Source organism: Rhodococcus sp. IEGM 1370, assembly GCF_033142325.1.
Taxonomy (GTDB): domain Bacteria; phylum Actinomycetota; class Actinomycetes; order Mycobacteriales; family Mycobacteriaceae; genus Rhodococcoides.
In genome coordinates, this window is the sequence record NZ_JAWLRY010000018.1 from 1 (window position 1) to 56,301 (window position 56,301).

56 protein-coding genes and 1 pseudogene (1 of these 57 only partly in view) are annotated in these 56,301 nt (G+C 65.0%); 35 read left to right on the plus strand and 22 right to left on the minus strand.

What is annotated here, in order from left to right:
• Positions 1 to 201: 201 nt before the first annotated feature.
• Entirely contained in the window at positions 202 to 1,917 is a 1,716-nt protein-coding gene (gene ilvD, locus R4P47_RS19350; protein WP_269595221.1) for a dihydroxy-acid dehydratase, read from the minus strand.
• A gap of 223 nt (positions 1,918 to 2,140) precedes the next feature.
• Here ilvD and R4P47_RS19355 point away from each other — a divergent pair, with 223 nt between their 5' ends.
• Genes R4P47_RS19355 through R4P47_RS19370 form a run of 4 tightly spaced genes read left to right on the plus strand, consistent with a single transcriptional unit; the run spans position 2,141 to position 5,316 of the window.
• Positions 2,141 to 3,142 (plus strand): Acg family FMN-binding oxidoreductase, encoded by a 1,002-nt coding sequence (locus R4P47_RS19355; protein ID WP_269595220.1) that lies wholly within the window; start codon positions 2,141 to 2,143, stop codon positions 3,140 to 3,142.
• Positions 3,139 to 4,041 carry a universal stress protein gene (locus R4P47_RS19360; RefSeq protein WP_317785494.1) on the plus strand — a complete coding sequence of 301 codons (903 nt, stop codon included), beginning with the start codon at positions 3,139 to 3,141 and terminating at the stop codon, positions 4,039 to 4,041. Before R4P47_RS19355 ends, R4P47_RS19360 begins: the two co-directional genes overlap by 4 nt.
• Positions 4,038 to 4,400, plus strand: a complete 363-nt coding sequence (locus R4P47_RS19365; protein ID WP_269595218.1) for a hypothetical protein — start codon at positions 4,038 to 4,040, stop codon at positions 4,398 to 4,400. The genes R4P47_RS19360 and R4P47_RS19365 overlap by 4 nt, the downstream gene beginning before the upstream one ends.
• Positions 4,401 to 4,437: 37 nt before the next feature.
• A complete protein-coding gene (locus R4P47_RS19370; RefSeq protein WP_317785495.1) occupies positions 4,438 to 5,316 on the plus strand; it encodes a universal stress protein in 879 nt (292 codons plus the stop codon).
• Positions 5,317 to 5,330: 14 nt separating this feature from the next.
• Here the strand turns inward: R4P47_RS19370 and R4P47_RS19375 are convergent, their stop codons facing one another.
• Both R4P47_RS19375 and R4P47_RS19380 read right to left on the minus strand, forming a co-directional pair.
• Positions 5,331 to 6,767 carry an MFS transporter gene (locus R4P47_RS19375; RefSeq protein WP_269595216.1) on the minus strand — a complete coding sequence of 479 codons (1,437 nt, stop codon included), beginning with the start codon at positions 6,765 to 6,767 and terminating at the stop codon, positions 5,331 to 5,333.
• Positions 6,764 to 7,363, minus strand: a complete 600-nt coding sequence (locus R4P47_RS19380; RefSeq protein ID WP_269595215.1) for a hypothetical protein — start codon at positions 7,361 to 7,363, stop codon at positions 6,764 to 6,766. Before R4P47_RS19380 ends, R4P47_RS19375 begins: the two co-directional genes overlap by 4 nt.
• An 86-nt stretch (positions 7,364 to 7,449) precedes the next feature.
• Here R4P47_RS19380 and R4P47_RS19385 point away from each other — a divergent pair, with 86 nt between their 5' ends.
• Both R4P47_RS19385 and R4P47_RS19390 read left to right on the plus strand, forming a co-directional pair.
• Positions 7,450 to 8,499: an ATP-dependent DNA ligase gene (locus tag R4P47_RS19385; RefSeq protein ID WP_094669158.1), complete on the plus strand. Its 1,050-nt coding sequence runs from the start codon at positions 7,450 to 7,452 to the stop codon at positions 8,497 to 8,499.
• A 2-nt stretch (positions 8,500 to 8,501) separates the two neighbouring features.
• Entirely contained in the window at positions 8,502 to 9,587 is a 1,086-nt protein-coding gene (locus R4P47_RS19390) for a DNA polymerase domain-containing protein (RefSeq protein ID WP_317785496.1), read from the plus strand.
• 134 nt (positions 9,588 to 9,721) lie between these two features.
• On the opposite strand, the gene R4P47_RS19395 is transcribed toward R4P47_RS19390, so the two are convergent.
• Positions 9,722 to 10,108: an SdpI family protein gene (locus R4P47_RS19395; RefSeq protein WP_269595213.1), complete on the minus strand. Its 387-nt coding sequence runs from the start codon at positions 10,106 to 10,108 to the stop codon at positions 9,722 to 9,724.
• 142 nt (positions 10,109 to 10,250) lie between these two features.
• A complete protein-coding gene (nhaA, locus tag R4P47_RS19400; RefSeq protein ID WP_317785497.1) occupies positions 10,251 to 12,107 on the minus strand; it encodes a Na+/H+ antiporter NhaA in 1,857 nt (618 codons plus the stop codon).
• Between the two features lie 222 nt (positions 12,108 to 12,329).
• Between nhaA and R4P47_RS19405 the strand changes: the two genes are divergently transcribed.
• Positions 12,330 to 13,355: a putative zinc-binding metallopeptidase gene (locus R4P47_RS19405; RefSeq protein ID WP_317785498.1), complete on the plus strand. Its 1,026-nt coding sequence runs from the start codon at positions 12,330 to 12,332 to the stop codon at positions 13,353 to 13,355.
• A 118-nt stretch (positions 13,356 to 13,473) separates the two neighbouring features.
• Positions 13,474 to 14,214 (plus strand): GAF and ANTAR domain-containing protein, encoded by a 741-nt coding sequence (locus tag R4P47_RS19410; protein ID WP_269595231.1) that lies wholly within the window; start codon positions 13,474 to 13,476, stop codon positions 14,212 to 14,214.
• A 26-nt stretch (positions 14,215 to 14,240) separates the two neighbouring features.
• Here R4P47_RS19410 and R4P47_RS19415 read toward each other — a convergent pair whose 3' ends face one another.
• The 4 genes from R4P47_RS19415 to R4P47_RS19430 are packed head-to-tail and all read right to left on the minus strand — an operon-like array spanning position 14,241 to position 17,363.
• Entirely contained in the window at positions 14,241 to 14,906 is a 666-nt protein-coding gene (locus tag R4P47_RS19415) for a class I SAM-dependent DNA methyltransferase (RefSeq protein ID WP_269595210.1), read from the minus strand.
• A complete protein-coding gene (locus tag R4P47_RS19420) occupies positions 14,903 to 15,652 on the minus strand; it encodes a PIG-L deacetylase family protein (RefSeq protein ID WP_269595209.1) in 750 nt (249 codons plus the stop codon). Before R4P47_RS19420 ends, R4P47_RS19415 begins: the two co-directional genes overlap by 4 nt.
• Positions 15,646 to 16,641: an acyl-CoA dehydrogenase family protein gene (locus R4P47_RS19425; protein ID WP_269595208.1), complete on the minus strand. Its 996-nt coding sequence runs from the start codon at positions 16,639 to 16,641 to the stop codon at positions 15,646 to 15,648. The genes R4P47_RS19420 and R4P47_RS19425 overlap by 7 nt, the downstream gene beginning before the upstream one ends.
• Entirely contained in the window at positions 16,638 to 17,363 is a 726-nt protein-coding gene (locus tag R4P47_RS19430) for a glycosyltransferase (protein ID WP_149406890.1), read from the minus strand. Before R4P47_RS19430 ends, R4P47_RS19425 begins: the two co-directional genes overlap by 4 nt.
• 296 nt (positions 17,364 to 17,659) lie before the next feature.
• Here R4P47_RS19430 and R4P47_RS19435 point away from each other — a divergent pair, with 296 nt between their 5' ends.
• The 5 genes from R4P47_RS19435 to R4P47_RS19455 all read left to right on the plus strand — a co-directional run bounded on the left by R4P47_RS19435 (position 17,660) and on the right by R4P47_RS19455 (position 22,990).
• Entirely contained in the window at positions 17,660 to 18,571 is a 912-nt protein-coding gene (locus R4P47_RS19435; RefSeq protein ID WP_149406891.1) for a L,D-transpeptidase, read from the plus strand.
• 166 nt (positions 18,572 to 18,737) lie between these two features.
• Positions 18,738 to 19,670, plus strand: a complete 933-nt coding sequence (locus R4P47_RS19440; protein WP_176460333.1) for a carbohydrate ABC transporter permease — start codon at positions 18,738 to 18,740, stop codon at positions 19,668 to 19,670.
• The gene (locus R4P47_RS19445) at positions 19,667 to 20,557 is read left to right on the plus strand and encodes a carbohydrate ABC transporter permease (protein ID WP_269595206.1); all 891 of its coding nucleotides are present in this window, start codon (positions 19,667 to 19,669) and stop codon (positions 20,555 to 20,557) included. Before R4P47_RS19440 ends, R4P47_RS19445 begins: the two co-directional genes overlap by 4 nt.
• Before the next feature lie 28 nt (positions 20,558 to 20,585).
• Positions 20,586 to 21,911, plus strand: a complete 1,326-nt coding sequence (locus tag R4P47_RS19450) for an ABC transporter substrate-binding protein (RefSeq protein ID WP_068048804.1) — start codon at positions 20,586 to 20,588, stop codon at positions 21,909 to 21,911.
• On the plus strand, positions 21,911 to 22,990 hold the full coding sequence (locus R4P47_RS19455) for an ABC transporter ATP-binding protein (protein ID WP_269595204.1): 1,080 nt from the start codon (positions 21,911 to 21,913) through the stop codon (positions 22,988 to 22,990). Before R4P47_RS19450 ends, R4P47_RS19455 begins: the two co-directional genes overlap by 1 nt.
• Here R4P47_RS19455 and R4P47_RS19460 read toward each other — a convergent pair.
• Together R4P47_RS19460 and R4P47_RS19465 are read right to left on the minus strand one after the other, a co-directional pair.
• Positions 22,968 to 24,278: a cytochrome P450 gene (locus R4P47_RS19460; protein WP_269595203.1), complete on the minus strand. Its 1,311-nt coding sequence runs from the start codon at positions 24,276 to 24,278 to the stop codon at positions 22,968 to 22,970. The genes R4P47_RS19455 and R4P47_RS19460 overlap by 23 nt on opposite strands.
• A 33-nt stretch (positions 24,279 to 24,311) precedes the next feature.
• Entirely contained in the window at positions 24,312 to 26,270 is a 1,959-nt protein-coding gene (locus R4P47_RS19465; protein WP_269595202.1) for a M13 family metallopeptidase, read from the minus strand.
• Between the two features lie 54 nt (positions 26,271 to 26,324).
• On the opposite strand from R4P47_RS19465, the gene R4P47_RS19470 reads away from it, so the two are divergent.
• The 4 genes from R4P47_RS19470 (at position 26,325) to R4P47_RS19485 (ending at position 30,614) form a co-directional block, all read left to right on the plus strand.
• Complete coding sequence (locus tag R4P47_RS19470; protein WP_317785499.1) at positions 26,325 to 26,939, plus strand: TetR/AcrR family transcriptional regulator; 615 nt, start codon at positions 26,325 to 26,327, stop codon at positions 26,937 to 26,939.
• Positions 26,936 to 27,814, plus strand: a complete 879-nt coding sequence (locus R4P47_RS19475; RefSeq protein WP_269595201.1) for an ATP-binding cassette domain-containing protein — start codon at positions 26,936 to 26,938, stop codon at positions 27,812 to 27,814. Before R4P47_RS19470 ends, R4P47_RS19475 begins: the two co-directional genes overlap by 4 nt.
• Positions 27,811 to 29,394 (plus strand): ABC transporter permease, encoded by a 1,584-nt coding sequence (locus R4P47_RS19480; protein WP_269595200.1) that lies wholly within the window; start codon positions 27,811 to 27,813, stop codon positions 29,392 to 29,394. The genes R4P47_RS19475 and R4P47_RS19480 overlap by 4 nt, the downstream gene beginning before the upstream one ends.
• Positions 29,395 to 29,495: 101 nt before the next feature.
• Complete coding sequence (locus tag R4P47_RS19485) at positions 29,496 to 30,614, plus strand: GGDEF domain-containing protein (RefSeq protein ID WP_269595199.1); 1,119 nt, start codon at positions 29,496 to 29,498, stop codon at positions 30,612 to 30,614.
• 18 nt (positions 30,615 to 30,632) lie between these two features.
• Here the strand turns inward: R4P47_RS19485 and R4P47_RS19490 are convergent, their stop codons facing one another.
• Both R4P47_RS19490 and R4P47_RS19495 read right to left on the minus strand, forming a co-directional pair.
• The gene (locus R4P47_RS19490; protein ID WP_269595198.1) at positions 30,633 to 31,127 is read right to left on the minus strand and encodes a DUF4190 domain-containing protein; all 495 of its coding nucleotides are present in this window, start codon (positions 31,125 to 31,127) and stop codon (positions 30,633 to 30,635) included.
• 112 nt (positions 31,128 to 31,239) lie between these two features.
• Positions 31,240 to 32,004 carry a pirin family protein gene (locus R4P47_RS19495; protein WP_317785500.1) on the minus strand — a complete coding sequence of 255 codons (765 nt, stop codon included), beginning with the start codon at positions 32,002 to 32,004 and terminating at the stop codon, positions 31,240 to 31,242.
• 157 nt (positions 32,005 to 32,161) lie between these two features.
• Between R4P47_RS19495 and R4P47_RS19500 the strand changes: the two genes are divergently transcribed.
• The 5 genes from R4P47_RS19500 to R4P47_RS19520 all read left to right on the plus strand — a co-directional run bounded on the left by R4P47_RS19500 (position 32,162) and on the right by R4P47_RS19520 (position 36,321).
• Positions 32,162 to 33,547, plus strand: coding sequence for a maltokinase N-terminal cap-like domain-containing protein (locus R4P47_RS19500; RefSeq protein WP_317785501.1), 1,386 nt, complete (start codon positions 32,162 to 32,164; stop codon positions 33,545 to 33,547).
• 107 nt (positions 33,548 to 33,654) lie between these two features.
• Positions 33,655 to 33,822 carry a hypothetical protein gene (locus tag R4P47_RS19505; RefSeq protein WP_156516139.1) on the plus strand — a complete coding sequence of 56 codons (168 nt, stop codon included), beginning with the start codon at positions 33,655 to 33,657 and terminating at the stop codon, positions 33,820 to 33,822.
• Positions 33,823 to 33,986: 164 nt separating this feature from the next.
• Positions 33,987 to 34,421, plus strand: coding sequence for a GtrA family protein (locus R4P47_RS19510; RefSeq protein ID WP_394855318.1), 435 nt, complete (start codon positions 33,987 to 33,989; stop codon positions 34,419 to 34,421).
• A 128-nt stretch (positions 34,422 to 34,549) separates the two neighbouring features.
• Positions 34,550 to 35,506, plus strand: coding sequence for an acyl-ACP desaturase (locus tag R4P47_RS19515; protein WP_317785502.1), 957 nt, complete (start codon positions 34,550 to 34,552; stop codon positions 35,504 to 35,506).
• A gap of 110 nt (positions 35,507 to 35,616) precedes the next feature.
• Complete coding sequence (locus tag R4P47_RS19520; protein ID WP_094640494.1) at positions 35,617 to 36,321, plus strand: M50 family metallopeptidase; 705 nt, start codon at positions 35,617 to 35,619, stop codon at positions 36,319 to 36,321.
• 25 nt (positions 36,322 to 36,346) lie between these two features.
• On the opposite strand, the gene R4P47_RS19525 is transcribed toward R4P47_RS19520, so the two are convergent.
• Positions 36,347 to 36,817 carry a YdeI/OmpD-associated family protein gene (locus R4P47_RS19525; protein WP_317785503.1) on the minus strand — a complete coding sequence of 157 codons (471 nt, stop codon included), beginning with the start codon at positions 36,815 to 36,817 and terminating at the stop codon, positions 36,347 to 36,349.
• A 130-nt stretch (positions 36,818 to 36,947) separates the two neighbouring features.
• On the opposite strand from R4P47_RS19525, the gene R4P47_RS19530 reads away from it, so the two are divergent.
• From R4P47_RS19530 to R4P47_RS19540, 3 genes are all read left to right on the plus strand, one after another.
• A complete protein-coding gene (locus R4P47_RS19530) occupies positions 36,948 to 37,910 on the plus strand; it encodes an SMI1/KNR4 family protein (RefSeq protein WP_317785504.1) in 963 nt (320 codons plus the stop codon).
• 142 nt (positions 37,911 to 38,052) lie between these two features.
• On the plus strand, positions 38,053 to 38,256 hold the full coding sequence (locus R4P47_RS19535; RefSeq protein WP_317785505.1) for a hypothetical protein: 204 nt from the start codon (positions 38,053 to 38,055) through the stop codon (positions 38,254 to 38,256).
• Complete coding sequence (locus R4P47_RS19540) at positions 38,256 to 38,558, plus strand: YdeI/OmpD-associated family protein (protein WP_317785506.1); 303 nt, start codon at positions 38,256 to 38,258, stop codon at positions 38,556 to 38,558. The genes R4P47_RS19535 and R4P47_RS19540 overlap by 1 nt, the downstream gene beginning before the upstream one ends.
• Positions 38,559 to 38,565: 7 nt before the next feature.
• On the opposite strand, the gene R4P47_RS19545 is transcribed toward R4P47_RS19540, so the two are convergent.
• The gene (locus tag R4P47_RS19545; RefSeq protein ID WP_317785507.1) at positions 38,566 to 39,144 is read right to left on the minus strand and encodes a TetR/AcrR family transcriptional regulator; all 579 of its coding nucleotides are present in this window, start codon (positions 39,142 to 39,144) and stop codon (positions 38,566 to 38,568) included.
• Between the two features lie 56 nt (positions 39,145 to 39,200).
• Here R4P47_RS19545 and heR point away from each other — a divergent pair, with 56 nt between their 5' ends.
• Complete coding sequence (heR, locus tag R4P47_RS19550; RefSeq protein WP_317785508.1) at positions 39,201 to 39,983, plus strand: heliorhodopsin HeR; 783 nt, start codon at positions 39,201 to 39,203, stop codon at positions 39,981 to 39,983.
• Complete coding sequence (locus tag R4P47_RS19555; protein WP_317785509.1) at positions 39,980 to 40,765, plus strand: SDR family oxidoreductase; 786 nt, start codon at positions 39,980 to 39,982, stop codon at positions 40,763 to 40,765. The genes heR and R4P47_RS19555 overlap by 4 nt, the downstream gene beginning before the upstream one ends.
• Here the strand turns inward: R4P47_RS19555 and R4P47_RS19560 are convergent.
• Positions 40,762 to 42,165, minus strand: coding sequence for a GntP family permease (locus R4P47_RS19560; protein WP_317785510.1), 1,404 nt, complete (start codon positions 42,163 to 42,165; stop codon positions 40,762 to 40,764). The two genes, R4P47_RS19555 and R4P47_RS19560, sit on opposite strands and share 4 nt — an antisense overlap.
• 116 nt (positions 42,166 to 42,281) lie before the next feature.
• Here R4P47_RS19560 and R4P47_RS19565 point away from each other — a divergent pair, with 116 nt between their 5' ends.
• The 5 genes from R4P47_RS19565 (at position 42,282) to fabG (ending at position 46,669) form a co-directional block, all read left to right on the plus strand.
• Complete coding sequence (locus R4P47_RS19565) at positions 42,282 to 43,247, plus strand: lysophospholipid acyltransferase family protein (protein WP_317785511.1); 966 nt, start codon at positions 42,282 to 42,284, stop codon at positions 43,245 to 43,247.
• A gap of 96 nt (positions 43,248 to 43,343) precedes the next feature.
• Positions 43,344 to 44,339 (plus strand): ABC transporter ATP-binding protein, encoded by a 996-nt coding sequence (locus R4P47_RS19570; protein WP_317785512.1) that lies wholly within the window; start codon positions 43,344 to 43,346, stop codon positions 44,337 to 44,339.
• The gene (locus tag R4P47_RS19575; RefSeq protein ID WP_317785513.1) at positions 44,336 to 45,091 is read left to right on the plus strand and encodes an ABC transporter permease; all 756 of its coding nucleotides are present in this window, start codon (positions 44,336 to 44,338) and stop codon (positions 45,089 to 45,091) included. Before R4P47_RS19570 ends, R4P47_RS19575 begins: the two co-directional genes overlap by 4 nt.
• A gap of 15 nt (positions 45,092 to 45,106) precedes the next feature.
• Complete coding sequence (locus R4P47_RS19580) at positions 45,107 to 45,844, plus strand: 1-acyl-sn-glycerol-3-phosphate acyltransferase (protein ID WP_317785514.1); 738 nt, start codon at positions 45,107 to 45,109, stop codon at positions 45,842 to 45,844.
• Between the two features lie 66 nt (positions 45,845 to 45,910).
• A complete protein-coding gene (gene fabG, locus R4P47_RS19585; protein ID WP_068048880.1) occupies positions 45,911 to 46,669 on the plus strand; it encodes a 3-oxoacyl-ACP reductase FabG in 759 nt (252 codons plus the stop codon).
• 79 nt (positions 46,670 to 46,748) lie between these two features.
• Here fabG and R4P47_RS19590 read toward each other — a convergent pair.
• The 5 genes and pseudogenes from R4P47_RS19590 to R4P47_RS19610 form a co-directional block, all read right to left on the minus strand.
• Positions 46,749 to 47,710 (minus strand): annotated as a pseudogene (locus R4P47_RS19590) (SDR family oxidoreductase).
• Between the two features lie 55 nt (positions 47,711 to 47,765).
• On the minus strand, positions 47,766 to 48,560 hold the full coding sequence (locus R4P47_RS19595) for an SDR family NAD(P)-dependent oxidoreductase (protein WP_149406916.1): 795 nt from the start codon (positions 48,558 to 48,560) through the stop codon (positions 47,766 to 47,768).
• 118 nt (positions 48,561 to 48,678) lie between these two features.
• Entirely contained in the window at positions 48,679 to 49,527 is an 849-nt protein-coding gene (locus tag R4P47_RS19600) for a 3-hydroxybutyryl-CoA dehydrogenase (RefSeq protein ID WP_269454870.1), read from the minus strand.
• Between the two features lie 5 nt (positions 49,528 to 49,532).
• A complete protein-coding gene (locus R4P47_RS19605) occupies positions 49,533 to 50,690 on the minus strand; it encodes an acyl-CoA dehydrogenase (RefSeq protein ID WP_068048956.1) in 1,158 nt (385 codons plus the stop codon).
• Between the two features lie 147 nt (positions 50,691 to 50,837).
• Positions 50,838 to 51,485 (minus strand): TetR family transcriptional regulator, encoded by a 648-nt coding sequence (locus R4P47_RS19610; RefSeq protein ID WP_094640460.1) that lies wholly within the window; start codon positions 51,483 to 51,485, stop codon positions 50,838 to 50,840.
• Between the two features lie 116 nt (positions 51,486 to 51,601).
• On the opposite strand from R4P47_RS19610, the gene R4P47_RS19615 reads away from it, so the two are divergent.
• The 3 genes from R4P47_RS19615 to xylB all read left to right on the plus strand — a co-directional run bounded on the left by R4P47_RS19615 (position 51,602) and on the right by xylB (position 55,193).
• Positions 51,602 to 51,946, plus strand: coding sequence for an ArsR/SmtB family transcription factor (locus R4P47_RS19615; protein WP_149406920.1), 345 nt, complete (start codon positions 51,602 to 51,604; stop codon positions 51,944 to 51,946).
• Positions 51,947 to 52,054: 108 nt separating this feature from the next.
• Complete coding sequence (locus R4P47_RS19620; RefSeq protein ID WP_317785515.1) at positions 52,055 to 53,752, plus strand: SulP family inorganic anion transporter; 1,698 nt, start codon at positions 52,055 to 52,057, stop codon at positions 53,750 to 53,752.
• A gap of 40 nt (positions 53,753 to 53,792) precedes the next feature.
• Positions 53,793 to 55,193 (plus strand): xylulokinase, encoded by a 1,401-nt coding sequence (xylB, locus tag R4P47_RS19625; RefSeq protein WP_317785516.1) that lies wholly within the window; start codon positions 53,793 to 53,795, stop codon positions 55,191 to 55,193.
• A gap of 37 nt (positions 55,194 to 55,230) precedes the next feature.
• On the opposite strand, the gene R4P47_RS19630 is transcribed toward xylB, so the two are convergent.
• Positions 55,231 to 56,301: the 3' portion of an SDR family oxidoreductase gene (locus tag R4P47_RS19630; protein ID WP_317785517.1), read on the minus strand. The gene runs 3 nt beyond the window's last position; the window shows 1,071 of its 1,074 coding nt (coding positions 4-1,074); its start codon lies off the right edge, out of view; its stop codon occupies positions 55,231 to 55,233.

A 56,301-nucleotide genomic window follows, 5' to 3' on the forward strand; every position in this document is an offset into this window, starting at 1 on the left:
TGCGATACCGAGCCCAGGCCCTCGCGGCCTAGGATTTCCATTAACCGGTCCAACCCACGGGGACCAGTGCAATGCAAAGTGCCATCGACGCGCACGGTGTCCTTGCGTGAATAGACCATTGCAGCGCCGAGACGTATGCAACGGTCCATTGACGCGGCATGGGGGGCGGGCGGCATGGGGGGGCGGGCGGGAAGGGGCCGGCTAGATCAGCACCGCACCGTTCGAGGCCGATCCGACCAGCTTGGAGTATTTGGCCAACACTCCTCGGGTGTAGCGCGGCGGCAGTGGTGCCCAGCCCTGTGCGCGGGAGTCCATTTCGGCTGCGTCGACGAGCAGGTCGAGGGTGCCCTTGCCGACGTCGAGTCGGATCTGGTCACCGTCGCGGACGAAGGCGATGGGTCCGCCGTCGACTGCCTCGGGTGCCACGTGTCCGACGCACAGGCCGGTGGTGCCGCCGGAGAATCGGCCGTCGGTGAGCAGCAGGACGTCCTTGCCGAGTCCCGCACCCTTGATGGCTCCGGTGATTGCGAGCATCTCGCGCATTCCCGGCCCACCCTTGGGTCCTTCGTAGCGGATGACCACGACGTCGCCTGCTGCGATGGTGCCGTCTTCGAGGGCGTCCATGGCCGCGCGTTCACGCTCGAAAACTCGTGCGGTGCCGACGAAGACGTCGGAGTCGAAGCCTGCGGACTTGACGACGGCTCCGCCGGGGGCGAGCGATCCTTCGAGGATGGTGATGCCGCCCGTCGGGTGGATCGGCTTGTCGAGTGCGCGCAGTACCTTGCCGTCGGGGTCCGGGGGTGCGATGTGAGCGAGGTTCTCCGCCACGGTCTTTCCGGTGACCGTCATGCAGTCGCCGTGCATGAGGCCTGCGTCGAGCAGAGCCTTCATCACGACGGGAACTCCGCCGATGGCGTCGACGTCGGTCATGACGTGCTTGCCGAACGGCTTGACGTCGGCCAGGTGGGGAACCTTCGCGCCGACGCGGGTGAAGTCGGCGAGGGTCAGGTCCACCTGCGCCTCGTGGGCGATGGCCAGGAGGTGCAGTACCGCGTTGGTCGAGCCGCCGAAGGCCATGACGACGGCGATGGCGTTCTCGAAGGCTTCCTTGGTGAGGATGTCGCTGGTGCGGATGCCGCGTCGCAGAAGATCGACGACGGCCTCGCCGCTGGCGTGGGCGAATCCGTCGCGTCGGCGATCGGGAGCGGGAGGAGATGCGCTGCCGGGCAACGACATTCCCATCGCTTCGGCTGCGCTGGCCATCGTGTTGGCGGTGTACATTCCGCCGCATGCACCTTCGCCGGGGCAGATGGCGCGTTCGATGGTGTCGACGTCGGCGCGTGACATCAGTCCGCGCGAACAGGCACCGACGGCCTCGAAGGCGTCGATGATCGTCACCTGGTGTTCGCTGCCGTCGGACAGTCTCGCGAACCCGGGCAACGTGGAGCCGGCGTAGAGGAAAACACTCGCCAGGTCCAGACGCGCTGCGGCCATGAGCATTCCGGGCAGCGACTTGTCGCATCCTGCGAGCAGGACGGAACCGTCGAGACGCTCTGCGCTGATGACGGTTTCGACGCTGTCGGCGATCACCTCACGGGAGACCAACGAGAAGTGCATGCCCTCGTGGCCCATCGAGATACCGTCGGACACCGAAATGGTGCCGAATTCCAGCGGGTAGCCGCCGGCGGCGTGGACGCCCTTCTTGACGGCCTTCGCCAGACGTTCGAGCGAGAGGTTGCACGGGGTGATCTCGTTCCACGACGACGCAACGCCGATCTGGGATTTGCCCCAGTCGTCGTCGCCCATCCCGACGGCGCGGAGCATGCCGCGCGCTGCCGTTTTCTCCAGTCCGTCGGTGACGTCGCGGCTGCGGGGCTTGACGTCGATGTCTTCGGGGGGATTCTGCGGGGTCGTCATGACTCTCCTGAGCGGTCGGCGGACGGTCGCGTCCTCAGGTTCCGCTCCTGAGTCGCATTCACCGTCAACACTAAACCTGTGGTTGCGGCTCTCGATCGGCATGCACCCAACTCGTACGTCTCGAGTGCCCTTCATCGAGTGACGAATGGCCCTGTCGAGCACCACCAGCTCGGGGAGAGAGTGGGTGTGTCACCGCATCGCGGTGGGAGTCCGAGGAGAGACGATGAACGATCAGCCGGATACGGCCGTGGTGGAGATGCTGGTGGAGCTCGCGTGTCGCGCTCCGTCGGTGCACAACAGTCAGCCGTGGAGGTGGATCTACTCCGAGCACGTACTCGATCTGTACACCGACAGCTCGCGCGTGCTCGGGGCGATAGACCCGACCGAGCGGCAGATGGTGATGAGCTGCGGGGCTGCCTTGGACCACCTGCAGAAGGCCGCGGCAGCCAACAGGTGGACGGCAGAGATCGACCTGTTGCCGACCCCGGGTGCACCGGATCATCTGGCGCGTGTTCGTTTCGTACACGACGCGCATCCCCGGTCGCACGAGTTCGACCTGCTCACTGCGATCAATCGGCGGTACTCGGATCGGCGAGCGTTCGGGCCGGTGCCGAGCAATCGCGATCTGACGCGATACCTGGGTCAGGAGCACTACGGCACCGAGATGACCGTCCTGTCGGCCGAGTCCAAAGAGACGTTGGCGAAGGCATCGACTCTGAGCGCGAGCGTACGTAAGTACGACGCGACGTATCAGGCGGAGATCAGATGGTGGGCCGGGCACGCGTTCCGATCGGGAGGAATCCCGCCCGAGGCTCTGACGAACCGCGCGGATGCATCGAGGGTGCAGGTCGGACGAGTGTTTCCCGAACCGCACCGGGTCGCCGCGACCGTGACACACGAGCCGGTCGAGGACGAATCCACCGTGGTGCTGCTCGAGACGTCATCGGACGAACGCCTGGATTGGCTGCAGAGCGGTCGAGCCATGTCTGCCTTCCTCCTGGCAGCGACAGCGGACGGACTGGCGACGTGCCCGTTGACGCACATGACGGAACAGTCGGGGAGCAGGCGCTTGGTCGAGTCTCTCGCTGCACGCACAGGGGTGGCGCAGGTGCTGATTCGAGTCGGTAAACCGATGATCGGCTCACCGCCACCCCGAACCCCACGACACGCGGTCGCATCGGTGCTCTCGGCACCCGCCCGCGCAACGAACAGGAGACGATCGTGATTCTCGCAGGACACCAGAAAATCGTTGTCGGCGTGGACGGCTCGCCCGCCAGTATCGACGCGGCCCGCTGGGCGGCCACCCTGGCCGAGAAAGTGGATTCTCCGCTGCTGATCGCCGGGGCAGTACAGCAGCCCGTGTTCTACATGGGCGAGCCCGCATCGGTGGTGCCGAGGGAGGTGTGGGACGAGCAGCGGCGCACGGCCGAACGCGTCGTCATTGACGTTGCCACCGCGGTGCTGGCCCGTCATCCGAACCTGGCCGTGACCACCTCGGTGGAGGAAGCGACCGCATGCACGATGATGGTCGGACACTCCCGCACCGCGCGCATGCTCGTCGTCGGTAACTCCGGTTCCGGCCCGATCGTGTCGGCGTTGTTCGGGAGTACGGCGCAGGAGACCTCGAACGCGGCCCTGTGCCCGGTGATCGTCTGGCGGGAGGGAATCGGCACCGTCGACGCACCGATCCTCGTCGGTATCGACGGCAGTGCGACGAGTGAGGTGGCCGTCGAGCAGGCCTTCGATCTGGCGTCTCTGTTGGGTGTGCCGATGATCGCCGCGCTTGCCTGGAGTTCGTTGTCCCAGGGGGCGGCGCTCTCCCTGCCGGGATCGCCCGACAGTGCCGAGATCGAGCGCGAGCAGCGAATGCTGCTGTCGGAATGTCTTGCCGGATGGAGCGAGAAGTATCCGGACGTATCCGTCGAACATATTGTGCAACAGGGCAATCCAGCGCATCTGTTGATAGATCTGTCCAAGCGTGCCGGCCTCGTGGTGGTCGGTAGCCACGGACGGGGAGTGGTGGCGAGAGCACTGTTCGGATCGACCAGTAGCAACCTCACGCGGCACGCGCGCTGCCCGGTGATGATCTGCAGAGACACGACGACAGCGGGGACTCGACGATGACGAACGACGCACGAGCAGCGGCAGGCACCCGGCGGATGGAGACCGATTCCATCACCGTCGACAGTCCGGCATCGACAGGGTCGACGGTGTTTCCGGTGACCACTGCGTCGACCGGCGGCACCGTGTACGCGGTGATGATCGCCGAATACGGACCGCTCGCCGGAACCTCCCCGGACGGACACGATCTGAGAACAGCGGTGCTCGGCCGGTGGCCGGGGGTGCGCGTGTTCGAGCGGCGCAGCACCGGTGTCAGCGGGGCCGACCCGCGCGGCTACGAGACCTTCTACGTCGAGCTCGAATCGAGCGGATGCCGCACCGATATCGATACCGACGAAGTATCTGCCCTGTTCCACCCCTGACCGACCCGACGGCTTCCCATCGAGACAGGAGCACATCATGAGCAATTCCACCGACCGCGTGCTTCCCATCCTGGCGGGCATCGACGGCTCCACCGAGGCCGATGCCGCAGCGCTGTGGGCGGCCACCTACGCCGCGAAGACACATGCGTCCGTTCGGTTGATCCACGCTGTCCCCGACGGGGATTGGTACGGATCGGCAGCGTTCGTCGACGGCGGTGCGCTCGAGCGGGATCTCCGCATGATCGGGCGAAAGCATCTCACCCGCGCGGCCGGAGCGATGCACGACGTTGCACCCGAGGTGTCCGTCGACATCGTCAGCGTCGACGGCACCATCGCGTCGTACCTGTCGAATGCCGACGCCGAATTGATCGTGCTGGGATCGAGGAAGTCGAGTGCACTACGAGACCTGACCCTGGGCAGCAACACCCTTCGGGTCGTCACGCACGCCCGTTGCCCCGTACTGCTGGTGCGTGGTGGCGGGGAGAGCAGCGATCCCGCCAGGCCCATCGTGGTGGGCGTCGACGGAAGTGAGCAGTCGGATCGAGCGTTGAGTGCAGCGCTCGAGTTCGCCCACACCGTCGGTGCACCGGTGGTCGCGGCGAACTACTGGGGATTCGCGGCCCAACCCGGTCTGGGAACGGGATTCGAGGGCGTCGACTGGGTGAGCATTCGCGCTCACGAAAAGCATTGGCTGGAAACGCATGTGGAGAAGATGCACGAGAAGTATCCGGAGGTTGCGCTGAGCACTGTGAGCGCGCAGTCGAGCCCGACGCGAGGCCTGCGCGCGATGTCGGCGTCGGCGTCGATGCTCGTGGTGGGTTCTCGGGGTCGAGGTGCTCTGCGTGGGACGATTCTGGGGTCGGTCAGTCAGAATCTCGTTCACCACGCCGACTGCTCGGTGCTGATCGTGCGATGACCCAGTGCGGTGAGTCACGCGCTCCGACGCGAGGCGGGTGGTGGTGAGCCGATGTCGCAGTGCGGTGGGCAGTTCGACGCGTCCTCGCCGGTGCCGCGAATCAGTACCGCCGCGATGACCGCACCGATCACCAGCAACCCGGCGCACATCAGCATCGCGGTGTGGAAGCCGTCCGAGAACACCTCCGGCGCAGCGTAATCGGATCCAGCGATACCGGCGAGCGCAGGGAGCGCGGCCACGGCGAGCAGTTGGCTGGTGCGGGCCACGGCATTGTTGACACCCGACGCGATTCCGGCACGATCGGTCGACACCGCGCCCAGAACCGCTCCGGTCAGCGGGGCCACCAGAGCGGACAATCCGAGCCCGAAGACGAGAACCGCGGGCAGAACGTCTGTGGCATAAGTGGATCCGGGTCCGATGCGCAACATCAGCAACAGCCCCAGTGCCGAGAGCAGCGGCCCGATGGTCATCGGAACACGAGGTCCGATGCGTCCGGCGATTCTGCCCGCGCGGGCGGACAGGACGAGCATCAGAGCGGTGATCGGCAGCGTGGCCACTCCGGCCGCGATGGGTGAGTAGCCCACGGCGAACTGCAACTGCAACACCAGAAGAAAGAACACGCCGCCCAGAGCCGCGTACACGGCGAAGGTGACGAGGTTGGCCGCCAGAAACACTCGGGATGCGAACAGCGACGGCGGAACCAGTGGATCGTGCGAGCGACGCTCGATCACCACGAACACTCCGGCCGCGACGACACCCAGAGCGAGCGCCAGGGCATGTGACTCGATCAGACCGTACGTGAGCAGACCCAGCGCTGCCGCGACGGTCACCGCTCCCGGTACGTCGAGTCGGCCGGATGCGTGCGGATCTCGGCTCTCGGGAACGTGTTTCGCTGCCACCCACACGACCACGACGGCGAGCGGGATGTTGATCAGGAACACCGAACGCCACCCGACGGCGTCGACCAACCAGCCGCCGAGCAACGGACCGACCGCGGACGCGACGCCGCCGAGACCCGACCACAGACCGATCGCAGCTCCTCGATCCTCGGCCCTGATGGAGGCCGAGATCAGCGCGAGAGAACCCGGCGTCAACAAGGCCGCGCCGACGCCCTGCAGTAGTCGCGCCGCGACCAGCACCTCGATGCTGGGAGCGAGCCCGCAGAGCACCGACGCGGCCGCGAACCAGACGGTGCCCCAGACGAACACCCGCCTGCGCCCCAGCCGGTCGCCTAGCGACCCGCCCAGCAGAATCAGCGAGGCCAGCGTCAAGGTGTAACCGCTCAGCGTCCACTGCAGACCGGTGACGCCCGAACCGAGATCGCGACCGATCGCGGGTAACGCGATATTGACCACGGTGGCGTCGAGCATCGCCAGAGCCGAACCGAGCACCGTGGCTGCGACGATCCAGCGCCCCCGAGCGCTCGAGACCGAGATGTCGGTGGCGGTCACAACCGTTCGACGCAGACGACGAAGTTGCGTGAGTCCTTCTCGAATCCGTACAGCGCGGGGTCGGGGCAGTCGTCGACGGACGAGGTGCCCTGCAGGATGGTCACGACGCGGCGGGTGTCGGCACCGGGGGTCGCGCAGTCGATCCGCTGAGCGAATTCACCGACGAGGTCCATGCATCCACCGACCTGCCAGTCGATGTCGAGGCACAGGGCTCCCTGTTCGATGTCGAAGTAGGTCTCGTAGTAGTACTGATCGGCATCCGCGGGGCACTCGGCCGAGGTGGGCGTCTTGGCGAAGACGACGTAGTTGGACTGCGGAGATCCGCAGGTCGCGTTGTCGATGGCCGCCTCGTCGACGGTTCCGCCCAGGGCCACGCACTCGCCGATCTCCACGTCGATGTCGACACTGCCGCCGTCGTCGATGTCGGTTTGCGGTGTGGTGGTGGGCGGGTCGGTGGTCGTGGTGGCGGGAATGGTGGCACCGGAGATGGCGACGGCGGTACCGGACACTTCCGAGGCGCATCCGCCGAGTATCAGCGCCGCGCACGACGACAACGCGAGCACGAGAGCGCGGACCGAACGACTGGATGACGCCATGGTGAGTCCTGCCCTCGTAGGTTCGACCGTGCTCGTGTAGAAAATATCGGACTCGCTCGTCGGCTGCATGAGGCAGGATGAACTGCGTGGATCTTCCTCTTGCCGTGCCGGTCGCACCGATGCTCGCCAAAGCCGCGAAAGTGGTGCCCGCACAGCCCGAGGACGGGCCCGCGGTGTGGTCGTACGAGCCGAAATGGGACGGGTTTCGCGCGATCGTCTTCCGTGACGGAGACGAGGTGGTGCTGGGGTCGCGTGGCGGTAAGGACCTGGCACGCTATTTCCCGGAGTTGGTGGAGGCGATCAAGGCCGAGCTACCCGAGAAGATCGTCGTCGACGGCGAGATCGTCGTACCTCGCGAGAAGGACGGATCCACTCGTCTGGACTGGGAGTCGCTGTCCGAACGGATTCATCCCGCGGCGAGCCGGGTGACCATGCTCGCGGAGAAGACGCCCGCGCAGTTCATCGGCTTCGACCTGTTGGCCGTCGGCGACGAGGACCTGACGGGTGAGCCGTTCTCGACGCGGCGAGCGAGGCTGCTCGACGCGGTGGGTACCGGCGGGACGAGCTGTCACGTCACCTCCGCCACCGACGACGCGGCGGTGGCCGAGGATTGGTTCGAGCGTTTCGAGGGTGCCGGGCTCGACGGTGTGGTGGCCAAGAAGCTCGACGGTCTCTATCTGCCGAACAAGCGCGAGATGGTCAAGATCAAGCATGCGCGTACCGCCGACTGTGTATTGATCGGTTATCGAATCCATAAGTCCGGCAACGGTATCGGATCTCTGCTGCTCGGTCTGTACGACGGTGACGACCTACGCATGATCGGCGGCGCGTCGGCCTTCACCGACAAGCGCCGGCTGGAACTGCTCGAAGAACTCGAACCGCTCCGGCTCGGCGACGACGTCACGTACGACGGCGAAGCGACCCGCTGGAATTCGTCCAACGACCGCAACTGGATCCCGGTGCGTATCGAGCGGGTCATCGAGGTGGCCTACGACCAGATGGAAGGGGCTCGGCTGCGGCACGTGGCGCGGTTCCTGCGGTGGCGACCCGATCGTGAGCCGCGCTCGTGCGCGTACGACCAGCTCGAGGTTCCGGTGCGCTACGACGTCGCCGACGTCATTGCCGGGGGACGGTAGCCATGGCCGCGAAAACACCACCGGCGTTCGTGCAGGCCGGCGAGCGCGAAGTGCGGGTGTCGAGCCCCGATCGCGTGATCTTCGAGGCCACCGAACGCACCCCGGAGATCACCAAACTGCAGGTGTGCGAGTATTTCGCGGCCGTCGGGGAGCCGCTGATGCGGGCGATCGGTGACCGCCCCACCGCGATGGAGCGTTGGCCCGACGGCTATCGCGAGGGCATGCGATTGGCACTCGGCCCCCAGGACAAGGAGGGCGACGGTTTCTATCAGAAGCGGTTGCCGAAGGGCGCGCCCGAGTGGATCGAGACGGTGAAGATCGCGTTCCCCAGCAAGCGCACCGCGGAAGAGCTGTGCCCGTCCGAATCCGCGTCGCTGGTGTGGGCGGCGCAGATGGGCACGCTGACATTTCATCCGTGGCCGGTGCGGCGACCGGACGTCGACCATCCCGACGAGCTCCGGCTGGACCTCGATCCGCAGCCGGGAACCACGTTCGAGGACGCCCTGCGAGTGGCCGATGTGACCCGAGAGCTGTTGGAGGAACTGGGTTTACGCGGCTACCCGAAGACGAGTGGGAATCGGGGCATTCACATCTACGTCCGCATCGAGCCGCAGTACACCTTCGAGCAGGTGCGCCACGCGGCCATCGGTCTGGGCCGTGAACTCGAACGGCGCGACGACGGGGTGACCACCAACTGGTGGAAAGAGGAACGCGGAGAACGCATCTTCATCGACTACAACCAGAACAATCGAGACCGAACCATCGCCAGTGCGTGGAGTCTGCGGGCCCGGCCGGGTGCGACGGTGAGCACTCCGATGACGTGGTCGCAGTTGGCAGAGGTCACCGATCCACGTGAGTACAACCTCGTCACGGTGCCGGAGCTGGTCCAGGACGGAGACCCGTGGGCCGATATGGACGAGCAGGCCTACTCCCTCGAACCCCTTCTGCACCTGTGGGAAACACTGCCGGGCGGGGAGCTGAACTTCCCGCCGGATTACCCCAAGATGCCCGGCGAACCGCCCCGAGTGCAGCCGTCGAAAAAGGTTGCCGAGCACTGGGATGCCGAGGGTAATCGCACGGAGAGCTGACGCAGCCGGGCAAGGTTGCACACTACGACGCCGTATCGACGGGATTCCGTCGATGCAGGCATGTTCTGTGCAATCGTGCCCGGGCGAGGTCCCGATGGCGATGTCTCTGCCGAGACTGCCTGCACGGAAATCCATCACTCGACGCGTGCATGTCTTTTCGCTTCGCGATCGGCCTTGATTCCGCTCAGGGTCAGGACGACGGCTCCGCCGAGTGCCAAGGCCGCCGAGAGCGTCAGCATGGCCGTGGCGGGGACGGAGCCCAGGACCAGTAGCCCCGCGATCAACACCGCTGATGCGAGGCAATGGGTGGCGCCCGCCATCATGTAGGGATACGCGGCTCTGTGGCCGGCGCCCCAGGCTTCCTTGCTGGACTTGGTGGCCCGCGTTTTGATGCCGATCAACGAATTGGGTTCTTGGTCCGGGTCTTTGGTCACCAGTGCGGTCGCGTACACCGTCAGCGACAACACGAACAGTGTCAGCGCGATCGCTCCCGTTATCGCGCGCGCGGATTCTGCGTCCACGGTGGTCCCTTCTGCTGCCCCTGCGCGTCACTGCAGCATACCGGACGGTCTGCTTCGAGTCGCCGGGCAACGTTGCACACTACGACGCCGTATCGACGGGATTCCGTCGATGCAGGCATGTTCTGTGCAACCTTGCCCGCGCTCACATGGATTCGAGTTCCCGGATCAGCGTCGCCGCATCGTATGGTCCGATGTGCCGGGTCAGGTTCTTGTCGCCGCGTCCCAGGTAGAACGTCGGGGTGCCGTCCACGTCCGAGGACGATGCGTCGAGTTCGTCGTCCTCGACGCGAACGACGTGGTCGCCGGTGCGGATGTCGTCCTCGAATTTGTCCATGTCGAGGCCGAGTTCGCGTGCGTAGCCGTCGATGTCGTCGGGTTCGAGAGCATCACTGTTGCGGAACAACATATCGGCCATCTCCCAGAACTTCCCCTGCGCTGCGGCGGCCTCGCTGGCGTACGCGGCGTAGCGGGCGTGCGGGTGATAGTCGTCGAGCGGCAGGTGTCGGTAGACGTAGCGCAGGTCGTCGCCGAAGTGTTTGCGTACCTCGGCGACGCTGCCGGTTGCCTTGCTGCAGAACGGGCACTCGAAGTCCGCGTACTCCACGATGGTCAGTGGTGCGTCGGCCGGACCGCGGATGTGATCGCGCTTGGCGTTCACCGGGCGCAGAATGCGCAGGGATGCCTCGGCTTTCGGTGGATGGATCTTCTCGTCGATGCGGAACAGGAGCCAGCCCAACACCGCCGCGATGACCGAGGCGGCCAACACTCCCACGCGTGCCTCGTCGGCCAGTAGTTCGTCGTCGAGGGCGAGGTCGATGATGAACAGGGAGATCGTGAACCCGATGCCGGACATCGCCGCACCGCCGGCGATGTGCGACAGCGTCAATCCCGGAGCCAGGGACGACGGCCGCAGTTTCGCGAAAACGGCGGAGGCAGCGGTGATTCCGACGAGCTTGCCGAGGACGAGGCCGGCGATGATGCCCCAGGTGAGCGTCGAGGTCGATGCAGCTTTCAATGTCTCGGAGCTCAGCACCACGCCGGCATTGGCGAGCGCGAAGATCGGCACGATGATGAACGCGGTGTACGGCTGATAGAGCCGCATGAGACGTTCGTTGACCGACACCGCGCGATCGAGTCCGAGACGGGCCGCGCGGGCGTATTCGGGATTGGGCGACTGTCGGAACGCGCGCGTCAGATCCGATGCGCGTTCGACCTCGGTGCGTCGCGGCGGGTAGACCGGAAGGATCAGCGCGATCATCACTCCGGCAAGCGTGGGGTGCACTCCGGACTCGTACATTGCGACCCACGTGAACAGTGCGACGACGAAGTAGCCGACTCCGCGCCACACCTCGAGCCGGCGCAGCAGGAAGATCAGTCCGAGCCCGACGAACGCCAGGATCAGCGGCACCACGTCGAGGTTGTCGGTGTAGAAGAACGCGATGATCGCCAGCGCGCCCACGTCGTCCGCGACGGCGAGCGTGAGCAGGAAGATGCGCAGCCGCGCAGCCTTCTTCGGTCCGAGGACGGCGAGCGCCCCGAGCAGGAACGCAGTGTCGGTGGAGATGACGACGCCCCAGGCCTGGGCGGCGGGCCCGGACGGATTGAAGGCGAGGAACAGCAACGCAGGGGCGGCGAGGCCGGCAACGGCAGCGACTATCGGAATAGCGGCACGGGATCGGTCGGTGCGCTCACCCATCGCGAACTCGCGCTTGACTTCGAGGCCGACGACGAAGAAGAACAGCGCCATGAGCCCGTCGTTGACCCAGTGGGCCAGGTCGAGAGAGATGCCGTGCTCGCCGATGGTGATCGACAGCTCCGTGTGCCAGAACGACTGATAGGTCTCGCCGAAGGGTGAATTGGCCCAGATCAGCGCGATGAGTGTCGCCGCGAGCAGAAAGCCCGCCGCCAGGGTCTCGCTGTTCCTCTCGCCGCGAGCTCGCGAGATCCGTTCGACGAAACGCGCCATCGGCCGATTCGTCGGCGTGATCTGATCTGCCATCTTCCGGCCCGCGTCCTCTCGGAGAGTGTTGTGAAGCAGTCTGTACCAACGCGGCGGTCGGCGCTTTGCTTCCACGCAGGTGGGAGACCGCAGAGTAACGTTATTGCGCCGCCGAATCCGCCGCACGGCGAGAGATGTGCACGACATATTCGACAAACGGCATTAGTCCGCACATAAACGGGAATACGAGTCCGACTCAACCCCTGCCACGAAGGAACATCCATGCGTGATTTCATCTGCCGCAAATGCGGACAGAAGCTGTCGTTCGAGAACTCACTGTGTCTGAGCTGCTCGAGCGCACTCGGCTTCCATCTGCCGAGCAGAGCCCTGCTGGTGCTCCCGGACAAGGCCGACGACGGCGTCGCCGAGGCAGAGGTGGACGGGGCCACGTGGAAGATGTGCGCCAACCTCAACACTGCTCGCTGCAACTGGCTCGTCGACACCGCCGACACCGACGATCTCTGCGTGTCCTGCCGGCTCACCCGCACTCGCCCCGCCGACGACGACGTCGACGCGATGGCCGCCTATGCCGACGCCGAGACCAACAAGCGTCGCGTCGTACTCGAACTGACCGAACTGGGACTGCCCATCGTGGGCCGGGACGAGGACCCCGCGACCGGCCTGGTGTTCGATCTGCTCTCGAGCGCCGAACAACAGGTGATGACCGGCCACGACAACGGTTTGATCACCCTCGACCTCGCCGAGGGAGACGACGTGCACCGCGAACAGTTGCGCGTCGCGATGTCCGAGCCGTATCGCACGCTCGTCGGGCACTTCCGGCACGAGATCGGCCACTACTACCAGATGGTGCTGGTCGGAGACGGTGAGCATCGCGCGGCCTTCGAGGAGCTGTTCGGGGATCCGGATTCGAGCTACCAGGACGCCCTCGACCGCCACTACAGCGAAGGTGCGCCCGAGGGCTGGGAAGACAACTACGTCTCGTCCTACGCCACCATGCACCCCGCCGAGGACTGGGCCGAGACGTTCGCGCACTACCTGCACATCCGCGACACCCTGGACACGGCCGCAGCGTTCGGCATGGCACCGGCCGGTTCGACGCTGGAGAGCCCGTTGCCCGGTGACGTCGGCTTCGATCAGATCGTCGACTGGTGGTTGCCGCTGTCGTGGGCGCTGAACCAGATCAACCGATCGATGGGACACCAGGACCTCTACCCGTTCGTGCTGCCGCCGACCGTCGTGAAGAAAATCGGGTTCGTGCACTCGATGATCGCACCCAGCACACTCTGACGCCCCGCTAACGGTCGTTGAGCTTTGCCATCAGGGGCGTATCCTGTGTTGTCGGCACACCGCCGATGCCGGGATGCGCCCCTGCGCAGTAGCAGGGCTCGTGCAACAGCAGGACGAGGTGACGACCATCAGCGAGCAGACAATGGATTCGACGGGCACGCGCTCGCGGGTCACCGATTTCGAGCTGAGTCGACGACTGGCCGAGGTGGCCGAGAAGCTGCGGCGTCAGCATTCGGATCCGGATCGAGTTCTGGCCGTCATCACCGAGTCCGCGGTGGCCAATGTGCCGTCCGCCGAGTTCGCGTCCATCACCACCGTGCTGCAGGGCAAGTTCGTACACAGCGCCGCGCTGTGTGGGGAGCCCGCCGGCCACTGCGACAAGATTCAGGAGCAGCTGGGCGAGGGACCGTGCCTCGAATCGGCAATCGAACAGACGACCATCAGGATCGACGACATGGACAGCGACACCCGCTGGCCGCAGTTCGCCGACGCGGCGTCTGCGCTCGGGGTCAAGAGCATGATCTGCTTCCAGCTCTACGTCGAGGGAGTCAACTTCGGCGCACTGAACCTGCACTCCACTCGTACCGACGCGTTCAGTGCCGAGGCCGAGTCGATCGGTTCGCTGTTCGCAGCGCACGCGGCCATCGCGTTCTCCACCGCCCGCGAGGAGCAGCAGATCCGAGCCGCGTTGACCAGTCGAGACTTGATCGGTCAGGCCAAGGGCATGTTGATGGAGCGCTACAACCTGAACTCGCAGGCGGCATTCGCCTTGCTGGCCAAGCTGTCTCAGGACACCAACGTCAAACTCGCCGATCTCGCCGAACAGCTGGTCATCGACGCCGCGAAATCGACCGACTGAGCCCTGTTTCGGGAGGTCGAGCGCAGTCAGCGCACATCGAGGCCGTCGGTGCTCGCGACCGACACCGCCGGACCGTCCGAGGCGACGAAGACCTCGATCCGAACGTCCTCGTCCAAGTACCGACTCAGTAGCGCCAATCCCGGTGTAGCGGCGATGATCTCGTGCACACGATCACCCGAGATCGGATAGTCGTCCACGTCGTGACGCCAATGCGCGGCCACCAGAGTGCCCCCTGCTTCCAGGTGATCGACGGCGCGAGTCATCGCCGATGCGAGATCCGCGGCGTCGAGGTAGTAGCCGACCTCGCTGACGACGATCAGATCGAACGTCTCCTCGGGTGTCGGCAATGCCGACCAGTGGTCGGACAACGACCACAACGCGAATTCGACTGCGGCAGTCCTACCTACACGCACGCGGGCCGAATCGAGAGCACTGTCCACCACATCGGTCGACACCACGTGATCGCACCGGGTCACCAACTGTTCGGTGAGCACGCCGATGGAGCAGCCGGGTTCGAGTGCTCGCCGATAGTGCGGCTTCGGCAGCGAGGCCATGGTCAATGCGTACTTGCGCCGCTCGTACCACTTGCTGTCGAGCATGAACGGATCGTCCTTGGCCGCATAGACATTGCGGAAGTAGTCGGCACCCAAGCTGGTCGGAGAACCGTGGCTCGTCCGAGAATCCATGCTCATGCGAACACCACCTCGAACGGTCGCCGGTAGCGGGCCAATATGTGCGGCGGCAACACCGCTCGATCCGCGGGGTGATCGGACAGGGGCCGGATCTGAGAATCGAACTGCTCGATCGACGCGCGCTTGGCGTCGAGGGCGTGCGCCGGGAGATCGACACGGCGGCATCGTGTCCACGGAACTGCAGGATGGTTCGGAGTTGCCCAGTGCCACATCCAGATCGGGTACTCGACCACCGGTATCCCGACGGCGTTCGCCGCAGTGAGACAGGCCCGCGCGGTCGCTTCGTGGTCGGGATGACCGTCTCCGCGCCAGGGCGTCAGGCACCAGGTGCCCGGGGTGGCGTCGAGCAACGGCATCAACGCATCGGCCACCGCACCCTCGTGCTGCTCGACGGAACCGTCGGCGATCTGCAACCGCGTCGGAGAGTGGTCGATTCCCAACTCCGCCAACGCGCGTTCGGACTCGACGGGGCGTCGTGCCCGCAGATCCTCCGCCGTCACCGTCGGGGAACCGGGGTGCGAGCCGTCACCGTCGGTCACCGCGACCACCCTCACGTCGACCCCTGCCGCGGCCGCCAACGACAGTAGGCCACCGACGCCGAGCACCTCGTCGTCCGGGTGCGGGCCGACGACGACCATCGTGACGACGTCCTTCCACTGCAGACCGGGGATGGACCAGTCGGCCGACATCCAATCCGACTCGGCGGTACCGACATCGACTTCGGCGTCGAATGCGTTCTCTACCATGGGTTGTCCTCCTCGGCGATGTCCTGCCCGAGGGCTTCGAGATCGCGTTCGGCGTGGCTCTGCCTCAGATAGACGGTGAGATCTGCGACGCGCCGCGCGTGCTCGGCATCGCTGCACAGCGGGCCGGCACCGAGAGCGCGACCGACGCGGTCGATGCACTGGGTGGCCGCGTCCTCGACCACTGCCCGCACGATGCGGGCTCGGGTCCGGGCTCGACCGGAACGGTCGAACGGATCGGCGTCCACTTCGGCGGCCGCGGTGGTCAGTGCGCTCGACGCCGCACCGAGTGCCGCTGCGATGGCACCGAGATGTGCGGCACGGTGCGGGTCCGGCCTGGTGCGGACGGCGGCGTGCAGAGTGTCCGCCACCGCGCACGCGCTACCGAACCAGGCGGCCGACACCCCGATGGCACCGTGCCAGAAGCCAGGACGGGTGAGGTAATCGGTCGGTCCGCCGACCGCAACGGCCGGGACGCTGTCGAATGCAACCGAGCCGGAATCGCTTTCGCTCATCCCCACGGCATGCCACGTGTCGGGTACCGGAGTCGCGCCCGGATGCGTCAGATCGACGGCGAACAGCCGCGGACTTCCCTCGACGCGCGCAGTGACCAGAGCGTTCGTGCACAGTGACGCACCCGAGCACCACGGCTTCGTTCCGGTGAGAACCCAGCCCGAGTCCTGCAGCACCCCCTCGAGAATCGGAGCAGGCGGTTCCGCAGCCCACACTCCCCAGATCTGACCGCGCTGTGGCGTCGGGCCGTCGAGTTCGTGCAGGATCGCGATCGCGTCGGTATGCGCTTCGGACCACCGGCCCAGCACCGTGTTGTGACGGCTCAGGGCGGCGAGCGACTGCCAGCGCAGATCGGTGTATCCCGAGCCGGGCAGCGCGAGGTCGAGACGACCGTCCGCCTCGAACGCCAAGAACGCCTTACGCAGACCGGTGTCGATGTCTGCACGGTCGGTGGATTCGAGAAAATCGGTCTCGCTCATGCGGTGGCCTCCAGGGAACGCAGGAATCCGGCCATGCCGTCGGGTGCTCTGCCGCTGAGGCGACCCGACGTCGTGACAGGGATGTCGCACACTCGACGGCACTCGATGCCGCCGAGCTCGAGGCGTCGGACCAGATCGTGGTCCTCGCCGGTGGTCAAAGGTGCAAATCCCCCGACGGAGAAGTACTCGGTCGCTCGGACGCCGAGGTTGGCGCCGTGCACGTGTGGGTGGCCGAATTCGTGCCGGTAGTGCGCGTCGTACGACGATCGCAACCCGAGGTTCTCCTCGACGTGGCCCTCGAAATCGACCGCCACTGTTCCCGCTATCGCTCGAGCGCCCTCGGCGGCATGCCGGAGATGGCCGAGCAGCCAGTTCTCACCCACCCTGGTGTCCGCATCGGTGGTGACGAACCAGGTGGCGTCGAGCCGACTGCCGTCTCGCGAGCCGGTCGCGAACCCGGCGGCTCTGGCCGCTCCGACGTTGCGATGGGCTACCTCGATCGCCGACACCGACGGGTGACGTGCGGCGATGTGCGCCGAGTCGTCGGTGCAGGCATCGAGTACGACGACCGTCGAGACGGTCACCGCCGCCACTTCGACTGCGCGGCGCTCCGCCCGTGACAGGGCCGTCAGACAGGCGTCGAGCAGATCCTGCTCGTTGTGTGCGGGTACGACGACGACGATGTGACTGACTGGGGTACGGGGGAAAGCATCGGAGATCACGGTCCACCCTTTTCGGACACCGGACGAAGAAGAGTCCGTTTCGGAAACCGCCGGTGTCTGGACGGGATGTGCTCCCCTCGCACATACCCGTTCCCCGGCTGCCGACACATGCGTCCTGGCCTGCAAAGACAGTGCTCGGGACCGGTTGCGGGAAGATACTCGTACTCGCGGTTTCTTTCGCCCGTTTCAGAAATATCCGATTAGCAAATGTCGGGGCGGTATGTGTTAATGGGCTTTGCTCACGCACAGCTCTGTCGGTGGGCATCGCGACGCAGCACGAAGGATGGTCGGGTTACATGGCATCACCGGTTCGCACACGCAGATTCGCCCGTATCGGCGCGATCGTTGCAGGTACAGCCCTTGCTGCGTCCGCCGCATTCGGTTCGGCACAGGCCGCGCCACTGTGGCCGGGCGGCCCGGACGTCTCGATTCCCGGCATGCCGGGGTCCTCGGATCCGGCTGCGCCCGCTCCCCAGCAGCAGATCGTCCCGCAGCTCGCGCCCGCGAACTTCGCCGATCCGAGCATCAGCCCCTCCGGCGGCGAGGTCGTCGGAGTCGCGCAGCCCATCGCCATCCGCTTCGACGAGGCAATCGGTGATCGTGACGCCGCCCTGCGAGCCATTCGCGTCACCACGAACCCGTCCGTCGACGGCCACTTCTACTGGATCAACGACACCCAGGTCCGCTGGCTGCCCAACGAGTTCTACCCGGCGCACACCCAGGTGACCGTCGAGGCAGGCGGAGCGAAAGCCGAATTCTCCACCGGCGACTCCATCATCACCACGGCCGACGACAACACCAAGCAGATCACCGTCACCCGCAACGGCGAGGTCGTCCGCACCATGCCCACCTCGATGGGCAAGGTCGGACACGAAACCCCCAACGGCACCTACATCGTCGGCGAGCGGTTCCGCGACATGTACATGGACTCCTCCACGTACGGCGTCCCGATCGACTCCGAGGAGGGCTACCGCACGTACGTCGAATACGCGACGCGCATCTCCTACAGCGGCATCTTCGTACACGCCGCCCCGTGGTCGGAATCGCAGCAAGGCTACTCCAACGCCTCGCACGGCTGCCTCAACGTCAGCACCGAAGACGGCAAGTGGTTCTTCGAGAACGTCCAGAAGGGCGACCCCGTCATCGTCGTCAACACCGACGGCGGAACCCTGAGCGGATCCGACGGTCTCGGAGACTGGAACCGCTAGAGCGGCTTCGCCGCACGTGAGCGAGGTGCCCTCGGGTCGTTCCGCAGGCTCCTCTCCCGCCTCGTAGCCCACTACGAAGTTCCACTCACATAGGTTGGTCTGCCCGACGGTGAGCGTTGGGGCCCAGTTCACTGTTCGTTAGCCGAGGCTGAGCACAGTCCTCGCAGTGAGTGCAACAACCGAACGAGTGCTGCCCAGGGCACGCGAGAAGCGTTTCTTCTCGCGGCCGTGGACCGATTACGCACTGTTCCTGATTCTGGTGGGCCCCAACCTGGTTCTGCTGGGCGTGTTCACGTATCGGCCGCTGGTCGAGAATTTCCAGTTCTCGTTCTTCGACTGGAACCTGTCCTCGCCCACCTCCACGTTCGTCGGCTTCGACAACTATCGCGAGTGGGCCTCCCGCGAGGACACCTGGCAGATCGTCGGCAACACCGTCGTGTTCACTGTCGCCGCGGTGGTGGGTTCATTGGTTCTCGGCCTGGTGCTGGCGCTGCTGCTCGATCGAAAGCTCAGGGGCCGCAACTTCGTTCGTTCCGCCGTCTTCGCCCCGTACGTCATCTCGGGTGCCGCGATCGGCATCGCGTTCCAATTCGTCTTCGACCCCAACTTCGGGCTGGTCCAGGATCTGATGCGACGCCTCGGCCTGGGCGCGGTTCCGGACTTCTATCAGGACCCGAAGTGGGCGATGGTCATGATCACTGTGACCTACCTGTGGAAGAACCTGGGCTACACCTTCGTCATCTACCTGGCGGCCCTGCAGGGCGTGCGCAAGGAATTGATGGAAGCGGCCGAGATCGATCAGGCGAGCCGCTGGACCACGTTCCGCAAAGTGCTTCTGCCGCAACTACGTCCGACGACGTTCTTCCTGTCGATCACGGTGCTGCTCAATTCGCTCCAGGTCTTCGACATCATCAACGTCATGACGCGCGGCGGCCCGCTGGGCACCGGCACCACCACGATGGTCTACCAGGTCTACGAGGAGACGTTCCGCAACTTCCGAGCCGGCTACGGTGCCACCGTCGCGACGATCCTGTTCCTCGTGCTGTTGATCGTCACGCTCGTGCAGGTACGAATCATGGATCGAGACGATCAGCGATGACTGTGACCGACAAGCCCGATACGGCGACGCCGGAGAAAGTGCCAGGACCGCGCGACCCGCAGCGTGCGCGTCGCAACGCGAACATCCTCGGATACGCGGCCTTGTTCGCCGTCCTGCTGATGATCGGGCTGCCACTGTTCTGGATCCTGATCACCTCCTTCAAGGATCGACCGGACATCTACGTGCAGCCGGTCACGTGGTGGCCCAGCGTCTTCCATCCACAGAACTACGACGAGGCGACGACGGAGGTGCCGTTCTTCACGTACCTGCGCAACTCCATCATCATCACCACGGCCGTGTCGTCCATCAAGTTCGTCCTCGGGGTACTCAGCGCCTACGGTCTGGTGTTCCTGCGCTTCCCGGGCAAGAACATCGTCTTTCTCGTCATCATCGCCGCGCTCATGGTGCCCAATCAGATCACCGTCATCTCCAACTACTCGCTCATCTCCGAGTTGGGTTGGCGTAACTCGTTCCAGGGCATCATCATTCCGCTGGCCGGCGTCGCGTTCGGTACCTTCCTGATGCGCAATCACTTCCTGTCGTTGCCGCCGGAGATCATCGAAGCCGCGCGGATGGACGGTGCCGGGCCGGTACGGCTGATGTTCCGGGTGATCCTGCCGCTGTCGGGCCCGACCATGGTGGCCTTCGCCATCATCACGATCGTCACCGAATGGAACGAATACCTCTGGCCGTTCCTGATGTCCGACGACTCCTCGGTCGCACCGCTTCCGGTGGGATTGACGCTGCTCCAGAACAGCGAGGGCTACACCAACTGGGGCGCGGTGATGGCCGCGACGGTGCTGACCATTCTGCCGATTCTTCTCGTCTTTCTCGTCCTGCAACGCCACATGATCAAGGGCCTCACCTCCGGTGCGGTCAAGGGCTGATTCACCTCACTATCAGGAGTCGAACACCATGGCACACATCATCAACCGGCGTGGCTTCCTCACGCTCACCGGCGCAGCTGCGGCCGCCGCAGCCCTCGCGGCGTGCAGCGGCCCCGGATCGGGCGGGTCGGGCGGCGAGGCTGTCGAAGGCGATGCGAACACCATCAACTTCTGGTCGAACCACCCGGGCAAGTCCCAGGAGTTCGAGAGGGAGCTGATCTCGCGCTTCCAGGCGGAGAACCCCGGCCTGACGGTCAATCTCATCGACGGTGGCAAGAACTACGAGGAGGTGTCGCAGAAGTTCAACGCGGCGCTTTCGGGCAACGATGTGCCCGACGTGGTCGTGCTCTCGGACGTCTGGTGGTTCAACTACGCGCTCACCGGTGCGATCGAGCCGTTGGACAAGCACTTCTCCGCAGCAGGCGTCGACCAGTCCGACTACGTGGATTCGCTGCTGGCCGACTACAACTGGAACGGCAACCACTGGGCCTTGCCGTACGCGCGCTCGACGCCGCTGTTCTACTACAACAAGGCCGTGTGGCAGCAGGCCGGACTGCCCGATCGCGGGCCGGCCACCTGGCAGGAGTTCGACGAGTGGGGCCCGCGCATCCAGGCCGTCGTCGGAGACGGCAAGCTCGCGCACGGTTGGGGTAACGCCGTCGACTACCTCGGGTGGACGTTCGAGGGTCCGATCTGGACGTTCGGCGGATCGTACTCCGATCAGTTCGAGCTGAAGTTCGACGACCCCAATACCATTGCGGCAGGCAAGTTCCTGCAGGACATGATCCACACGAAGAAGTACGCCGCGGTGTCCAACGACATCGCCAACGACTTCGCCGCGGGCATCCTCGCGTCCACCATCGCGTCGACCGGCGACCTGTCCACCATCAAGGCCGGTGCCGCGTTCGAGTTCGGTACTGCCTTCCTGCCGGCCACCGACGGCACTCCCGGCTGCCCCACCGGTGGAGCCGGCCTGGCCATTCCGGCGAAGATCTCGGAGGAGCGAAAGGTGAACGCGCTCAAGTTCATCGACTTCGTCACCAACGGTGCCAACACCGCCTACTTCTCGCAGAACACCGGCTACATGCCGGTCCGCAAGTCTGCGCAGCAGGACCCGTCGGAGATCGCATTCCTCGAGGCGAACCCCAACGCCAAGACGGCCGTCGACCAATTGGCGCTGACTCGCTCGCAGGACTACGCCCGCGTGTTCGTCCCCGGTGGCGACAAGATCATCGGCAGCGGACTCGAGCAGATCGCGCTGCAGAACGCGGATGTCGCAACGACGTTCGCGTCCATCTCGGATCAGCTGCAGCAGATCATCGACCGCCAGATCACCCCGAAGCTGCCGAAATAATGGCCGCCGTTCACTACGCCGGTGTCTCGCACCGGTACCCGGGTGCCGATTCGCTCGCTGTCGACAACCTCGAACTCGACATCGCGGACGGTGAATTCATCGTTCTCGTCGGACCTTCGGGCTGTGGGAAGTCGACGAGTCTGCGGATGCTCGCCGGTCTCGAGTCCGTCGAAAGCGGTCGCATCGACATCGGCGGAGTGGACGTCACCTCGCTGGCTCCGCGGGCCAGGGACGTTGCGATGGTGTTCCAGAACTACGCGCTGTACCCCAACATGACCGTCGGCGACAACATGGGCTTCGCGCTGCGCAATGCCGGAATGAGCAAGTCCGACACCGCAGCACGAGTACTCGACGCGGCGAGGATGCTCGAGCTCGAGCCGTTGCTGGGTCGCAAGCCCGGCAAGCTCTCCGGCGGGCAGCGTCAGCGAGTGGCCATGGGGCGCGCCATCGTGCGTCAACCCAAGGTGTTCTGCATGGACGAACCGCTGTCCAACCTCGACGCCAAGCTGCGGGTCTCGACCAGGGCCCAGATAGCCGGTCTGCAAAGACGACTGGGCACCACGACGGTGTACGTCACCCACGATCAGGTCGAGGCCATGACGATGGGTGATCGCGTCGCGGTTCTGCTCGACGGCAAATTGCAGCAGATCGCCGCTCCGCGGGAGCTGTACGACAACCCCGTCAACACGTTCGTCGCGGGATTCATCGGGTCACCCGGAATGAACTTGGTCGACGCCCCCGTGCGCGACGGCGCGGCCGTACTCGGCGAGTTGCGCATACCCGTCCCGTCCTCGGCGGGCGAGCGCGTCGTTGTCGGTATTCGCCCGGAGTCCTGGGATCTGGTGGGCGAGGGCAGTGGCCTGCAGCTGACCGTCGAGCTTATCGAGGAACTGGGTGCGGAGTCGTTCGTCTACGCCTCCGCGCCCAGCACCGACGGCGGTTGGTCGACAACCTCCGGCCGCATCGCGGTTCGCGTCGACCGCAAGTTGTCGATCGCCCTGGCCGAAACAATTCGACTGGTGCCCAAGCTGGACGAGTTGTTCTTCTTCGACTCCGTTACCGGCTTGCGGTTGTCGTAGCCGGTTCACCGAGGTCGATGGGCAGCGTGGCCCATCCGTGCAGGACTCGGGTGTTGCGACGGGTTCCTTCGCCTGCCGAGCGCAGGTGGGGGAATCTGTCGAACAACGCCTTCAAGCCCACTTCGGATTCTGCCTTCGCGAGCGCTGCCCCGAGGCAGTAGTGGCGCCCACCCGAGAACGACAGGTGTTTACCGGCATTGGCGCGGGTGACGTCGAACCTGTCCGGGTCATCGAACACCAGCGGATCCCGATTGGCACCGGCGAGCACCAGCACGACGAGTTTGCCCTCGTGCACCGTCACTCCCTCGACCTCGACGTCGTGCTTGGCCATCCGTGCGGTGAGCTGTACCGGTGATTCCATCCGCAACATTTCGTCGATGGCCGTCGGCCAGTGCGACGGGTCCTGCTGCAGTACGGCGAGCTGGTCGGGGTTGTCGAGCAGCAGTTGGATTCCGCTGCCGAGGAGGTTGACGGTGGTTTCGAAACCTGCGGCCAACACCAATCCCGCCGTGGCCCGGAGCTCCTCGTCGTTGAGGCCGACGCCCTCGTCCTTCGCGGCGATCAGCTGACTCATCAGATCGTCACCGGGATTGCGGCGCAGTTCGGCGATATGTTGCGAGAGCCAGGCGTCGAATCCGATCAGGCCACGCTCGACCTGCTTGAACTGATCCCACGACAAGCCGATGTCGAGACTGGGTGCAGCCATCTCACCGAATTCGAGAACCCGTTGATTGTCCTCGACCGGTACACCGAGGATGCGCCCGATCACAGCAACCGGCAGGCGCGCGCAATAGCGATCGACGATGTCGACGACCGGAGAGCCGTCGGACAGCTCGTCGAGCAGAGCATCGGCCGTTTCCTGCACCTGATCGCGCATCTTCTGCACCGCGCGGGCGGTGAAGACAGAGGACACCAGCTTTCGGTACCTGGTGTGGTCCGGCGGCTCCACCGAGAGCAGTGAGGGCGGCAGAATCGGGTGCAGTGCACCGGATCTGGTGTGCTCCTCGATCCACCGCAACGGCCCGGGAAGGGTCGCACCCAGCTGCGTGACGCGGAAGTCGTCCGAACGCAGCAAGTCGAACGCCACCCGGTGATGCACGGTGATGTTCGAGATCCGGGTCTTCACCAGCGGCGCGGTGGCGCGCAGCTTCTCGTAGACCGGCGTCGGATTCGCCCGCGTCGCCGGATCGGCCACCAGCATCGCCTGCGGATCGCCCGCGGCCGCTGCTCGTTTGGCCGCGAACCGAATCACCCCGTGAGCAGCCAGCCAGCGTGCGTATTCCCTCATCCGAAATTCCCTCCCCGATTGCCCTACCCGGAACTACCAGATCTTGACGCGCTTCCCCGGGTCCAAGTACAGCGCATCTCCGGGCTGTACGTCGAATGCTTCGTGAAAACTGTCGAGATTGCGCACGACGCCGTTGCAGCGGAATTCCGGCGGCGAGTGCGGATCGACGGCGAGTCGGCGGATTGCCTCGGCGTCGCGAGCCTTGGTGCGCCACACCTGCGACCAGCCGAAGAATACTCGCTGCAGGCCGGTCAAACCGTCGAGCACCGGTGCTTGTTTGCCTTCGAGCGAGATCTCGTACGCCGCGACGGCGATCGACAGACCACCGAGATCGCCGATGTTCTCGCCGATGGTGAACTCGCCGTTGACCTTGTGGCCGGGCAGGGCCTTGGGCTCGAACTCGTTGTACTGCTCGATCAGGGCCGTGGTGCGCTTGCCGAATTCGGTGCGGTCGCTGTCGGTCCACCAGTCGACCATGTTGCCGTCACCGTCGTACTTGGCACCCTGATCGTCGAATCCGTGGCCGATCTCGTGGCCGATCACCGCTCCGATACCGCCGTAGTTGGCCGCATCGTCGGCCTCGGGGTCGAAGAACGGTGGCTGCAGAATGGCTGCGGGAAAGACGATTTCGTTCATGCCGGGGTTGTAGTACGCGTTGACGGTCTGGGGCGTCATGAACCACTCGTCGCGGTCGACGGGTCCGCCGAGCTTGTCGAGGTCGCGCTGGTAGTCCGCGGTGTAGCCGCGGCGGTAGTTACCGAGCAGGTCGTCGGCGCTGATCTCGACGCCCGAGTAGTCACGCCACCGATCGGGGTAGCCGATCTTGGGGGTGAACTTGCCCAGCTTGTCCAACGCCTTCTGTCGAGTCTCCGGGCTCATCCATTCGAGCTCGGAGATGTTGCGGCGGTACGCCTCGGTGAGATTGTCGACCAGCACCTTCATTCGAGCCTTGGAGTCGGCCGGGAAATGGCGTTCGACGTACAGCTTTCCGACGGCCTCACCGAGCACGTCCTGCACCAGGGAGACGCCGCGCTTCCAGCGCTCGCGGTTCTCCTCGGTTCCGGTCAGGGTCGTTCCGTAGAACGCGAAGTTCTCGTCGACGATCGCGCTCGTCAGAAACGGTGCCCGTGAATGCACGACGCGCCAGGCCAGCCACGCCTTCCACGCTTCGATGTCCTCGGAATTCCACAGCGAGACGAAAGTGGTCAGGAACGGAGGCTGCCGAACCACGATCTCGGCGAACTGCTCGGTGGTTGCGCCGAGACCGGAAATCCATGCGGCCCAGTTGAATCCGGCACCGCTCTTGACCAGCGTGTCGAAATCGACGAGGTTGTAGCTCTTCTCGGCATCACGCCGGGCGACGACATCCCAGTGACCGGCGGCGATCTTCTGCTCGAGGTCGAACACCGTCTGCGCGTCGTACTCGATACCGCTGAGCGCGAACATCTTCGAGATGTGCGCGATGTAGCTCGAGCGGATCTCGGCGTACTCGTCCTGGCGGTAGTACGACTCGTCGGGCAGGCCGATTCCGGACTGGCTGAAGTGCACGAGGTAGCGGTCGGACTGCTTGGCGTCGGTGTCGACGTAATGGCCGATGGCCCCGCCGACGCCCGTGCGCTGCAGGGAGCCGAGAACGCCTGCGAGGGTGACGAGGTCGGTCGCGTCGGAGATGGCGGTGAGCTCGTCGGCGATGGGAGTCACGCCGAGCTGCTCCGCGCGGTCGGCATCCATGAAGCTGGAGAACAGGTCGCCGATCTTCTGCGCGTCGCTTCCGGCGGGCGGGTTCGCCGCGGCGGACTCTTCGATGATGGTCTGGACGTCGACCTCGGCCCGGTCGTACAAGGTGCGGAACGCGCCGTCGACGGCCCGGTCGGCCGGGATGGCGTATTCATCGAGCCATTTGCCGTTGACGTGCACGAACAGGTCGTCCTGTGCGCGTGTGTTCTCGTCCTGGTAGCTGAGATCGATGCCCGAGTTCACTACTGAAGTCATCCGTCCATCTTTACACTCTTGCGCTCGATTGAACGGGTGTTTAATGTGCTGTACATGCGTACAGCGTCGGTGGATCTCAGCACCAGGGCTCGAATCCGTGACACCGCGATCGGCGTGTTCGGCTCGCAGGGTTTCACCGCGGGCGTGCGGTCCATCGCCACAGCGGCAGGTGTCTCTCCCGGGCTGCTCAACCACCACTTCGGGTCCAAGGACGGCCTGCGCACTGCATGCGACGAGCACGTCCTACGGGTGATCCGGGAGTCGAAGGCCGCCTCGGCCGCGCCCACCGCGATGATGGAACAGCTCGCGGCCATCGACGAGTACGCACCGCTCGTGGCCTATATCGTCCGCAGTTTCGCTGCCGGCGGCACGTTGGCGCGAGAGTTGTTCGAGCACATGGTCGCCGACGCCGTCCGCTACATCGACGACGGTGTTCGCGACGGCCGTTTCACGCCCAGTCGAGACCCTGCGGCACGCGCCCGATTCCTGACGCGGCAGAACGTCGGCGGACTGCTGCTGTACGTGCAGATGGCCGGCCCCGACGTCGATTTCCGCGAGGCCCTGAGCGCGCTCGGTGACGAGATCATGCTTCCTGCACTCGAGCTCTACACCGACGGATTGTTCACCGACTCCCAGGCTTTGGACACCTATCTGGAGGCCACGTCATGACCGAAGCAATTTCCGTGGACGGCCTGGTGAAGACGTTCGGTTCGGTCCGGGCGCTCGACGGACTGGACCTGCATGTACCGACCGGTGAGGTGCACGGATTCCTGGGCCCCAACGGGGCAGGCAAATCCACGACCATTCGGGTTCTGCTCGGTCTCGTCCGCCCCACGTCGGGACAGGTGCGGTTGCTCGGCGGCGACCCGTGGGCCGACACCGTGGCGCTGCATCGACGCCTGGCCTACGTTCCCGGCGACGTGACCCTGTGGCCGTCGCTCACCGGCGGTGAGGTGATCGATCTGCTCGGCCGGATGCGCGGCGGACTCGACCCCGCCCGCCGCGCCGAACTGCTCGAACGGTTCTCTCTCGACCCGGGCAAGCGCACCCGCACCTACTCCAAGGGCAATCGGCAGAAGGTCGCGCTGATTTCGGCCCTGGCCTCCGACGTCGAGTTGCTGATCCTCGACGAACCCACATCGGGACTCGATCCGCTGATGGAACAGCACTTCGGCGACTGCGTGAAAGATGCTGCCCGACGCGGAGTCACGGTGCTGTTGTCTTCGCACATCCTGTCCGAGGTGGATGCGCTGTGCAGTTCGGTGACCATCGTCAGAGAGGGGCGGACGGTCGATACCGGGACTCTGGCCTCGATGCGGCACCTGACCCGCACCACGATCACCGCGGTGCTCGACCGAGTGCCCGACGGTCTGGCGGCACTGCCCGGTGTGAGCGCGGTGAGCGTGGACCGTTCCTCCGTCACCTGCACCGTCGAGAACGACGCCCTCGCGGCGACGATGCACGTGCTGGCCGACGCGGGAGTGCAGAGCTTGGCCAGTTCCGCGCCGACGCTCGAGGAACTGTTCCTGAGGTACTACGCATGAATGCCCTGACCGGAACGGGGGCGTTGCTGCGGTTGTATCTGCGCCGCGATCGTCTGGTGGCACCGGTGTGGATCGTTCTGCTCGGCGCGCTGCCCTTGCTCTACGCGGTCAGCTTCGAGGGTCTGTATCCGACGGCGGCGGATCGTCAGGCCTTCTATCTCGGCACGCTGTCGGCACCGGCACAGGCAGCACTCGTCGGCCCGATCTTCGGCAGCGATCTCGGTGCCCTGGTGGCGTGGCGCTCGGGGCTGGTGTTGGCACTGGTTCCGCTGGCGGCGATCCTCACCGTGGTTCGGCACACCCGCGGTGAGGAGGATGCGGGTCGGACCGAGCTGATCGGGTCGACGGCCGTGGGACGGCACGCGGGCCTGGCGGCAGCGATGCTGGCGGCGGGCGGCGGGGTGGCGGCGACGGGCGCGTTGTCGTCGATCTCGCTGTGGGGATTCGGGCTCCCGTTGGCCGGGAGCGTCGCATACGGGGCGTCGGTCGTCGTGGTCGGAACGGTTTTCGTCGGCTGTGCGGCCGTGGCGGCACAGGTGGCGTCGGGGGCACGAGCGGCTCGCGGTTACGCCCTCGGCGTGCTGGCCGTGGTGTTCGCAGCGCGTGCGATCGGCGACGCTGGCTCGGGCACCCTCTCGTGGTTCTCGCCGATCGGCTGGTCGTCGCAGGTGCGGCCGTTCGCCGACGAGCGGTGGTGGCCGATGCTGCTGTCACTGACGACCGCCACAGCATTCTGCGTCGGCGCGTTCGCCGCTGCGAGTCGACGCGATCTCGGTGCCGGCTTGCGGGCCGAACGCCGCGGCCGTGCAGCGGCCCTACCTTCTCTGTCCGGGCCGATCGCTCTCGCGTGGCGTCTCTCGCGCGGGACCGTTGCCGTCTGGACCGTCGGGCTCGCTCTGTTCGGCATCGCCATCGGATCGTCCACCGGCGGGATCGGCGACCAACTCGGCAGCAGCGCTGCCATCGGCGACGCACTGGAGAAGTTCGGTGGCAGCACCGTCGAACAATCGTTCATCGCCGCTGTGCTGAGCATCGTGGGCGTCGTCGTCGCCGCGTTCGCTGTCTCGGCCCTGCTGCGGTTGCACAGCGAGGAAGAGGCGGGCCTGGCCGAGATCGTGCTGGCCACCGGGGTCTCGCGCCTGCGGTGGCTGGCAGGTCACCTGGTGTGCGCCGTCCTCGGCGCAGCGTGGCTGCTGCTGGTCGTCGGTTTCACCATCGGGCTGACGTACGGGTCGGCCACCGGCGACATCGCAGGCGAACTGCCGTCCGTCCTGGTCGGTGCACTCGGCCAGCTGCCGGCCGTATGGGTGGTGACGGCCATCGGCGTGGCACTGTTCGGCGCTCTCCCCCGATTCGCGACCGTTCTGTGGGCCGTTCTGGCCGGTTTCGTCGCGCTCGGCCAGGTCGGGTCCGTGGTGGGCTTGCCTCAGCCGTGGCTCGATCTGTCGCCCTTCACCCATGTTCCGAGACTGCCGGGAGCAACGCTCACCCTGGTGCCGGTCGGCTGGCTCGTCGCGGTTGCCATCGTCGTCGGCATAGGAGGTTTCACAGCATTCCGGCGAAGAGACATCCGAGGCTGACGGCGGTCGAATAGCATTCTCCGTGGCCGATATGTCCGGCCCGGTCCGACGACGAAGCGTCCGGTCCGGTGATGGTCGGCTGGAACGTGCATGGAGGTTATGTGCAAACGACATTTTTGCGCACGTGGTGGCACCAGCCTCACAGTTACGAGTCGGTTGTCAGTTACCTGGCACTGCACGGTGCGCTCGCGCCGTATCGCCTCGCTGCAGCTCTGAGCACGTTCACGTACGGACTCGGCGCTGCCGCGCTGCTGTTGCTCACCGACGCCCCGCCGACCTCGGCGATCGGTAGGTCGATCTTTTTCATTGCGATCGTGTCGACACTCCTGGTCGGTGTCATCTGGCTGAAGGCTCCGTGGCCGACGAAGCGCGTGTCGTTGATGTTCGCCGCGTACTCGGACATCGGAGTAACGCTGATTCTGTTGTCCTACGGATCGCCACAGGACACATTCGTGGCCCTCGCGCTGCTCGCAGCCAACAGCGTGTACATCCAGCTCTTCCACAGTCCGAAGGTCATGGCCCTGCATCTGCTCTGGGCCGGAGCGAGCGTGACTCTGTTCTTCGTGCTGATCCTGCTCTCACCCGAGGCCGATCACGGTCTGGCCGTCGCGCAATTCGTAGTGCTCGTCCCCATCACGTTCATGGGCCCCACCTTCTTCCAGTACCTGATCCTCAAACTGCAGGTCCAAGCGCAGGCCGCCAATTTCGACCCACTCACTCAGGTGCGCAATCGACGAGGTCTCGACGAGGCGCTCCCGGTGTATTTCCTCGGTGCGACCGATGTGTCGGTGATGGTCGTCGACGTGGATCGATTCAAGTCGATCAACGACAGATTCGGTCACCACCAGGGCGACGCGGCCCTGCAGCTCGTTGCACGCCGGTTGACCACGGACGGTGTGCTGGTCGCGCGGGTGGGCGGTGAAGAATTCGCAGTGGTGACCAAATCAGCCGAGAACGAGGCCCTCGCACTGGCCGAGAAGTATCGGAATGCCGCGTATTTCGCGGAGGACCCCGCACCACTGACAGTGAGCATCGGCGTCGCGCACTGCACGTATCCCGTTGCCGAAGGTATCGGTTTCGACGTCGTCGAACTCACCACACTGTTGCTGCGACGAGCCGATGCGGCGATGTACGAAGCCAAACAGCAGGGCGGCAACCAGGTGGTCGTGGCGGGCTCGACGCCCCGAAACGATCGGACTCCGTCAGGCACCGAGACGTGAGTGCGGCGACGCTGCGACTCAGTTAGGAGTCGAGTCGTCGTACTGGTTCTCGACGTTCTGCTGGAATTCGTCGGCACATTGCTGTTGCGCCGCAGTATCGCTGCCTGCGTTGCTCAGGCAGTCGGTGAAGTCCTGGCCACCCACAGCGTTGAACAGGCCGACGCCGACGACGACGAGAACGATCGACAGAGCTGCGGCCACGAAGCCGAGAATGATCGCGACGAGCGACACGGTGCCGTTGGTGGCGGTGCGCTTCTTGTACCGGGACCGTCCGATGAAGCCGAGAACGATGGCGATCAGGCCGAGAAGAATTCCGCCGACGATGGTCCAGGAGAACAACAAACCCAGAATCGCCAGGACCAGAGCCACGGTGCCGACGGTGTTCTTCGGGGCTACCGGCTGTTGTGGGTACCCGCCCTGCTGGGGGATGCCGCCCTGCTGGGGGTACTCACCAGGTGAAGGATAGTTTCCGGGCGGGGGATAGTTTCCGGGCGGCGGATTCTGATTCGACACGTTGAGTACCTCCGAAATCGGCGATCGTGAACGCTCGGAGTGTATGCAGGTGTCTCCGGTGCGCACAGACCCCCACGCGCTCCCGTGATCAACTTGTCATCGAACGTGGTCGTCAACCGCCGAGTCGCGAGTGCATCTCCCAGATCAGCACCTCGGCCGGCTCGGTAGCGGTGATGGTTTGTCCACCAGTCGAACTCATGCGGACGGCGTCGCCCTCCCAGAGCTCGCCCACCCCCTCGAGCGTGACGGTGCCGCGCGCGACGAACAGGTGCACGAACGCGGCGTCGGGCACCGTTGCCGAATTTCCGGGCAACAGCCTGGCGGCGTGCAGTGCCGCCGACTTCTGTGAGATGCCGATCGCCGCCTGCCCGCGGTGCTTGTCCATCCCCGACGCGACGGTGACCAAGCCGCCTCGCAGTAATTCGTCGCCGATTTCGAGCTGTTCGTACCCGGGAGTGACACCGGGGCTGTCCGGAAGTACCCACATCTGCACGAAGCGAACGGGTTCGGTGTGCTTGTTGCCGTCGATGCTCCAGGAGTCGTTCTTTTCGGAGTGCATGATGCCCTTGCCCGCGGTCATCCGTTGCGCGAGGCCGGGATAGATGATTCCGGAATGACCGATGGAGTCCTGATGCACCAGTGAACCCTGCATCACCCACGTGACGATCTCCATGTCGCGATGCGGATGCGTCTCGAATCCCTGACCGGCAGTGACGATGTCGTCGTTGTTGACCAGCAACAGTCCGTGATGGGTGTTGTCGGGGTCGTAGTGCTGGCCGAAGGAGAACGAATGTTTCGAGTCCAGCCAGGACACACGGGTTTTCGATCGATCACCGGCACGATGTACGTCGATGTGGGCGGTCAGTGGAGCGGACATGAGACCACTCTACGAGCATGTCTGTGCACGGGCGTACGACCTGCATAACGTTCGGGTGTCTTTGCCGTCGGTGTGTGGGCGGCACCGGGAGTGGGTAGGTTTCGCTACGTACGCTCACATGCTTCGCAAACTCCGAAGAAGGCGGCGAGAAATTCTCATGGTCGGTTCCAGCTCGAGTGTGGCACGCACGGTCGAACCCCAGCTCGAGGACGCCTTGGCGGCGTGGTTGCCAGGTCAACGGTGGTTCGGCGCAAAGGGTTCGACGGTGAGTTCGGTGCGGATCGTCGCGCGCGACGTGCTCCGAGACGAACCGCACTTCGCGGCCGAGCATCTGCTGGTGGAGGTGCAGTTGACGCAGGACGGCGCGGCCGTGGTGCAGACCTACCAGGTGCCCCTGGGCTTTCGGACCGAACCGACCGACGATCTCCGGCCGTGGTTGCTGCCCGTGGTGGGCGACGTGGCCGTCTACGACGGTCTGCGCGACCCCGAGGTCATCGGCCTGTACGGAGATGCGCTTGCTGCCGGAAAAGCCACTGGCAGCATCGAATTCAAGGTCGTCGACGGTTCGAGTGTGCCGAGCGGTCTGCGTGGTCGGGTTCTCGGGGCCGAGCAGTCCAACACCTCGGTGATTCTCGGTGATCTGCTGTTGCTCAAGCTGTTTCGTCAGGTGCCGCCGGGAATCAGTCCGGATGTGGAACTGCATCGCGCGCTGGCACAGGCGGGGAGCCTCAACGTGGCGCCGCTTCGGGGCTGGCTGGAAACCGAAGTCGGTGGTGAACCCACGACGCTCGGCATGGCTCAGGATTTCGCCGCGAACTCCGCCGAGGGGTGGACTGCGGCGCTGGCCAGCGTGCAGGAGGTGTTCGACTCACAGGAGACGCCGATCGAAGACCTGCCCGCAGATTTCGCCCCGGACGCCCACCGAATCGGAGCAGCCGTGGCGCAGGTGCACCACGACCTCGCATCGGTGCTGGGCACCGCCGAACGGTCGGTCGAGTCGACCGCCGTCGAGGAGATCCTCGCCCGCATCTCGGGAGTCGCCAGGGTGGTGCCGGAGATCACGCAGTACATCCCGGCGGCGACCGCGCTGATCTCTCGGGCGGAGGCGTCGAACAGCACCACGGTGCAGCGGATCCACGGTGACCTGCACCTGGGTCAGGTGTTGGGCACCCCCGAACGGTGGCTGCTCATCGATTTCGAGGGTGAGCCGGCGAAGACCTTGGCCGAGCGTCGGCAGATGGACAGCGCTCTGCGTGACGTGGCGGGAATGCTGCGCTCGTTCGACTACGCCGCCAACCACCTGCTGGTCGATCTGCCCGAGGACCAGTCGGCGCAAGAGCGAGCCGAGAAGTGGGCGGCCCGCAGCATCGCTGCATTCTTCGACGGCTACGCCTCGGTGGCCGGGCACGATCCCCGCGAGGAGGCCGACCTGTTGCGCGCATACGAGCTGGACAAGGCCGTGTACGAAGTTCTCTACGAGGCACGCAACCGGCCCACCTGGCTGTCGTTGCCGCTGCGCGCCGTGGCGCGCCTGGTGAGCTGATGGTGAGCTGGGGGTGCGGGAGTGGAGCCTGCAGCAACGACCCAGGGGTCGTGGTCGACCGGCCCGTCTACGACAAGTACCGTATTGCCTGACACGGGAGGCAGGACATGAACGGTATCTTGGCAATTTTCGGCATCGCGGTGGTCGTCATCACCATCGTCGTGGTGGTCGTGCTCGTTGCGGTGTTGTTCGTCGCATCGATCAAGCCCAACAGTCTCAACATCGACCTGGACCGCAAGAAGCGCGCTCGGGAAGAAAGTTCCACGAAGGCCTGAGACTTCCGTCACGCCCGAGACCGATTCGTTCTCGGGCGGAGTTGTATCGAGTCGAAGCGCCGACCGACGCTTCCGGTTCTACAACTGGAGTCCTCGTGAGCACTTCCCTGAAAGCTCCGGCCGCGTCCGGGTCGTCGGGCTGTGCGCCCCGCATCAGGTCGCGGATGCTCGGCGAGTCGGTGCTCGCTCAGTTCACGCGCTTCGTGATCGTCGGGGTATCGAGCAACGGTGTGTACGCCCTGCTGTTCGTCGCCCTCGCTTCTCTCGGATCGTTCACTGCCAACCTCGCAGGTGTGGCCGCAAGTACGGTGCTCGCCAACGAGCTGCACCGCCGTCACACCTTTCATGCAGCCGGACGTGTCGGCTGGTTCCAGACGCAGTGGGAAGCCGGGGGACTGGCCCTGATCGGGCTTGGTCTGAGTACCGCCTCACTGGCCGCAGTGCACATCCTGTTCCCGGCAGCGCCGACATACGTCCAAGTTCTGGTCGTCATCGCTGTGGGTGGCATCTTCGGAGCCGCCCGGTTCCTCGCACTCCGTGGCTGGGTGTTCCGTCCGGCGACGCTCGCGTCCTCGGGTTCCGGTCTCGCTGCTCGCTGAGCTGTGACGTTGCACCATTGCGTGCAGACATCGATTGCTACCTCTAACAGAATCCGGGCAAGCCCCCGCGTGTTGCGCATCGATCGCCCTAGGCTTGCGAGCTGACGTCAACGCGAGGAGGCATCTCGATGGCCAGGGATCTGACACAACTCGAGCTTCTGCAAGAGCTGGTGCCCACTTCCGAGGACAATGTGAACCGTCACATCTCGATGGCACGGGAGTGGCACCCTCACGACTACGTCCCGTGGGACGAAGGTCGCAACTTCGCCGCACTCGGCGGCCAGGACTACGACCCGGAGCAGTCCAAACTCTCCGACGTCGCACAGGCCGCGATGATCACCAACCTGCTCACCGAGGACAACCTGCCGTCCTACCACCGTGAGATCGCCGAGAACTTCTCCCAGGACGGTGCCTGGGGAACCTGGGTCGGCCGCTGGACCGCCGAGGAGAACCGCCACGGCATCGTCATGCGCGACTACCTCGTCGTCACCCGCGGCGTCGATCCCGTCGCCCTCGAAGAAGCCCGCATGATCCACATGACCAACGGCTACGTCTCGCCCGCGGGGTCGCAGGTCGGTCTGCTGCACTCGGTCGCCTACGTGACCTTCCAGGAACTCGCCACCCGCGTCTCGCACCGCAACACCGGCAAGGTCTGCGACGATCCGATCGCCGACCGGATGCTCCAGCGCATCGCCGCCGACGAGAACCTGCACATGATCTTCTACCGCAACATCACCGGCGCAGCGATGGACATCTCGCCCGATCAGACGTTGCAGGCTGTCTCGGACATCGTGATGAACTTCGTCATGCCCGGTGCCGGGATGCCGAACTTCCGCCGCAACGGTGTGCTGATGGCCAAGCACGGCATCTACGACCTGCGTCAGCACCTCGAGGACGTCGTCTGGCCGGTGCTGCGCAAGTGGAGCGTGTTCGAGCGCAACGACTTCACCGCACGCGGGGAGAACAAGCGCGAAGAACTCGCCGCGTTCCTCGAAGACCTCGAGCGGCAGGCCACCAAGTTCGAGGAGATGCGCGATCGCTCCCTCGCCCGCGAACGCGCGAAGGCCGAGGCACGCGCGTCCTAGTGCCCGCGACAGAGGCGTGGCAAGGCCCGCGGGTCGTTCCGCGGGCTCCACTCCCATGTGCCCCCAGCGGCACTTGACCGCACCACTGCGGCGAAGCCGCATACTGGGGTGTGAACGAATTCTGGGACCGCATTTCCGCGGTGAGTCCTGATCCGCCGGTGTGGATCGTCCAAGTTGCCGCGCTGGCCGCTCTTGTCATCGTGGTACTACCGCAGACCTGGCGCATCGCCCGCAATGTCGTGACCATCGCGCACGAGGGTGCGCACCTGTTCGTTGCGCTGATCACCGGCCGACAGCTGATGGGCCTGCGACTGCACTCCGACACCTCGGGCGTCGCTATCTCGAAGGGCAAGCCCACCGGCCTCGGCGTCATCGCGATGACCTTCGCCGGCTACGTGGGGCCGTCGCTGCTCGGTCTCGGTGCCGCGTTCGTGCTCGGAACCCAGCATGCAGTCGCGGTGTTGTGGATCGGCGTCGTGTCGATTGCGTTGATGCTGTTGATGATTCGCAACATCTACGGGCTGCTCTCACTCGTCGTCGTCGGAGCTGCCCTGTTCGTCGTGTCCTGGTGGGGCACCGGAGAGCAACAGGTCGCGGCGGCGTACTTCATCACGTTCTTCCTGCTGATCGCCGGTCCGCGTCCCGTTCTCGAACTGCAGAAATCACGCAGCGCAGGACGGGCCAGGGATTCCGACGCCGATCAGCTGGCCCGGTTGACCTTCCTCCCCGGCATCGTCTGGGTCGGCCTGTTCCTGCTCGTCACCGTCGGCTCACTGGCGTTGGGGGCGTGGCGAATTCTGATGCCGGTGCAGTGACGGGAAGCCGGGTGGTCCTACCGGTCTACGAATTGTCGGTCAACATCCTCACCAGTCGGGCCACCCGATCTGCGCGGGTCCGCTCGCGCGCCGCGTTGTCGATCGGCATCAACAATTGGCGCCGTTCGCTTGCGCGTTTGCGCTCCCAGGCCGCTGTGCACTGTGCGTTCTCCATTGCCTGCTCGAGGTCTTTCGGAACCGGCACCATATCGGGGTCGGCCGGCTCGAATTCGCACGACAACAGATCACCGATGTGGACGCCCAATCGGCGCTGAAGGCCCGCACCCACGTAGACGAAGGACCCGGGCATCACATCTGCATCCGCCTTGTTCAGTCCCAAGTTGAGGCTGAGGCCGTCGATCGAACCGTCGATCCGGCGCGTCGGCCATCGCTTCGCAGCCTCGACCAATCCTGCCGGGACTCGGACGATGGCATACGTGTTCTTGCCCCACGTCAACGGTTCGAGCACTCCGTCGAATCGAATGCGATCACTCACGATTACCTCGCATCGTAGACACACCGCTGAGGGAAATTTCGCCCACGATCGCAGCATAAACGAACGATCTCTGCGGAATGGAGACTCGCATCGAACCCCCTCGCAGATCGAGACCCGTTAGGTTCGAGTCGTGAACCTCACCGAAGTATGGGCGGCATACATGGCGACGCTTCGTGAACGTGCGCCCGTCACCGCCGCCGCGATTCGACCCCCACGGACATCGGATGAGCGCGAGGCCGCGGAACGTGAGACCACGCCGTGGACGTCGGAACTGCGAGAGTTCTACGGACTGCACGACGGGCAGCACGAAACCTACGGCGAGGAGTACGTGCCGGTCGGCTCCGTGCTGCCGGACTTCACTCTCTGCTCGCTCGACCGAGCTGTGGATCGGCACCGGTTCAGTCTCGAAAATCTGCATCCGATCGACGATCTGGGTGAGGACTGGCCGGCCGAAGTGCTTGCTCAGGAGGCAGGTGAGACGGCCGAGATGTTCGTCCCGGCATATGTTCCGATCGCCGAAGACGGTTCAGGCAGCACACTTTACGTCGACACGCGCCCGGGTGCTCGGCAAGGCTGTGTCCGCAACTTCTCCTCTGATTCCGCTGATCAGGGTGCACCCTGGTTCGACTCTCTGACCGAATACATCGCAGCGGTGCACCGCAGCGTCGAGACCGGATCGGCGATCTACGACGACGTGAGGCCCACGTTCGTGGAGGGCGTGCTCCATTGGCGTGACCCCGCGTTATCGGAGGGATCGATGGCATACGCGGCTACTCTGCCAGTCGTTCGAGTGCCATTCCCGCTCATCGATTTTCGACCATCGCAGCTCTCGGACGACGACGATCTGATCGATCTGGATCACGTGCGCCGCACCGTCATCGAGACCGCTCGGAGGCTGCATCCGCATTCCGTGGTGGAGGACGCCCGAGCGGTATATCGGCAGGTGCCGCGTGTGCGCGGTGCCAACATGAACTGGTGGGTGTCGATGGATGGGTCGGAGGTGGTCTTCACCGCGATCGTCACCGGAGAAGACCACGACGTCATCGTCCTGGAGCTTCCATCCGGGGGATGCGTCTTCGAAGTGGACGAGTGAGACGAGCGCTGGACTGGTCCCGACGAACGAAGGGATACGCATGGCCGTCATGGACGACGCACCGAGAGTGCATACCGAGACACGTGCGCAGTAGCGGACGTGGCTGTCCGCCCATCACGGAACTGCGGAATCGGCGTGGCTGGTGTCGTGGAAGAAGGCCACTGGAAAACCGGCGATCAGCTACGACGACGCCGTCGCGGAAGCGCTCGCGGTGGGGTGGGTGGACAGTCGACCCCGCAAGCTGGACGACGAGCGAACCATGTTGTATTTCTCGCCCCGCAAACCCGGGAGCGCATGGTCCCGTCCGAACAAGATCCGTATCGAGGCCTTCGCGAAGCAGGCCTGATGCTTCCGGCGGGAGAGCGCGCCGTCCAGGCTGCCGTGGCCAACGGAGCATGGACCGTTCTCGACGAGGTCGAGGATCTGATCGTTCCCGAGGACCTGGCCGCCGCATTCGCCGAACACGTTGATGCCGAGAGTAATTGGAACCAGTTTCCGCCGTCCGCGCGTCGCGGGATTCTGGAGTGGATCGTGACCGCCAAGCGGCCCGAGACCCGAGCCTCTCGAGTGCACGAGACTGCTCGGCTCGCTTCGATCGGCGAGCGCGCAGCTCGATGGCAACCCAGGCGGGACCCACAGCCGGGGTAGCCGGCCGTCACGAGCGAAGCGATCCTCGAAAGATGATGTCCAGCAATCGGCGTCGTGCCTCGGTAGGTGATATCTGTTCCTCCAGCACGTGAGAGGTCATCGAGGTGATCCCCGCGATGACAAGACCGGCCAGCATGTCGACGTCCACATCGGCCCGAAGACGTCCTTGCCTGCCCAGAACCGACAGCAGCCCGCGTACGTCTGCGCGGAACCGTTCGATGTGTCCGGTGACGGCCTGCGGCGGCGATCCCAGTGCGGCCGCCGTGAGCAGGGCCCTCGTCGGAGATTCGACGAAATAGTTCAACTGCAGGTCGATGTAGTCACCCAGCACCGTCATCGGATCCGACCCTGCACCCCGGTCCAATACTTCCTGAAGTCGCGCCTCGACGCGCACCACTTCCTGCTCGACCCAGGCTTCCAGAATCCGAGACACGTCCGGAAAGTAGCTGTACAGAGTAGGTCGGGACACCTTCGCACGCGCGGCTACCGCGGACATCGTCATGCGCCCGGTCCCCTGCTGGCCGGCCAATTCGATCGCGGCGAGCATGATCCGTTGGCGAGCGGACAGCTCGTCGTCCGTCTTCACAGCGTTCTCCCCACCACTCCTTGTCAATAGCCTTACAACCTGTAAGGCTATCGGTCATGGCACGCACTCCGCACCCGGCCGTCGCGACCGAGCATCCTCTGTCTCCGGACAGGCTGAGGCGACTCCGCATCTGGAACCTCGCGCTGTCCGCGCTGCACGCTGTTCAGGCCGTCGCGGTGCTCGTCATCGCATCCGACTTCGCCATCGATGTGACCACCGCCTACCCCGCGGGACCGCCGGGAACGGTGGTCCCGCAAGCGCAGGAAGCGTTCGCGGTTCCCATCGGTATCGCCGTCGCCGTCTTCCTCGCACTGGCGGCGGTGGATCACTTCGCCACCGGGGTTCCACTACGAAAGTCCTACGAACGCAACCTCTCTCGCGGTATCAACCCGTTTCGATGGCTCGAGTACAGCGTCAGCGCCACGATCATGGTGGTCCTCATCGCCCTGTACGCCGGCATCACGCAGATCAGCGCGCTGATCGCGATCGTGGGTGCCAACGTCGCGATGATCCTGTTCGGTTGGCTCCAGGAGCGCTTCAACCCACCTGGACAGCGACCGGACCTCACCGCGTTCTGGTTCGGCTGTGTCGCCGGTGCCGCACCCTGGGTAGCGATCACCGTGAACCTGGTCGGTGCTTCGGAAGTTCCCGGGTTCGTCTACGGAATCTTCTTCTCGCTGTTCGTCTTCTTCATGAGCTTCGCGGCCAACCAATGGCTGCAGTACCGAAGGATCGGGCCGTGGAAGGACTACGCATTCGGCGAGTTCGTCTACCTCGTACTCAGCCTCGCCGCGAAATCTGCTCTGGCCTGGCAGATCGTTGCCGGGTCGCTCGCATGATCGGACGCGGAAGGTCACACCCGGGGTCCTTCGACGACGACGTGGTTCTCATCACCGGCGCGACATCGGGCATCGGTGCTGGACTCGCCACCCGGTTCCACGCTCGTGGGGCCCACGTCGTCGTCACCGGTCGCGACAGCGCGCGCCTGAATACGATGGCCGCGGAGCACCCCGGCATGACTCCGATCGTCATGGACGTCTGCGACCCGGAATCCGTGGGCCGCGCGATAGCGGAGATCGCCGGTTCGATTCCGCATCTGACGACCCTGATCAACAATGCCGGAGTCCAACGCCCACTGGATTTCTCGGCGCAGGAGCAGCCGGCGAGTGCCGACATCGCCGACGAGATCGCCACCAATTTGACCGGCCTCGTGAACGTCACCTCGGCAGCGCTGCCCCTCCTGCGCCGTGCTCCTCGCGCGAGGGTGGTGCACGTGGGCTCCGGCCTCGGTTTCGTTCCGCTCACCGGCGCTCCCGTGTACTCCGCGACCAAGGCAGCCGTGCATTCGTTCACCGTCAGTCTTCGGCATCAACTGCGCCGAACCACCGTTCAGGTCGTCGAACTCGTCCCGCCGATAGTCGACACACCGTTGCACCGCAGCATGGACAGCGCGCCGCCGATGGCGATGCCGTTGGAGAAGTTCCTCGACAAGACGATGGCCGGACTCGACAGAGGCCTCGACGAGATCGCCATCGGACTGGGCCGAGTGTCGATCATCGGGTCGAGGCTCGCCCCGTCGGTCTTGCTCGGACTCGTCAATCGAGGCAGTCCACCCCGCTAGAACACCACCCACAGCAGCGATGCCAGGGCGAAGATCGCCAGTCCCAGTGTCGTTTCCATGACGGTCCAGGTCTTGAGGGTCGTCTTCTCGTCCATGCCGAAGAAGCGGCTGACGAGCCAGAAGCCGGAGTCGTTGACGTGGGAGAGCACGGTGGCTCCGGCGGCCAGGGCGAACACCAACAGCGCGATCTTGAAGTTGCTCAGATCCAATTCGGCCACCTGCACCGAGATCAGTCCGGCGGTCGTGGTGAGAGCGACGGTGGCCGAACCCTGCGCGACGCGTAGCGCGGTGGCGATCAGGAAGGCCTGCAGCAGAATCGGAAGTCCGATGTCGGACAACGAGGAGGTGAGCGACTGCCCGATGCCACTGGCTCGCAGCACTCCACCGAACATACCGCCGGCACCGGTGATCAGGATGATCGAGCAGATGGGCCCGAGCGCCTGATCCATGTACTTGGCACCGTCGGCCACCGGGAAGCGTCCCGGCGCGAGGATGAACAGAGCCAGCAGCAGCGTGATGAGCAGCGCGATCGGTGTCTGACCGATGAGCGTCAGCGCTGCGGCCCAGGTCTCGTCTCCGGTCAGCACACCCGACGTGGTCAGTGTGTTGACGACGGTGTTGAGAGAGATCAACACCAGAGGCGTCAGCAGAATGAACAGCACCGCGGCGAACTTCGGAGCCGGATCGCGCAGCGCGGCCATTTCCTTGTCGTGCTCCTCGGAGCCGGCAGCGCCGTCGGAGAAGAGATCTGCAGGCAAGGTGTGGAACCGCTTGCCGAGTTGGGTACCGACGAGGTACGAGCCAACGAACCAGGAGACGACGGCAACGGGAACGCCGACGAGCAGTACCGATCCGATGTCGCCGCCGAGGAGTTCGGTGGCAGCGACCGGACCGGGGTGCGGGGGAACGATGGCGTGCATCGCGGCAAATGCGCCTGCGGTCGGGAGGGCATACAGCAGCACCGATCCGCCGAAACGTTTGGCGACGGTGAAGATGATCGGCAGGAAGACGACGAGGCCCGCGTCGAAGAAGATGGGGAAGCCGAAGATGAGTGCGGCGACACCGAGCGCCAGAGGTGCGCGTTTGGCCCCGAATCGGTTGATCAGGGTATCGGCCAATACCTGTGCGCCACCGGTGATTTCGAGCAGTCTGCCGACCATCACACCGAGGGCGACGAGCAGCGCCACCGAGCCGAGCGTGGAACTGAAGCCCGAGAGCAGGGCCGACGGCACGTCCGCCAGCGGGATCCCGGCCGCGACGGCAGTGACCGCGCTGACCAGGACCAGGGAGACGAAGGCGTGCAGTTTCACCTTCATGATGAGGAAAAGCAGGATTGCAACGGCTGCGGCGGCGATCAGCAGCAGAGCTGTCGTTCCGTATGCCGGTTCGATCGGATCCATCGGTATACCTCGTTCGCTCGGCTCGAATTCTGACCATAACGGACACTCGGGACGTCGCGCGGGGTTACGAGTGCTGGTTGTGAGTCGGCTTCGGACGGGTGGAGTACGGTGCGGGTATGAGTGATGGGGATCACGTACTGGGTGGGGACGGCTCCGAAGAACCGACGAAGGAGCAGCTGCGCGAGCAAGCGCAGCGGTACGCCGCGGCAGCGCGTCTGAAGATGAAAGAGCGTCGGGAGAAGTCGTCCGGGGGCCTCGGAGCGGTGGTTGCCGAACGCACAGGCGGCTGGGACCTCGACGATCAGAACACCGTGGCGATGGACCGGCAGCAGCGACTCTGGAACGGGGTGATGGACCGCTACTTCCGGATGGAGATCGACGGTTGGGAGACCATCCCGGAGTCGCCGGTGCTCGTCGTCGGCGTGCATTCGGGTGCGCCGTTCGTCTGGGACGCGTGGACCGTCGGCGCTCAGTGGTGGCGGCACTTCGGTGAAAGACGCATTCTGCACGGCACCGCGCACGATGCCTTGATGGCGTTCCCGTTGATCGGAAAAGTCTTTCGATCCATGGGGGTGCTTCCCGCGGCACCGGACTCGATGTCGACGGCACTGGCCGAGGGCCGAGACGTCATCGTGTGGCCGGGCGGCGAGGTCGATTCGCTGCGGCCCTGGAGCAAACGGGACGAGGCAACCCTCGGTGGCCGAACCGGCTTCATCAAGCTCGCCATTCGGATGGGTGTGCCCATCGTGCCGGTGGCGACGGTGGGTGGGGCAGACGCGATGCCGGTGCTCATTCGCGGCGACAAGCTGTCGAAAGCGTTGAAGCTGGACAAGATTGCGCGGCTGAAGGTCTTTCCGATCGCGATCTCGCTGCCGTGGATCATTGCGCCCGCGGCGCTACCTCAGATTCCGTTGCCCGCGAAGATTCGCACTCGTTTCATGCCGCCGGTCGAACTGGACCACGATCCGGCGCGGTGCGAGGACGAGGCGTACGTCGACGCCAAGTACGACGAGGTGCGCGCGAGCATTCAGTCCGGGATGGATGCCCTGGCCCGCAAACGAAAGTTCCCCGTCTTCGGTTGATCGACCGCCGCAGTGGCATCGCGGACCGAAGCTGACCGCGATCGTTTCTAACGTCTCCGTCGTAGGGATTCACCGCTACGACGAGGGGCGTCACAGATGATCGAAACTTCGGGATTGACCAAGACTTTTCAGCAAGGCAAGAAGACCGTCGAGGCGGTGCGCGGCATCGATCTGACGATCGGTGAGGGAGAGTTGGTGGCTCTGCTCGGCCCCAACGGGGCAGGCAAGTCGACCACTCTGCGGATGCTGACCACGTTGCTGGCACCGACGTCGGGATCGGCCCGCATCGCCGGATTCGACGTGGGCGAAGATCGGGACCGAGTGCGCCGCAGCCTCGGCTACGTGGGACAGGGCAACGGTGCGGGCCACAATCAGCGCGTCCGGGACGAGCTGGTGGTGCAAGGGCAGTGCTACGGCATGACGCGTCGCCGATCAGGCAGTCGCGCAGACGAATTGATCGAGGCACTCGAACTCGGCGAGCTCGCGACTCGTACCGTGTCGACGCTGTCCGGCGGGCAGCGTCGACGACTCGACATCGCACTGGGTCTGGTGCATCGGCCGCCGTTGCTGTTTCTCGACGAACCGACCACGGGCATGGACCCGCAGAGCCGGGCGAATCTGTGGGACCACATTCTGCGGCTGAGGCGAGAGATGGGCACCACCATCGTGCTCACCACGCACTATCTCGACGAGGCCGATTCGATGGCCGAGCGGGTGATCGTCGTCGATCGCGGCACCGTCATCGCCGACGACACCGCCGCCGCACTGAAATCGGAACTGGCAGGTGATCTGATCGTCCTCACCGTGTCCGACGCCTCGGCGTTGGTCCCGCTGCTCGACGGTGTGGCCGGCGTCAGGGACGTGACGGTGGCGGGTTCGCGTCTGAACATCCGGGTCGAGCTGGCCGAGGTGGTTCTTCCGGATCTCCTGCGGCTGAGCGAGTCTCATGGGATCACGGTGCTCACGGCGGATACGACGCGACCGACCCTCGACGACGTGTTCCTCGGCCTCACCGGACGCAGTCTTCGTGAGAGCGCCGCGACGGGTTCCGCATCTCTCGAAACCGCCAGCACGGCAGGAGAACTCCGATGAACGTTCTGTCGGGAAGTACGTTGGTGATGGGCCGCGAACTGCGGCCGATGGTCCGCGATCCGTTCACGGTGATCTTCAGTCTCATCCAACCGTTGATCCTGCTCGCACTGTTCGGCCCACTGCTCACCGAGGTGCCCGGCCTCGGGGACGGAAGCGTCTGGGACTGGTTCGTTCCGGGGGTGCTCGCGATGATCACCATCTTCGGAACCTCCATGACGGGCTCGAATTTGTTGGCGGAGTTGCAGCAGGGGTCTCACGAACGGATGTTGGTGACCCCGTTGCCGCGGTCGGCGCTGCTCGTCGGGCGCGCGTTCAAGGAGATGGTGCCGCTGGCTGCTCAGGCCGTCTTGATCATCCTGGTCGCGTTGCCACTCGGCCTGTCCGTGAATCCGATCGGTGCGGTCGTGGGCATCGTGCTGCTCGGCGTGTTCGGGGTCGGCCTGGGCGCGTTGTCCTACACGCTGGCTTTGGCTGTGCGCGGACAGGATTGGGTGTTCTGGTCGATACAGCAGACTCTGATGTTCCCGCTGCTCATCCTGTCGGGCACGATGCTGCCGCTCACCACTGCCCCGGGATGGATGCAGTTCCTGGTGAACATCAACCCGCTCGGGTACCTGGTCGATGCCGAACGTGCACTGTTCGCGGGCGACTTCACGAGTTCGACGGTGACGGCCGGTGTTGTCGCGGCCGTGGCTACCGCAGTGGTCGGACTTACCGTCGGGATCCGGGCTATGGGTTCCGCGCGGGTGTGAGGCTAAGCTCGGCTCATGGATCGGCCTGCGGTAATTCTCGAAAACGATGTGACCGTGTACGACTTCTATCTGCGTCATCAGCAGAATCGTCAGGTCGCGAGGTTGGCTTATGCCACCCTGGCCAGGCGATTTCGCCCGCGGGTGTCGTATCCCGACGGTGCCCGTGAGGAGTTGCGTCGTCTCGTCTACGACAACACGCGTCTGCTCATCGCGGTCAATCATCTGACCGAGAACGATCCGTACACCCTCGCAGCGGCGGCATGGGCGTCGCCGCTGCGTCCGGTCATCGGTCGCACTCGGGTGCTGGCCAAGGACGAGCTGTTCCAGGAACCCAAGCAGCGCAAGCGAATCGACATGATGGGCGGTATCCCGGTCTTCCGCGGCAAGAATCACGGCATGCGGGCCGTCAGCGCCGCGGGCAGCCGCATGATGGACGTCAGTGCCGAGCGGATGAAGCGAGGCGACGATCTTGCGGTGTTCCCCGAGGGAACCTGCAATCTCGAGGATCCGACGACGGTGCAGCACGTCGGCAGCGGCATCGGCCACATCGCGATGCGCGCGCGCAAGCTCGGGGTCGAGCCGGTGCTGATCTGTATCGGTCTGAGCTACGGTCCCGGTGCGCCGAAGGTGAAGCAGGCCAGCGTCTACATCGACACGCCCATCACCGATTTGCCGGAGAAGCCGATCGACATCACCCGGGTGGTGGCAGAGGGAATGCAGAAGGCACTCGACGGAGCGGTGGCTGCGTACTGATCGCATTGTCGGTGTTGATAGAAACAGAGGACAGTTATCGAGTTCGGCGTCGTAAGGGAGATATTCGTGAGTGATCAGATCAAGACGGCCATTGTCACCGGTAGTGCACGGGGAATCGGTGCTGCGGTAGCCAAGCGGCTGGCCAAGGACGGTTTCGGAGTTGCCGTGGTCGACCTCGACGAGGCCGCGTGCAGCGACACCGTCGGCGCGATTCAGTCGGCAGGCGGGCAGGCAGTGGCCATCGGTGCCAACGTTGCCGACGAGGAATCGGTGCAGACCGCCGTCGATCGCATTGCCAGCGAATTCGGTGCGCCGACCGTACTGATCAACAACGCGGGCATCACTCGCGACAATCTGCTGTTCAAGATGACGGTGCAGGACTGGGATTCCGTTCTCGGCGTCCACCTGCGCGGATCGTTCCTGATGACCCGCGCGGTTCAGAAGCACATGATCGACGCCAAGTGGGGACGCATCGTCAACCTGTCGAGTACGTCTGCTCTCGGCAACCGCGGACAGGCCAACTACTCCGCAGCCAAGGCCGGCATGCAGGGCTTCACCAAGACCCTCGCCATCGAGCTCGGCAAGTTCGGCGTCACCGCCAACGCCATCGCCCCTGGATTCATCGAGACCGAGATGACGGCAGCCACCGCAGAACGCGTCGGCATGCCGTTCGAGGACTTCAAAGCTGCTGCTGCGTCGCAGATTCCGGTCAATCGCGTCGGACATCCCGATGACATCGCGCACCTGGCGTCGTTCTTCGTCAGCGAGGGTGCCGGCTTCATCTCGGGCCAGGTCGTCTACGCCGCCGGTGGGCCCAAGGACTGACCTCTCCTGAACGCGTGAATGGACCATTCACGAGCCCAGACGGGTGTGAACGGTCCATTCACGCCGAACGGATGACGACCTACGGCGTCGGCATACCACGTTGACGTTCAGTGTGTCGCCGGTGACGTAGCCCGATTCGGCCGACGACAGATAGACGTACGCGCCGGCGATCTCGGCGGGCTGCCCAGCGCGTCCGAGCGGTGTTTCCTTGCCGAACTCCGGCAGTGCCGAGGTCGGCTGGCCGCCGGCTGCCTGCAGCGGTGTCCAGAACGGTCCCGGCGTAACGACATTGACGCGGATTCCCTTCGGCGCCAACTGCTGTGCGAGGGCCTTGCTGATGGTGTTGATGGCCATCTTCGTGGTCGCGTAGTCCACCAGTCCGGGTGACGGTGTGTATGCCTGGATCGAGCTGGTGTTGACGATGGTGGAGCCGGCAGGCATGTGCGGCACCGCTTCCTGGATGATCCAGAACAGTGCGTAGACGTTGGTTTTGAACGTCTGATCGAATTGTTCGGACGTCAGGTCGGCCAGATCTTCGACGAACTGCTGCTTACCTGCGACGTTGATCAGCAGGTCGAGGCCACCGAGCTCGTCGACGGCAGTGCGCACGATGCCGCGCGCGGCCTGCTCGTCGGTGAGATCTGCCGGTGCCAGGACTGCGGTGCGGCCGGCGTCGCGGATCAACTGCGCAACCTCCTGCGCGTCCTTCTCTTCTGCCGGTAGGTAATTGAGAACCACGTCGGCACCCTCGCGTGCGATGGCAATCGCTGCTGCTCGTCCGATTCCGGAATCGGCACCGGTGATCAAGGCCTTGCGGCCGGTGAGGCGTCCGGATCCGCGGTACGTCTGCTCACCGTGGTCGGCGAGGGGCTGAAGATCTGCGGCCAGGCCGGGCGGATCCTGGTGCTGCTCCGGGAAGCCGTCCTGGCGGTACTGCGTGACGGGGTTGGTGAAGGTGTACTGATCGCTCACTGTGGAATCGTCTCCGAATACGGTGAAATGCGTGAAGAACCTCTGCTTGATTCCGTGTATCTCACGCATGCCCCGAAGCGGTCGGCCACAAACTGTGACCGACCGGACCGGCGCCACGAATAACTCAGGGCAGAATCGCGTCGACATAGCCGCCGTCGACGCGTAGAGCGCCACCGGTGGTCGCAGAGGCCTGCTCGGAGCTCAGGTAGACGATCATGTTGCCGATTTCCCTCGGCTCGATCAAACGTCCGATGAGCGATTGTGGCCTGTGCTCCTTCATGAATTGCGCCTGCGCCTCGTCCCAGGGGAGGTCGTCGCCGACGAGCTCGCCGACGAACTTCTCGACGCCCTCGGTGTGGGTGGGGCCCACGATCACGGAATTGACCGTAACTCCGCTTCCTGCAGCAGCTTTCGCAAATCCGCGGGTCACTGCGAGCAGTGCGGTCTTCGTCATTCCGTAGTGGATCATCTCCTCGGGAATCACGACCGCGGAATCGCTGCAGATATTCTGGATTCGGCCCCAGCCCGCCTCGGTCATCGCCGGCAGATACGTGCGGATCAGCCGGATTGCCGAGAGCACGTTCACCTCGAAATAGCGTCGCCATTCGTCGTCGTCGATGTCGAGAGCGGGTTTGGCTCCGAAGATGCCGAGGTTGTTCACCAGAATGTCGACCACCGGCACCTTCGCGAGCAACGTCTCGACTCCGTCGGCCGTCGCGAGATCGGCAGCGACGACGATCACCCGCGCACCGGGCACTGCCGTCAGCAACTGTTCCTCGGCTGAATCCAGCGCCGACTCGCTGCGGCCGTTGAGGACCACGCGCGCACCGGCGCGGGCCAATTCGGTGGCAATCGCCAATCCGATGCCCTGACTGGAGCCGGAAATCAAAGCGGTGCGGCCGTCGAGATCGATGTTCATGAAGCCTCCCAGAGTTGTGGAACGACTCCAGTGTGCGCCTTTCGAAGACGTGAATGGTCCATTCACCGGCCCTGACGGGGGTGAATGGACCATTCACGCAGAAGCGGGCGGGGGACTACTACGAATACGAGTAGAAACCCTTACCGGTTTTGCGACCCAGCATTCCGGCGTCCACCATGCGCTGCAGCAGCGGCGGCGGGGCGTAGTGTGGTTCGCGGAACTCGGCGTACAGCGACTCGGCGACCGCGAGGGTGACGTCGAGGCCGACGGTGTCGGTCAGACGCAACGGGCCCATGGGGTGTGCGCAACCGTTGACCATGCCCTCGTCGATGTCCTCGGCGCTGGCGAAGCCGGACTCGAGCATGCGGATGGCCGAGACCATGTACGGGATGAGCAGTGCGTTGACGATGAATCCGGCGCGATCCCCGGCGCGAATCGTCTTCTTGCCCAGCGTGTTTCCGGCGTAGTCCGTCACCGCTGCGACGGTTTCCTCGCTGGTGAGCAGGCTGACGACAATCTCCACCAACGGCAGTACCGGCACCGGGTTGAAGAAGTGCACGCCGACGACCTTGTCGGGACGCTTGGTCGCGTTGGCCATCTTGATGACCGGGATCGACGAGGTGTTCGTGGCCAGGATTCCCTCGGGCTTGACGATGGAATCGAGCTTGCCGAACAGGTCCAGCTTGAGCGACTCGATCTCCGGTGCTGCCTCCACCACGAGATCGCGGTCCGCGAAGTCGTTGATATCGAGCGTCAACGCGATTGCAGCACGGGCCTTCTCGGCCGCGTCGGCTTCGATGCGACCGGACTTCACGGCACGAGCGAAGGACTTGTCGAGGCGGGCCTCTGCGGCGTCGGCCGTCGCCTGGCTCGTCTCCAGGATCAGTACGGAACTGCCGGAGCGAGCACACATTTCGGCGATGCCAGCACCCATGGTGCCGCCGCCGATGACACCTACCAGGTTGATGTCGCTCATTTGAGCAGCGCCCGCGACATGACGACACGCTGAATCTGGTTGGTGCCCTCGTAGATCTGGGTGATCTTGGCGTCGCGCATCATGCGCTCGACCGGGAAGTCGGTGGTGTAGCCGGCACCGCCGAAGAGCTGCACGGCGTCGGTGGTGACCTCCATGGCCACGTCCGAGGCGAAGCACTTGGCAGCCGCGGAGATGAACCCGAGGTTCTTCTCGCCGCGCTCGGCGCGGGCTGCGGAGCTGTAGACCATCAGGCGGGCGGCTTCGACCTTCATCGCCATGTCGGCGAGCATGAACTGCACTGCCTGGAAGCTCGAGATCGAGGTGCCGAACTGCTTGCGGTCCTTGGTGTATGCGATGGCCGCGTCGAGGGCACCCTGTGCCAGGCCGACGGCCTGTGCGCCGATGGTGGGGCGCGTGTGGTCGAGTGTTTCCAGCGCGGTCTTGAAGCCGGTACCGGGCTCGCCGATGATGCGATCGCCGGGAATCTTGCAGTTCTCGAAGTAGAGCTCGGCGGTGGGCGAACCCTTGATGCCGAGCTTCTTCTCCTTGGGGCCGACGACGAATCCCTCGTCGTCCTTGTGCACGATGAACGAGGAAATGCCGTTGGCGCCCTTGTCGGGATCGGTCACGGCCATGACGGTGTACCAATCGGACTTGCCGCCGTTGGTGATCCAACACTTGGAGCCGTTGAGGATCCAGTCGTCTCCATCGGCCTTGGCGCGGGTGCGCATGCTCGCCGCGTCGGATCCCGCTTCGCGCTCGGACAAGGCGTACGACGCCATCGCGCCACCGGCGAGGGACGGCAGGACCTGCTTCTTGAGTTCCTCGGAGCCCTTGAGGATCAGGCCCATCGTGCCGAGCTTGTTGACCGCGGGGATCAGCGAGGACGAGCCGCAGACGCGTGCGACCTCTTCGATGACGATGCAGGCAGCGACGGAATCGGCACCCTGGCCGTCGTATTCCTCGGGAACGTGAATGGCGTTGAAGCCGGAAGCGTTGAGCGCTTTGAGTGCTTCCTCGGGGAAGCGGGAGTCCTCGTCGACCTCTTTGGCGTACGGAGCGATCTCCTTCTCCGAGAGCGCCCGAATGGCTGCGCGCAGTTCGTTGTGCTCGTCGGGCGATTGGTACAGATCGAAGTCGGGATTTCCGGCCATGTCGGCCACGCTCCTCGGTGTGTCGGGGGTGGCACTGCCCACGGAGGGCACTCAGTGCCAAGGATTGCCCCAGTGTACGTCCGAATTCGGACCTGTTCAAGACCGGGTCTCCGGCATCCGGCACTCAGTGCCATCGCGTCGGGTGGCTCAGGTGCTTGTGTGATCGGCCAACGCGTCGACGACTTTGCTGACGGACGTGCCCCGGGGGAACGACGCGACGACGATCTCACCGAAGAACTGCGCGCGCACTTGCGCGAGTGCCGAACGCAGATCCTCCACGGACGTAGGGAGGCCGTCGCGGATCATCCGACGAAGGATGTAGTTGTGCGTCGCGGTCACCGTGGCCGAGAACTGCAGGATCTCGAGGTGAGGGTGATCGGGCAGAACGCGCTGCAGATAGTCGACGAAGAGTCTGTCGTAGCGGAACACGGTGACGATTTCTCGATCGCGCAGTGCGGGGATCTTGTGCACCACCTGGTAGCGCAGGCGCGACATGTCCTGCCAGTCGGAGAACCGCTCGTACACCAGCTGCGCGGCATCGCACACGGCCCGCCAGGGATCGCCCTCGTTCGCTTCCAGGAACGCGCCGGCCTGCTCGAGCAGTATTTCGTGATCGGCGAAGACGACGTCTTCCTTGGCGCGGAACTGACGAAAGAATGTCCGACGCGAGATGCCTGCGGCACCGGCGATGTCGTCCACCGTCGTCGACTCGTAGCCCTTGACGGAGAACAGGTCGAGGGCCGCCGTGGCCACGGTGAGCCTGAAGTCGGTGGATTCTTCGGGGTCTCCGCGCATGGGAGTGAAGGTAGCCGAGTTTCGGGACGGGCAGGGAGGTCGTCCACTTCGGTCTGTTGATTGCTAGTGTTCGCAAGTAGCCTGCTGCGCGGTGGCGGGTGCCACGGGAGGACTTCATGGCCACGGATTCGAGCCGGCCGCTCTACAGAATGAAAGCCGATTTCTTCAAGACGTTGGCGCATCCCGCCCGTATTCGCGTGCTGGAGTTGCTGAGCGAGCGCGAGCATGCCGTGTCCGAGATGCTTCCGGAGATCGGCATCGAGCCGGCCAATCTGTCTCAGCAGTTGTCCATCCTGCGTCGCGCCGGTCTCATCGAAGGCACTCGGGAAGGCCTGTCGGTGTCCTACACGTTGACGTCGCCGAAGGTGGCCGACCTGTTGGTCGTCGCGCGGGAAATACTCACGGGAGTGGTGGCCAACCAGGCCGAGCTGCTGGACGGCGAGTCCGGAGCACGTACCTGACTCGACGGCCCGGGATGGTCTGGCTCACGTCCCTGTTCACTTGATTTATTACTTGCTAAACTTAGCAAGTAGCTAGATCAGGATCGATGAGTTCTCAGAAAGCGTCACATGTCCGAACCGACGAAACCTTCCCGCACGACCGACGCCGTCAGGGCTGTGACCGCGCTGCTGCCCAGGTGGAGCGAGTGGAAACCGGCCTTCCGCGCACCCGGTGCGGATCTGCTGGCCGGTCTGATCGTGGCCCTGGTCGCGTTGCCTCTGGCGCTCGGCTTCGGCGTCAGCACCGGGCTGGGTGCGGCAGCGGGTCTGACCACGGCGATCATCGCGGGAGTCGTCGCCGCGGTGTTCGGTGGATCCAGATTTCAGGTGTCCGGGCCGACCGGCGCCATGACGGTGGTGCTCGTGCCGATCGTCGCCGAGTACGGGCCGACCGGAGTGCTCGCCGTCGGGCTGATGGCCGGAATCATTCTGCTGGCGCTCGCCGGTGCAGGCGTCGGACGAGCCGTCCGGTACATGCCGGCACCCGTCATCGAGGGGTTCACCGCAGGCATCGCCGTCGTCATTGCGCTGCAACAGGTTCCGTCGGCCCTGGGTATCACCGACGCCGAGGGCGAGAAGGTCTGGCAGTCCGCGTTCGACGCGGTGCGCTCGTTCGTCTCGAATGCGAGCGTTCTGACGCCCACCGTGGCCGTCACGGTCGCGATCGTCATGCTGGTCGGCGGCCGCTTGGCTCCGAAAATCCCGTTCTCCCTTGTTGCGGTCGCCGGAGCAACGGTGGTCACTCAGTTGTTCGACCTCGACATCGCCCGCATCGGCACCATTCCGTCGTCGTTGTCCGCCCCGAGCCTGAGCTTCTTCCACCTCGGTGACGTGACGGCGTTGTTGGCACCGGCGTTCGCCGTCGCTGCGCTGGCTGCACTGGAATCGCTGCTGTCCGCGACCGCGGCAGACTCGATGGGCGTCGGCGCGCGGCACAATCCCGATCGCGAACTGTTCGGGCAGGGACTCGCCAATATCGCCGCGCCGTTGTTCGGCGGTATTCCCGCCACCGGTGCCATCGCCCGTACTGCCGTCAACGTTCGGTCCGGAGCGCGCACCAGGCTCGCCGCGCTCACCCACGCGGTGATCCTCGCCGCCATCATGTATTCCGCCGCGGGCTTGGTGGCCGACATTCCCCTCGCGGCTCTGGCCGGGGTTCTCTTGGCGACGACCGTGCGCATGGTCGAAACAGCCTCCATCCGAGCAATTTCCCGCGCCGGTCGCGGCGACACCGTGGTGATGGCGTCGACCTTTCTCGTCACGGTTCTGTTCGATCTGGTGACGGCCGTGGCGGTCGGCGTCGGGTTCGCTGCGGTGCTGGCACTGCGCGCCGTCGCGCGTTCGGCCACGGTCGAGCAGGTACCGCTCGATGCACTCGACGCGGTCTCGAAGGAAGAAGAAGGTCTGCTGCGTGAGCACATCGTCGCCTACCGCATCGACGGTGCACTGTTCTTCGGAGCTGCGCACAGCTTTCTGCTCGAGCTCGCCGACGTGTCGGACGTGAAAGTGGTGATCCTGCGCATGTCGCGAGTGACCACCATCGATGCCACCGGAGCTCTGGTCCTCAAGGACACGATCACCGAACTCGAACATCGCCGCATCACCGTCCTCATCTCCGCAGCCAAACCCGAACACCTGCGTCCGCTGACGGCGCTGGGCGTGTTCACCACCAAGGACGACGAAGCGCGCCGTGTTTTCGAGACCACGCCGCAGGCCATCGCCTACGCGCGCACGTTGGTGACCGAGGCAACCGCGCCTCGCGGGTAGGGTCGTAGATCACACTTGCGTAGGAAAGGACCCGCTCACCGTGGCTCTCGTTGCCGGCATCGACTCCTCCACCCAATCGTGCAAAGTCTTCGTTCGTGACGCCGAGTCGGGGGAGTTGGTCCGCCAGGGGCGAGCCGCCCATCCCGACGGTACCGAGATCGACCCGCAGCGATGGAAAGATGCGCTCGACGAGGCGATCGCTGCCGCAGGCGGACTCGACGACGTGGACGCGGTGTCGGTGGGCGCGCAGCAGCACGGCATGGTCTGTCTCGACGACAACGGATCCGTGGTCCGTAAAGCCCTGCTGTGGAACGACACTCGATCGGCGCAGGCCGCGACGGACCTGGTGTCCGAGTTGGGCGAAAAAGAAGGCACCGACGGCGGGCAGGCCTGGGCCGACGCCGTCGGAGTGGTTCCGTTGGCTTCGATCACCGTCGCCAAGTTGCGATGGCTCGCCGACCACGAGCCCGAGAACGCCGATCGCACTGCGGCGGTGTGCCTTCCGCACGATTGGCTGAGCTGGCAGCTCGGCGGGGCATCAGGGCTCGACGCTCTGGCCACCGATCGAGGCGACGCCAGTGGCACCGGATACTTCTCCGCGGCCACTGACGAATATCGAACGGATCTGCTGCAGTTCGGTTTTCGGGGTCGTAACCCACTGCTGCCCCGCGTGGCCGCACCCAACGAGACCATCGGCCGCACTCGCAGCGGGGCACTGATCGGCCCGGGTACCGGAGACAACGCCGCGGCAGCCCTCGCCCTCGACGCTCAGCCCGGCGATGTGGTGGTCTCGATCGGCACGTCGGGTGTCGTATCTGCCGTGACCTCGGTTGCGGCCGCAGACGGTTCGGGTCTGGTCGCGGGATTCGCCGACGCCACCGGCCGGCAGTTGCCGTTGGTGTGCACCCTCAACGCGGCCCGGGTGCTCGATGCGACAGCGCGGATGCTGGGCGTCGATCACGACGAGTTGTCGCGGTTGGCGCTGTCGACGACGAGCGACGGTGTGGTGATGGTGCCGTACTTCGAGGGCGAGCGCACTCCCAATCGTCCCGATGCATCCGGTGCGATTCATGGTCTGCGACTGAACAATTCGACGCCGGGCCACCTCGCGCGAGCGGCCGTCGAGGGACTGCTGTGCGGTTTGGCCGACGGTATCGACCATCTGCGTTCGCAGGGGGTCGAGACGAAGCGGGTGCTGCTCATCGGCGGCGGTGCGAAGTCTGCGGCATTGCGCGAGTTGGCCCCGGCCATTCTCGGCGTTCCGGTGATCGTGCCCGAGCCGGGTGAATACGTCGCCGACGGTGCCGCGCGCCAGGCGGCGTGGACACTGGCCGGGACCAGCGAGCCGCCGACCTGGGCGCAGGCAAAGTCGAAGACATACGAGGCCGACCCGACCCCGGCGGTGCGGGAGCGCTACGCGCAGGTGAGCGGAAACTCGTAGCAGGCTACGAGTTTCCGTGCACGTGCGGCGCAGCCGCTCAAGGAATCAGGCGCGCGTCTCGGTAGCGCTGGATCACCGAGGCAATGGCGTCCGGGGTGGATCGGAAGCCCAGGAATCCGGCCTTCTTCGACTTGTTCATGTCGGTCAGGCATTCCATGTCGCGACCGAGGTCGCCGTCGGTGTGCCACCACGACGCGAGGCGTGAGACGTCGCGTTCGACCAGATCGTGCTTCTCGGCGATGCGCTTCCACGTTGCGGCCGCGTTGGACATGCGGGGTTCGAGTGGACGCGGTTCGCTGTCGTAGCCCTCGGGCTCGACGCCGAAGTGCGCGGCGAACTGCGGCCACAGCCAGCGCCAGCGGAAGACGTCACCGTTGGCGATGTTGAACGCCTCGTTGTGTGCGTTGTCGTCGGTTGCGGCCCACACCATCTGCTCGGCGAGCAGGTCCGCGTCGGTGAGGTCGGTGAGGCCGTTCCACTGTGTCTCGGAACCGGGGAAGACGAACTTCTCGCCGAGCTCCTTGCAGATTGCTGCGTACACGGACAGCGTCAACATCATGTTCATCGCGTTGCCGACCGCGAATCCGGAGATGGTGTGCGCGCGGTGCACGCTCCATCCGAATCCGAACTTCTCGGCACCGGCGAACAATTCGTCTTCCTGCGCGTAGTAGAAGTTGGGAGTGTCGAGGCGATCCTCGGTCTCGTGGAACGGCGTCTCGGCCATCACTGCCTCGCCGTAGGCATCGAACGGCCCGAGGTAGTGCTTGAGTCCGGTCATCAGCGCGACGTGCTTCACCGAGTCGAGGGGGCCGAGCACGTTCAGCACGTTGCGTAGCGTCGCCGAGTTGACCTCGATGTTCTCCTGCTCGGAGTCCTTCTTCATCCATGCGGTGAAGAACACGACCTCGGGGCGGACGTCGTTCAGCGCCTCCTCGAGCGAGGCCGGGTCGAGCAGATCGGCGGCCACACCGATGACGCCGTCGACCGGAGTGCTGCCACTACGGCTGAGTCCGTACGTGTCCCAGCCTGCGTCGAGAGCAACGCGGCACAAGGCTTGTCCGGAGATGCCGGTGGCACCGACGATCAATGCGCGGGTGTTGTTCGTAGT

Coding starts and splice junctions, on each gene's coding strand:
- ilvD (WP_269595221.1), bottom strand. CDS start 1,917: ATGACGACCCCGCAGAATCCCCCCGAAGACATCGACGTCAAGCCCCGC.
- R4P47_RS19355 (WP_269595220.1), top strand. CDS start 2,141: ATGAACGATCAGCCGGATACGGCCGTGGTGGAGATGCTGGTGGAGCTC.
- R4P47_RS19365 (WP_269595218.1), top strand. CDS start 4,038: ATGACGAACGACGCACGAGCAGCGGCAGGCACCCGGCGGATGGAGACC.
- R4P47_RS19370 (WP_317785495.1), top strand. CDS start 4,438: ATGAGCAATTCCACCGACCGCGTGCTTCCCATCCTGGCGGGCATCGAC.
- R4P47_RS19380 (WP_269595215.1), bottom strand. CDS start 7,363: ATGGCGTCATCCAGTCGTTCGGTCCGCGCTCTCGTGCTCGCGTTGTCG.
- R4P47_RS19390 (WP_317785496.1), top strand. CDS start 8,502: ATGGCCGCGAAAACACCACCGGCGTTCGTGCAGGCCGGCGAGCGCGAA.
- nhaA (WP_317785497.1), bottom strand. CDS start 12,107: ATGGCAGATCAGATCACGCCGACGAATCGGCCGATGGCGCGTTTCGTC.
- R4P47_RS19405 (WP_317785498.1), top strand. CDS start 12,330: ATGCGTGATTTCATCTGCCGCAAATGCGGACAGAAGCTGTCGTTCGAG.
- R4P47_RS19415 (WP_269595210.1), bottom strand. CDS start 14,906: ATGAGCATGGATTCTCGGACGAGCCACGGTTCTCCGACCAGCTTGGGT.
- R4P47_RS19420 (WP_269595209.1), bottom strand. CDS start 15,652: ATGGTAGAGAACGCATTCGACGCCGAAGTCGATGTCGGTACCGCCGAG.
- R4P47_RS19425 (WP_269595208.1), bottom strand. CDS start 16,641: ATGAGCGAGACCGATTTTCTCGAATCCACCGACCGTGCAGACATCGAC.
- R4P47_RS19435 (WP_149406891.1), top strand. CDS start 17,660: ATGGCATCACCGGTTCGCACACGCAGATTCGCCCGTATCGGCGCGATC.
- R4P47_RS19445 (WP_269595206.1), top strand. CDS start 19,667: ATGACTGTGACCGACAAGCCCGATACGGCGACGCCGGAGAAAGTGCCA.
- R4P47_RS19450 (WP_068048804.1), top strand. CDS start 20,586: ATGGCACACATCATCAACCGGCGTGGCTTCCTCACGCTCACCGGCGCA.
- R4P47_RS19455 (WP_269595204.1), top strand. CDS start 21,911: ATGGCCGCCGTTCACTACGCCGGTGTCTCGCACCGGTACCCGGGTGCC.
- R4P47_RS19460 (WP_269595203.1), bottom strand. CDS start 24,278: ATGAGGGAATACGCACGCTGGCTGGCTGCTCACGGGGTGATTCGGTTC.
- R4P47_RS19465 (WP_269595202.1), bottom strand. CDS start 26,270: ATGACTTCAGTAGTGAACTCGGGCATCGATCTCAGCTACCAGGACGAG.
- R4P47_RS19470 (WP_317785499.1), top strand. CDS start 26,325: ATGCGTACAGCGTCGGTGGATCTCAGCACCAGGGCTCGAATCCGTGAC.
- R4P47_RS19475 (WP_269595201.1), top strand. CDS start 26,936: ATGACCGAAGCAATTTCCGTGGACGGCCTGGTGAAGACGTTCGGTTCG.
- R4P47_RS19480 (WP_269595200.1), top strand. CDS start 27,811: ATGAATGCCCTGACCGGAACGGGGGCGTTGCTGCGGTTGTATCTGCGC.
- R4P47_RS19495 (WP_317785500.1), bottom strand. CDS start 32,004: ATGTCCGCTCCACTGACCGCCCACATCGACGTACATCGTGCCGGTGAT.
- R4P47_RS19500 (WP_317785501.1), top strand. CDS start 32,162: ATGGTCGGTTCCAGCTCGAGTGTGGCACGCACGGTCGAACCCCAGCTC.
- R4P47_RS19505 (WP_156516139.1), top strand. CDS start 33,655: ATGAACGGTATCTTGGCAATTTTCGGCATCGCGGTGGTCGTCATCACC.
- R4P47_RS19510 (WP_394855318.1), top strand. CDS start 33,987: ATGCTCGGCGAGTCGGTGCTCGCTCAGTTCACGCGCTTCGTGATCGTC.
- R4P47_RS19515 (WP_317785502.1), top strand. CDS start 34,550: ATGGCCAGGGATCTGACACAACTCGAGCTTCTGCAAGAGCTGGTGCCC.
- R4P47_RS19540 (WP_317785506.1), top strand. CDS start 38,256: ATGCTTCCGGCGGGAGAGCGCGCCGTCCAGGCTGCCGTGGCCAACGGA.
- heR (WP_317785508.1), top strand. CDS start 39,201: ATGGCACGCACTCCGCACCCGGCCGTCGCGACCGAGCATCCTCTGTCT.
- R4P47_RS19555 (WP_317785509.1), top strand. CDS start 39,980: ATGATCGGACGCGGAAGGTCACACCCGGGGTCCTTCGACGACGACGTG.
- R4P47_RS19560 (WP_317785510.1), bottom strand. CDS start 42,165: ATGGATCCGATCGAACCGGCATACGGAACGACAGCTCTGCTGCTGATC.
- R4P47_RS19565 (WP_317785511.1), top strand. CDS start 42,282: ATGAGTGATGGGGATCACGTACTGGGTGGGGACGGCTCCGAAGAACCG.
- R4P47_RS19570 (WP_317785512.1), top strand. CDS start 43,344: ATGATCGAAACTTCGGGATTGACCAAGACTTTTCAGCAAGGCAAGAAG.
- R4P47_RS19575 (WP_317785513.1), top strand. CDS start 44,336: ATGAACGTTCTGTCGGGAAGTACGTTGGTGATGGGCCGCGAACTGCGG.
- R4P47_RS19580 (WP_317785514.1), top strand. CDS start 45,107: ATGGATCGGCCTGCGGTAATTCTCGAAAACGATGTGACCGTGTACGAC.
- R4P47_RS19595 (WP_149406916.1), bottom strand. CDS start 48,560: ATGAACATCGATCTCGACGGCCGCACCGCTTTGATTTCCGGCTCCAGT.
- R4P47_RS19605 (WP_068048956.1), bottom strand. CDS start 50,690: ATGGCCGGAAATCCCGACTTCGATCTGTACCAATCGCCCGACGAGCAC.
- R4P47_RS19610 (WP_094640460.1), bottom strand. CDS start 51,485: ATGCGCGGAGACCCCGAAGAATCCACCGACTTCAGGCTCACCGTGGCC.
- R4P47_RS19615 (WP_149406920.1), top strand. CDS start 51,602: ATGGCCACGGATTCGAGCCGGCCGCTCTACAGAATGAAAGCCGATTTC.
- R4P47_RS19620 (WP_317785515.1), top strand. CDS start 52,055: ATGTCCGAACCGACGAAACCTTCCCGCACGACCGACGCCGTCAGGGCT.